At 37.3% G+C, this 56,197-nt stretch carries 73 protein-coding genes and 2 pseudogenes; 14 read left to right on the top strand and 61 right to left on the bottom strand.

Going from position 1 to position 56,197, the window contains the following annotated elements:
- Positions 1-181: 181 nt before the first annotated feature.
- The 15 genes from M3Z76_RS08155 to M3Z76_RS08085 form a co-directional block, all read right to left on the bottom strand.
- Positions 182-1,069, bottom strand: coding sequence for a transcriptional regulator CcpC (locus tag M3Z76_RS08155; RefSeq protein WP_293922340.1), 888 nt, complete (start codon positions 1,067-1,069; stop codon positions 182-184).
- A gap of 68 nt (positions 1,070-1,137) precedes the next feature.
- Positions 1,138-1,581 (bottom strand): cyclic-di-AMP-binding protein CbpB, encoded by a 444-nt coding sequence (gene cbpB, locus M3Z76_RS08150; protein ID WP_293922338.1) that lies wholly within the window; start codon positions 1,579-1,581, stop codon positions 1,138-1,140.
- A gap of 159 nt (positions 1,582-1,740) precedes the next feature.
- A complete protein-coding gene (locus tag M3Z76_RS08145) occupies positions 1,741-1,980 on the bottom strand; it encodes a short-chain dehydrogenase (RefSeq protein ID WP_319836985.1) in 240 nt (79 codons plus the stop codon).
- Positions 1,981-2,038: 58 nt separating this feature from the next.
- Positions 2,039-2,806, bottom strand: a complete 768-nt coding sequence (gene fadH, locus M3Z76_RS08140) for a 2,4-dienoyl-CoA reductase (RefSeq protein ID WP_293922334.1) — start codon at positions 2,804-2,806, stop codon at positions 2,039-2,041.
- Between the two features lie 170 nt (positions 2,807-2,976).
- On the bottom strand, positions 2,977-4,620 hold the full coding sequence (locus M3Z76_RS08135; protein WP_293922332.1) for a putative bifunctional diguanylate cyclase/phosphodiesterase: 1,644 nt from the start codon (positions 4,618-4,620) through the stop codon (positions 2,977-2,979).
- Positions 4,621-4,662: 42 nt separating this feature from the next.
- Positions 4,663-6,834, bottom strand: a complete 2,172-nt coding sequence (locus tag M3Z76_RS08130; protein ID WP_293922330.1) for an RNA degradosome polyphosphate kinase — start codon at positions 6,832-6,834, stop codon at positions 4,663-4,665.
- Positions 6,834-8,378: a Ppx/GppA phosphatase family protein gene (locus M3Z76_RS08125; RefSeq protein ID WP_293922328.1), complete on the bottom strand. Its 1,545-nt coding sequence runs from the start codon at positions 8,376-8,378 to the stop codon at positions 6,834-6,836. Before M3Z76_RS08125 ends, M3Z76_RS08130 begins: the two co-directional genes overlap by 1 nt.
- A gap of 168 nt (positions 8,379-8,546) precedes the next feature.
- A complete protein-coding gene (locus M3Z76_RS08120; RefSeq protein ID WP_293922326.1) occupies positions 8,547-9,449 on the bottom strand; it encodes a chemotaxis protein in 903 nt (300 codons plus the stop codon).
- A gap of 201 nt (positions 9,450-9,650) precedes the next feature.
- Complete coding sequence (locus tag M3Z76_RS08115) at positions 9,651-11,036, bottom strand: GntP family permease (RefSeq protein ID WP_293922324.1); 1,386 nt, start codon at positions 11,034-11,036, stop codon at positions 9,651-9,653.
- 77 nt (positions 11,037-11,113) lie between these two features.
- A complete protein-coding gene (gene pdxA / locus M3Z76_RS08110) occupies positions 11,114-12,127 on the bottom strand; it encodes a 4-hydroxythreonine-4-phosphate dehydrogenase PdxA (protein WP_293922322.1) in 1,014 nt (337 codons plus the stop codon).
- A gap of 3 nt (positions 12,128-12,130) precedes the next feature.
- Entirely contained in the window at positions 12,131-13,447 is a 1,317-nt protein-coding gene (locus M3Z76_RS08105) for a four-carbon acid sugar kinase family protein (protein WP_293922321.1), read from the bottom strand.
- Entirely contained in the window at positions 13,444-14,217 is a 774-nt protein-coding gene (locus M3Z76_RS08100) for a DeoR/GlpR family DNA-binding transcription regulator (RefSeq protein WP_293922319.1), read from the bottom strand. Before M3Z76_RS08100 ends, M3Z76_RS08105 begins: the two co-directional genes overlap by 4 nt.
- A gap of 160 nt (positions 14,218-14,377) precedes the next feature.
- Positions 14,378-15,241, bottom strand: coding sequence for an NAD(P)-dependent oxidoreductase (locus M3Z76_RS08095; RefSeq protein ID WP_293922317.1), 864 nt, complete (start codon positions 15,239-15,241; stop codon positions 14,378-14,380).
- A 203-nt stretch (positions 15,242-15,444) separates the two neighbouring features.
- Positions 15,445-15,624, bottom strand: a complete 180-nt coding sequence (locus M3Z76_RS08090) for an aspartyl-phosphate phosphatase Spo0E family protein (RefSeq protein ID WP_293922315.1) — start codon at positions 15,622-15,624, stop codon at positions 15,445-15,447.
- A gap of 36 nt (positions 15,625-15,660) precedes the next feature.
- Complete coding sequence (locus M3Z76_RS08085) at positions 15,661-15,849, bottom strand: hypothetical protein (protein WP_293922313.1); 189 nt, start codon at positions 15,847-15,849, stop codon at positions 15,661-15,663.
- Between the two features lie 280 nt (positions 15,850-16,129).
- On the opposite strand from M3Z76_RS08085, the gene M3Z76_RS08080 reads away from it, so the two are divergent.
- From M3Z76_RS08080 to M3Z76_RS08070, 3 genes are all read left to right on the top strand, one after another.
- Complete coding sequence (locus tag M3Z76_RS08080; RefSeq protein ID WP_293922311.1) at positions 16,130-16,306, top strand: YkvS family protein; 177 nt, start codon at positions 16,130-16,132, stop codon at positions 16,304-16,306.
- A gap of 228 nt (positions 16,307-16,534) precedes the next feature.
- A complete protein-coding gene (locus M3Z76_RS08075) occupies positions 16,535-17,146 on the top strand; it encodes a CPBP family intramembrane glutamic endopeptidase (RefSeq protein ID WP_293922309.1) in 612 nt (203 codons plus the stop codon).
- 64 nt (positions 17,147-17,210) lie between these two features.
- On the top strand, positions 17,211-17,897 hold the full coding sequence (locus M3Z76_RS08070) for a hypothetical protein (protein ID WP_293922306.1): 687 nt from the start codon (positions 17,211-17,213) through the stop codon (positions 17,895-17,897).
- Between the two features lie 201 nt (positions 17,898-18,098).
- Here M3Z76_RS08070 and M3Z76_RS08065 read toward each other — a convergent pair whose 3' ends face one another.
- Both M3Z76_RS08065 and M3Z76_RS08060 read right to left on the bottom strand, forming a co-directional pair.
- Positions 18,099-18,545: a MarR family winged helix-turn-helix transcriptional regulator gene (locus M3Z76_RS08065; protein ID WP_293922303.1), complete on the bottom strand. Its 447-nt coding sequence runs from the start codon at positions 18,543-18,545 to the stop codon at positions 18,099-18,101.
- Between the two features lie 298 nt (positions 18,546-18,843).
- Positions 18,844-20,247, bottom strand: coding sequence for an ATP-binding protein (locus tag M3Z76_RS08060; RefSeq protein WP_293922300.1), 1,404 nt, complete (start codon positions 20,245-20,247; stop codon positions 18,844-18,846).
- Between the two features lie 519 nt (positions 20,248-20,766).
- Here M3Z76_RS08060 and M3Z76_RS08055 point away from each other — a divergent pair.
- From M3Z76_RS08055 to M3Z76_RS08045, 4 genes and pseudogenes are all read left to right on the top strand, one after another.
- Positions 20,767-22,515: a B12-binding domain-containing radical SAM protein gene (locus tag M3Z76_RS08055; protein ID WP_293922298.1), complete on the top strand. Its 1,749-nt coding sequence runs from the start codon at positions 20,767-20,769 to the stop codon at positions 22,513-22,515.
- 110 nt (positions 22,516-22,625) lie between these two features.
- Positions 22,626-22,769: pseudogene (locus M3Z76_RS19825) on the top strand (hypothetical protein); the annotation flags it as partial.
- Positions 22,770-22,780: 11 nt separating this feature from the next.
- The gene (locus M3Z76_RS08050; RefSeq protein WP_293922296.1) at positions 22,781-22,987 is read left to right on the top strand and encodes a hypothetical protein; all 207 of its coding nucleotides are present in this window, start codon (positions 22,781-22,783) and stop codon (positions 22,985-22,987) included.
- A gap of 108 nt (positions 22,988-23,095) precedes the next feature.
- Positions 23,096-23,221 (top strand): hypothetical protein, encoded by a 126-nt coding sequence (locus tag M3Z76_RS08045; protein ID WP_293922293.1) that lies wholly within the window; start codon positions 23,096-23,098, stop codon positions 23,219-23,221.
- Positions 23,222-23,545: 324 nt separating this feature from the next.
- On the opposite strand, the gene M3Z76_RS08040 is transcribed toward M3Z76_RS08045, so the two are convergent.
- Complete coding sequence (locus M3Z76_RS08040; protein WP_293922291.1) at positions 23,546-24,808, bottom strand: Y-family DNA polymerase; 1,263 nt, start codon at positions 24,806-24,808, stop codon at positions 23,546-23,548.
- Positions 24,805-25,026 carry a transcriptional regulator gene (locus tag M3Z76_RS08035; RefSeq protein ID WP_293922290.1) on the bottom strand — a complete coding sequence of 74 codons (222 nt, stop codon included), beginning with the start codon at positions 25,024-25,026 and terminating at the stop codon, positions 24,805-24,807. Before M3Z76_RS08035 ends, M3Z76_RS08040 begins: the two co-directional genes overlap by 4 nt.
- Positions 25,027-25,221: 195 nt before the next feature.
- Between M3Z76_RS08035 and M3Z76_RS08030 the strand changes: the two genes are divergently transcribed.
- The 5 genes from M3Z76_RS08030 (at position 25,222) to M3Z76_RS08010 (ending at position 27,414) form a co-directional block, all read left to right on the top strand.
- Entirely contained in the window at positions 25,222-25,614 is a 393-nt protein-coding gene (locus tag M3Z76_RS08030) for a hypothetical protein (RefSeq protein ID WP_293922289.1), read from the top strand.
- Positions 25,614-26,417 carry a hypothetical protein gene (locus M3Z76_RS08025; RefSeq protein ID WP_293922287.1) on the top strand — a complete coding sequence of 268 codons (804 nt, stop codon included), beginning with the start codon at positions 25,614-25,616 and terminating at the stop codon, positions 26,415-26,417. The genes M3Z76_RS08030 and M3Z76_RS08025 overlap by 1 nt, the downstream gene beginning before the upstream one ends.
- Positions 26,418-26,425: 8 nt before the next feature.
- Complete coding sequence (locus tag M3Z76_RS08020) at positions 26,426-26,908, top strand: hypothetical protein (RefSeq protein WP_293922286.1); 483 nt, start codon at positions 26,426-26,428, stop codon at positions 26,906-26,908.
- On the top strand, positions 26,892-27,104 hold the full coding sequence (locus tag M3Z76_RS08015; protein WP_293922284.1) for a hypothetical protein: 213 nt from the start codon (positions 26,892-26,894) through the stop codon (positions 27,102-27,104). The genes M3Z76_RS08020 and M3Z76_RS08015 overlap by 17 nt, the downstream gene beginning before the upstream one ends.
- Before the next feature lie 76 nt (positions 27,105-27,180).
- Positions 27,181-27,414 (top strand): hypothetical protein, encoded by a 234-nt coding sequence (locus tag M3Z76_RS08010; RefSeq protein ID WP_293922282.1) that lies wholly within the window; start codon positions 27,181-27,183, stop codon positions 27,412-27,414.
- An 84-nt stretch (positions 27,415-27,498) separates the two neighbouring features.
- On the opposite strand, the gene M3Z76_RS08005 is transcribed toward M3Z76_RS08010, so the two are convergent.
- From M3Z76_RS08005 to M3Z76_RS07910, 20 genes are all read right to left on the bottom strand, one after another.
- The gene (locus M3Z76_RS08005; RefSeq protein ID WP_293922280.1) at positions 27,499-28,173 is read right to left on the bottom strand and encodes a M15 family metallopeptidase; all 675 of its coding nucleotides are present in this window, start codon (positions 28,171-28,173) and stop codon (positions 27,499-27,501) included.
- A complete protein-coding gene (locus M3Z76_RS08000; protein ID WP_293922278.1) occupies positions 28,170-28,631 on the bottom strand; it encodes a phage holin family protein in 462 nt (153 codons plus the stop codon). The genes M3Z76_RS08005 and M3Z76_RS08000 overlap by 4 nt, the downstream gene beginning before the upstream one ends.
- A gap of 109 nt (positions 28,632-28,740) precedes the next feature.
- A complete protein-coding gene (locus tag M3Z76_RS07995; RefSeq protein ID WP_293922276.1) occupies positions 28,741-28,887 on the bottom strand; it encodes a hypothetical protein in 147 nt (48 codons plus the stop codon).
- Between the two features lie 134 nt (positions 28,888-29,021).
- On the bottom strand, positions 29,022-29,168 hold the full coding sequence (locus M3Z76_RS07990; protein WP_293922274.1) for a CD1375 family protein: 147 nt from the start codon (positions 29,166-29,168) through the stop codon (positions 29,022-29,024).
- Between the two features lie 167 nt (positions 29,169-29,335).
- A complete protein-coding gene (locus M3Z76_RS07985; protein WP_293922272.1) occupies positions 29,336-29,602 on the bottom strand; it encodes a hypothetical protein in 267 nt (88 codons plus the stop codon).
- The gene (locus M3Z76_RS07980; RefSeq protein WP_293922271.1) at positions 29,599-30,153 is read right to left on the bottom strand and encodes a hypothetical protein; all 555 of its coding nucleotides are present in this window, start codon (positions 30,151-30,153) and stop codon (positions 29,599-29,601) included. Before M3Z76_RS07980 ends, M3Z76_RS07985 begins: the two co-directional genes overlap by 4 nt.
- Positions 30,154-30,699, bottom strand: coding sequence for a putative phage tail protein (locus M3Z76_RS07975; protein WP_293922270.1), 546 nt, complete (start codon positions 30,697-30,699; stop codon positions 30,154-30,156). It abuts the gene before it with no gap.
- On the bottom strand, positions 30,692-31,780 hold the full coding sequence (locus M3Z76_RS07970) for a baseplate J/gp47 family protein (protein ID WP_293922269.1): 1,089 nt from the start codon (positions 31,778-31,780) through the stop codon (positions 30,692-30,694). Before M3Z76_RS07970 ends, M3Z76_RS07975 begins: the two co-directional genes overlap by 8 nt.
- A complete protein-coding gene (locus M3Z76_RS07965) occupies positions 31,780-32,190 on the bottom strand; it encodes a DUF2634 domain-containing protein (RefSeq protein ID WP_293922267.1) in 411 nt (136 codons plus the stop codon). The genes M3Z76_RS07970 and M3Z76_RS07965 overlap by 1 nt, the downstream gene beginning before the upstream one ends.
- A complete protein-coding gene (locus tag M3Z76_RS07960) occupies positions 32,190-32,567 on the bottom strand; it encodes a DUF2577 domain-containing protein (RefSeq protein WP_293922436.1) in 378 nt (125 codons plus the stop codon). Before M3Z76_RS07960 ends, M3Z76_RS07965 begins: the two co-directional genes overlap by 1 nt.
- A 1-nt stretch (position 32,568) precedes the next feature.
- Positions 32,569-33,531, bottom strand: a complete 963-nt coding sequence (locus tag M3Z76_RS07955; RefSeq protein WP_293922266.1) for an XkdQ/YqbQ family protein — start codon at positions 33,529-33,531, stop codon at positions 32,569-32,571.
- Positions 33,524-34,201 (bottom strand): LysM peptidoglycan-binding domain-containing protein, encoded by a 678-nt coding sequence (locus tag M3Z76_RS07950; RefSeq protein ID WP_293922265.1) that lies wholly within the window; start codon positions 34,199-34,201, stop codon positions 33,524-33,526. The genes M3Z76_RS07955 and M3Z76_RS07950 overlap by 8 nt, the downstream gene beginning before the upstream one ends.
- Positions 34,194-36,320: a tape measure protein gene (locus M3Z76_RS07945; RefSeq protein ID WP_293922263.1), complete on the bottom strand. Its 2,127-nt coding sequence runs from the start codon at positions 36,318-36,320 to the stop codon at positions 34,194-34,196. Before M3Z76_RS07945 ends, M3Z76_RS07950 begins: the two co-directional genes overlap by 8 nt.
- A complete protein-coding gene (locus tag M3Z76_RS07940; RefSeq protein ID WP_293922260.1) occupies positions 36,320-36,673 on the bottom strand; it encodes a hypothetical protein in 354 nt (117 codons plus the stop codon). Before M3Z76_RS07940 ends, M3Z76_RS07945 begins: the two co-directional genes overlap by 1 nt.
- A gap of 48 nt (positions 36,674-36,721) precedes the next feature.
- Positions 36,722-36,925 carry a hypothetical protein gene (locus M3Z76_RS07935; protein ID WP_293922259.1) on the bottom strand — a complete coding sequence of 68 codons (204 nt, stop codon included), beginning with the start codon at positions 36,923-36,925 and terminating at the stop codon, positions 36,722-36,724.
- Positions 36,926-37,051: 126 nt separating this feature from the next.
- Positions 37,052-38,791 (bottom strand): hypothetical protein, encoded by a 1,740-nt coding sequence (locus M3Z76_RS07930; RefSeq protein ID WP_293922256.1) that lies wholly within the window; start codon positions 38,789-38,791, stop codon positions 37,052-37,054.
- Between the two features lie 7 nt (positions 38,792-38,798).
- Positions 38,799-39,245: a Panacea domain-containing protein gene (locus M3Z76_RS07925; protein ID WP_293922254.1), complete on the bottom strand. Its 447-nt coding sequence runs from the start codon at positions 39,243-39,245 to the stop codon at positions 38,799-38,801.
- Between the two features lie 109 nt (positions 39,246-39,354).
- Complete coding sequence (locus M3Z76_RS07920) at positions 39,355-39,606, bottom strand: hypothetical protein (RefSeq protein ID WP_293922252.1); 252 nt, start codon at positions 39,604-39,606, stop codon at positions 39,355-39,357.
- A 139-nt stretch (positions 39,607-39,745) separates the two neighbouring features.
- Positions 39,746-40,405, bottom strand: a complete 660-nt coding sequence (locus M3Z76_RS07915; protein ID WP_293922250.1) for a BRO-N domain-containing protein — start codon at positions 40,403-40,405, stop codon at positions 39,746-39,748.
- Positions 40,406-40,612, bottom strand: a complete 207-nt coding sequence (locus M3Z76_RS07910) for a helix-turn-helix domain-containing protein (protein WP_293922249.1) — start codon at positions 40,610-40,612, stop codon at positions 40,406-40,408.
- A gap of 163 nt (positions 40,613-40,775) precedes the next feature.
- Between M3Z76_RS07910 and M3Z76_RS07905 the strand changes: the two genes are divergently transcribed.
- Positions 40,776-41,291 carry a helix-turn-helix domain-containing protein gene (locus M3Z76_RS07905; protein WP_293922247.1) on the top strand — a complete coding sequence of 172 codons (516 nt, stop codon included), beginning with the start codon at positions 40,776-40,778 and terminating at the stop codon, positions 41,289-41,291.
- Between the two features lie 603 nt (positions 41,292-41,894).
- On the opposite strand, the gene M3Z76_RS07900 is transcribed toward M3Z76_RS07905, so the two are convergent.
- The 21 genes from M3Z76_RS07900 to M3Z76_RS07800 all read right to left on the bottom strand — a co-directional run bounded on the left by M3Z76_RS07900 (position 41,895) and on the right by M3Z76_RS07800 (position 55,231).
- Positions 41,895-42,329: a phage tail assembly chaperone gene (locus tag M3Z76_RS07900; RefSeq protein WP_293922246.1), complete on the bottom strand. Its 435-nt coding sequence runs from the start codon at positions 42,327-42,329 to the stop codon at positions 41,895-41,897.
- 65 nt (positions 42,330-42,394) lie between these two features.
- The gene (locus M3Z76_RS07895; RefSeq protein WP_293922244.1) at positions 42,395-42,868 is read right to left on the bottom strand and encodes a phage tail tube protein; all 474 of its coding nucleotides are present in this window, start codon (positions 42,866-42,868) and stop codon (positions 42,395-42,397) included.
- A 13-nt stretch (positions 42,869-42,881) separates the two neighbouring features.
- Positions 42,882-44,198: a phage tail sheath family protein gene (locus M3Z76_RS07890; protein WP_293922242.1), complete on the bottom strand. Its 1,317-nt coding sequence runs from the start codon at positions 44,196-44,198 to the stop codon at positions 42,882-42,884.
- 1 nt (position 44,199) lies between these two features.
- Entirely contained in the window at positions 44,200-44,424 is a 225-nt protein-coding gene (locus M3Z76_RS07885) for a hypothetical protein (RefSeq protein WP_293922241.1), read from the bottom strand.
- Positions 44,411-44,845: a phage tail terminator family protein gene (locus tag M3Z76_RS07880; protein WP_293922434.1), complete on the bottom strand. Its 435-nt coding sequence runs from the start codon at positions 44,843-44,845 to the stop codon at positions 44,411-44,413. The genes M3Z76_RS07885 and M3Z76_RS07880 overlap by 14 nt, the downstream gene beginning before the upstream one ends.
- An 8-nt stretch (positions 44,846-44,853) precedes the next feature.
- Positions 44,854-45,255 (bottom strand): HK97 gp10 family phage protein, encoded by a 402-nt coding sequence (locus tag M3Z76_RS07875; RefSeq protein WP_293922239.1) that lies wholly within the window; start codon positions 45,253-45,255, stop codon positions 44,854-44,856.
- The gene (locus M3Z76_RS07870; protein WP_293922237.1) at positions 45,255-45,563 is read right to left on the bottom strand and encodes a hypothetical protein; all 309 of its coding nucleotides are present in this window, start codon (positions 45,561-45,563) and stop codon (positions 45,255-45,257) included. Before M3Z76_RS07870 ends, M3Z76_RS07875 begins: the two co-directional genes overlap by 1 nt.
- A gap of 47 nt (positions 45,564-45,610) precedes the next feature.
- Positions 45,611-46,027 carry a hypothetical protein gene (locus tag M3Z76_RS07865; protein ID WP_293922235.1) on the bottom strand — a complete coding sequence of 139 codons (417 nt, stop codon included), beginning with the start codon at positions 46,025-46,027 and terminating at the stop codon, positions 45,611-45,613.
- A 5-nt stretch (positions 46,028-46,032) separates the two neighbouring features.
- A complete protein-coding gene (locus M3Z76_RS07860; protein ID WP_293922233.1) occupies positions 46,033-46,224 on the bottom strand; it encodes a hypothetical protein in 192 nt (63 codons plus the stop codon).
- Between the two features lie 17 nt (positions 46,225-46,241).
- Entirely contained in the window at positions 46,242-47,285 is a 1,044-nt protein-coding gene (locus M3Z76_RS07855) for a major capsid protein (RefSeq protein ID WP_293922231.1), read from the bottom strand.
- Positions 47,286-47,301: 16 nt separating this feature from the next.
- Positions 47,302-47,673 carry a hypothetical protein gene (locus M3Z76_RS07850; protein ID WP_293922229.1) on the bottom strand — a complete coding sequence of 124 codons (372 nt, stop codon included), beginning with the start codon at positions 47,671-47,673 and terminating at the stop codon, positions 47,302-47,304.
- Positions 47,674-47,692: 19 nt separating this feature from the next.
- Positions 47,693-48,298 (bottom strand): phage scaffolding protein, encoded by a 606-nt coding sequence (locus tag M3Z76_RS07845; protein WP_293922228.1) that lies wholly within the window; start codon positions 48,296-48,298, stop codon positions 47,693-47,695.
- A 94-nt stretch (positions 48,299-48,392) separates the two neighbouring features.
- Positions 48,393-48,605: an Acb2/Tad1 domain-containing protein gene (locus M3Z76_RS07840; RefSeq protein ID WP_293922227.1), complete on the bottom strand. Its 213-nt coding sequence runs from the start codon at positions 48,603-48,605 to the stop codon at positions 48,393-48,395.
- A gap of 145 nt (positions 48,606-48,750) precedes the next feature.
- Positions 48,751-48,975: a hypothetical protein gene (locus M3Z76_RS07835; protein WP_293922225.1), complete on the bottom strand. Its 225-nt coding sequence runs from the start codon at positions 48,973-48,975 to the stop codon at positions 48,751-48,753.
- Positions 48,976-49,422 (bottom strand): hypothetical protein, encoded by a 447-nt coding sequence (locus M3Z76_RS07830; RefSeq protein WP_293922224.1) that lies wholly within the window; start codon positions 49,420-49,422, stop codon positions 48,976-48,978.
- On the bottom strand, positions 49,419-50,453 hold the full coding sequence (locus tag M3Z76_RS07825; protein WP_293922222.1) for a minor capsid protein: 1,035 nt from the start codon (positions 50,451-50,453) through the stop codon (positions 49,419-49,421). The genes M3Z76_RS07830 and M3Z76_RS07825 overlap by 4 nt, the downstream gene beginning before the upstream one ends.
- A complete protein-coding gene (locus M3Z76_RS07820) occupies positions 50,440-51,939 on the bottom strand; it encodes a phage portal protein (protein WP_293922220.1) in 1,500 nt (499 codons plus the stop codon). Before M3Z76_RS07820 ends, M3Z76_RS07825 begins: the two co-directional genes overlap by 14 nt.
- Positions 51,940-51,954: 15 nt before the next feature.
- Positions 51,955-53,352 carry a phage terminase large subunit gene (gene terL, locus M3Z76_RS07815; protein WP_293922218.1) on the bottom strand — a complete coding sequence of 466 codons (1,398 nt, stop codon included), beginning with the start codon at positions 53,350-53,352 and terminating at the stop codon, positions 51,955-51,957.
- On the bottom strand, positions 53,349-53,945 hold the full coding sequence (locus M3Z76_RS07810) for a transposase (protein ID WP_293922431.1): 597 nt from the start codon (positions 53,943-53,945) through the stop codon (positions 53,349-53,351). The genes terL and M3Z76_RS07810 overlap by 4 nt, the downstream gene beginning before the upstream one ends.
- 56 nt (positions 53,946-54,001) lie before the next feature.
- Positions 54,002-54,460: a hypothetical protein gene (locus M3Z76_RS07805; RefSeq protein ID WP_293922216.1), complete on the bottom strand. Its 459-nt coding sequence runs from the start codon at positions 54,458-54,460 to the stop codon at positions 54,002-54,004.
- Positions 54,461-54,760: 300 nt separating this feature from the next.
- Positions 54,761-55,231, bottom strand: a complete 471-nt coding sequence (locus M3Z76_RS07800; RefSeq protein WP_293922214.1) for a sigma-70 family RNA polymerase sigma factor — start codon at positions 55,229-55,231, stop codon at positions 54,761-54,763.
- 297 nt (positions 55,232-55,528) lie between these two features.
- On the opposite strand from M3Z76_RS07800, the gene M3Z76_RS07795 reads away from it, so the two are divergent.
- Positions 55,529-55,750 carry a hypothetical protein gene (locus tag M3Z76_RS07795; RefSeq protein WP_293922212.1) on the top strand — a complete coding sequence of 74 codons (222 nt, stop codon included), beginning with the start codon at positions 55,529-55,531 and terminating at the stop codon, positions 55,748-55,750.
- A gap of 58 nt (positions 55,751-55,808) precedes the next feature.
- Here the strand turns inward: M3Z76_RS07795 and M3Z76_RS07790 are convergent.
- A pseudogene (locus M3Z76_RS07790) lies at positions 55,809-56,197 on the bottom strand (hypothetical protein); the annotation flags it as partial.

The following is a 56,197-nucleotide window of genomic DNA, read 5'->3' as shown; positions in this document are numbered from 1 at the left end:
CCGTTTGTTCCCATAATTATGAAATTTTCAGAAATTCTTAAGAAATGCTTCATATTATCTCCAAAAAAACAGAATATTAAGGTATTTATTTATTAGACGTAATATAAGGCACTTTGTTACATAAAGCACTTTCCGTTTTATGCTAAAAGGCTACCGAGAAAGTAGCACTTTTCGATAGCCTTTATCTATATTCATATAAACATCTCGCGCGATCTTGAACTAATTCTACGAAGGCGGCTACTTGACGTAGCTCAAAGGAAGATTCATAGCCAATTAACCATGTATCACGTGTTAAGCCTAAGTCATTTTCTGTGTTCGTTAGCGGGATTTTATTCATATGTTCCGCACCGTTCAATGTAATGGATGGTAAAATCGCATAGCCAATGCCATTCATCACCATTTGCTTACATGTTTCAATTTGGTCTACGACGATTTGATGGCGAGGATTGGAATGAAAATGACGCTGCCACCATTGCTGAATTTCTTGATAATAATTCGAGTCGCTTTTAAATTGAATAAACGGACGATCAGTCGTTTCGATTTCCTGTAAATTTGTAATTTCAGTATCGACAAAATACATCATATCACGGAATAAATGCAGCTTTTTGCCTTTCCAATCTACTTGTCCACGTACAATGCCAACATGGGCCTCTCCCTCATAAAGTGCCTTGACAATTTCAGAGCTCCAGCCTGTCATTAATGAGATTTTCGCATCTGGATATTGCGTCACAAAATCCTTTAGCACTTTCGGCAACCAATTTTGCCCTACAATGGAGGCGCAGGCGATTTTCAATGTACCATGTACCTTTGAGTTCAATGCTTGAATCGTTTCGAAAACTTCTTCACGTTTCGCTATCGAATCAATCGCATATTGAATGACAAGCTCGCCAGCAGGGGTTGGTGCTAAGCCTTTAGGGGAGCGCAAAAACAACTGTATTCCCCAATCTTTTTCGATTGATTGCAGTCGTTGAGATAATGCAGGCTGCGTTAGAAACAAACGCTCTGCGGCCTTGCGCATGTTGCGCTCTTCTGCCAGTATTTTAATAATTTCAGCCTCTGTCGCTGTCATTCACTTCACTCCATTCATCAAAAAGCTGCCAGAAAGTTTCACACTTCCTAACAGCCTCTCGTGTTTGTCTATAGTTCATTTGAATAAATATGTTTTTTCAGCTGCTTTAAAATAACTCGACGTGTCATAATCCCTGCAAACGTACCATCCTCCTCAATAACACAAAGAAATGCATGATTGATGACTAAATCTAACGCCCTACGGAAAGTGTCCGTTATTTTTAAATAGGCAATTTCCTGATCCATTACATCCTCTACCTTAATTGAAGCAAGCCGATCATATTCAATTCGCTCTAATCCTAAAATCTCCTCTGTAATCATCTTTGTACTCAACATGCCTTGTAGACGATACTTTACATCTAATACTGGTACGGACGAATAACCTGTTTTCGTCAAAACTAGCAAGCCATGTTCTGCGCTATTACCACTTTGGACATGTGCAACCTTCTCTGCTGGAATAACTAGCTCAGCTATTGGCATGTCAAGTATAGCTTTGTTGTTTATTGAAATCATGACATCATAACTCCTTTTTGCGTTCTTTCTCCAGAATCGCACCCTTACTACTATCATATCATACTTTATTTCATTATGACTATGCGAAGGGCGGAGAAGTTCCCATGAAAAAACTGTCTGAACGTGGAACATTGCATCCACATTCAGACAGCCCTTTTTCTAATAGCTTGTCGTTGCCCAGTAATAAAAAATAATAATTCCTAAAAACAGGTTCATAATAAAGTACATGACGATAATTGGATTTAACAAAAACGGATGGTCTTTAATTGCTTCATGAATTGGCGTATCTTCCGTAGTTGCTTGTTGCTCCGTTTCTTTTGCTACACGCATCGTCACATAATAGCTCCATGCAAGTAATAAAACGCCTGTAATAATAGCTGGATAAAGCCATATACCCAACAAAAACACTCCTTTCGTTTTTTGTTAGTATGCGCTACTCCAGCTAAAATCTATTCAGCTAAAATGGAAATTGATTTAACCATGCACCGCCATCTAGTGTTACACATTCACCGTTCATATACCCAGCTTTATCCGATAAAATAAACGTTGCTAAATTGGCAATTTCTTCTGGTGTGCCAAGACGTTTTAACGGAACGGATTCAATTGTACGACGTGCTTGCTCCTCTGATTCCCATAGCTTATCTGCTCCGCCTGTTCGCTCAATCGGTCCAGGTGCAATGGCATTGACACGAATTCCGTACTGTCCACCCCATTCAACGGCTAATGAGCGTGTTAACGATAAGACGCCTGCTTTTGCTGCTGCTGAATGAACAACACCTGCACCTGCTCCCCAAGCATATGTCGCAACCATATTTAAAATGGAGCCTTTTATATTATTTTCAATCCAGTAGCGCCCTAGCTCTGACGAACAATAAAACGTACCGTTTAAGACGATATCGATAACCGCTTTCCAGCCGTTTGGTGATAATTGCTCTGCTCGAACTAAAAAATTACCTGCTGCATTGTTAACAAGTCCATCCACTTGTCCAAATTTCTCAACAGCAAAAGCGAGCATTGCTTTTACATGCTCAGGCTCACGCACATCCATTTGAAATGTTTCGATCGCCTTACCATATACGGTAATTTCCTCCTTTGCTTTTGCTAATCGCTCCACATCACGCCCTGTGATTACAACATTTGCTCCTTCTTGTACAAATTGCTTCGCCATTGCAAGCCCCATCCCGCTAGAGCCACCAGTAATGATTATTGTTTTTTGCTGCAACATACAAAATCCCCCTTATAATGAATAGTGATTCATTTTCAAAGCATAGTGAAACCTTTATCATCTATACTTACTTATTATATTACTATGAACCAAAATAAAAATACACAATAAAGAAGGTATACATAGGGATTAAGGCTGAGCGAAAAGAAAAATCTTTTCACACAGCCCTTTTAATGAAAGTATTGCTCCACAATTTGCTTTGCAGGTAGCGGGCGATTATATAAATAGCCCTGTACCTTTTGACAGTTATTTTCCCTTAAAAATTGCTCTTGTCCACTTTCCTCAACACCTTCTGCAATCACTTCTAATCCTAGGTTTTGAGCAAGCAAGATAATCGTTTCAACAATCGCTTTGTTTTTCTGATCCTTTTCGATATCTACAATAAAGGATTGATCAATTTTAATAATATCAATCGGATATTCCTTTAAATAGCTAAGCGATGAATAGCCTGTACCAAAATCATCTACTGATACATAAACACCAATTTCCTTTAGGCGCTTTAAAATAGATGTCGTTTCATGCAAATCTGTCATAGAGCTCTCTGTAATTTCTAGCTCCAAATATTTTGGCTCAATAGCATATTCTTTCAATAAAGCTGAAATACGTTTTACAAAGCTCTTTTGCTTAAACTGCTTTGGTGATATATTGACTGCTACCCGTACAGGCTTGAATCCACATTCTCGCCACTCTTTTTGATATTGACAAACACGCTCTAGCACCCATTCACCGATGCTAATAATTAAGCCTGAGGATTCGGCAATCGGAATAAACTGTGCTGGTGACACCATGCCAAATTTGCGATTTTCCCAGCGTATTAATGCCTCAAAGCTGTCTATTTTATTTGTTTCTAAATTAACCTGGGGCTGAAAATAAATCATTAACTCATTTAACTCAATCGCTCTGTGTAAATGTGCCTCCATTAAGGCTTCATTCGGGAAATAATGATTAAGCTCCTCACGATAATAGCAATAATGTCCTCTGCCATTGTTTTTCATATAAAATAACGCTTGATCTGCTTGATGGAGCAAGGTATCTAAATCTCTATCCACAGTTTTTGCTATAGCAATTCCGATGGAAGCCGTCACAAAATATTCTTGTTCATCGACGATAAATGGTTCTTGCAAGCTTTGCAAAATGTTATAGGCAATCGTTTCTACTTCATTCAGTTCTTCATAATTGAAAATAATGACGAACTCATCTCCATTATGTCGAAATACTTCACAATATTCGCTGCGCAAGCTTTTAAATCTTTCACTTACTTCAAATAATAGTTGATCAGAACGTTGCTTTCCTAAGGATTCGTTAAATTTTTTAAAGCGGTCTAAATCCACGAGTAATAATGCAACATTGGATGTTTTTTTGAAACGTTCCTCATCTGTCCATTGCTTATTTAATGCTCTACGATTATAAAGCTCTGTTAATTCATCATAGTAGGCTGAGCCAATCATATGCAAGCCTTGCTCGTCCATCATTGGTGATGCAATTAAAGAACGTATAGTGACAACTACATATTCCTCACCTTGCTCCACAATTGTTTGTAAAACGACAGCTATATCCACATCGTCCAATTTCATTCTTTTAATTTCTTGATCATTTTGTGAAATGAATTGCTGCATTTCAAACCAATTAATTTGATGAAAAAACTGTTCTGCACCCATTTCTTCTTCGAATAAGCAATTAAATAAACGCAGTGCCTTACAATTTGCATGTTGAACAATATATTTTTGTTCAACATGCTTTAAAACAACAACTGCATCAAATGGATTTAGCTGAATAACTTTTTCGAATAAATTGTTTACATTATGTTGTATCATGTTGTTATCGAATCCTCCAGACAACTATTATTGCGCGATTGCCTATTCGTCAAGTTTCACTGTACCAATCGCCTCTTTTAAAAACGATTCCTGACTGTTAATACGTTCTACGCTCGTATGTCCCTCTTTATAATGATATTTCCCATTCGCATCTTGAATACGTGCCTTTTGATTATCGCTTAATTGTAAATCCATAATATCCATAATACGCTGTTTAATATCAAGCGAATAGATTGGGAATAAAATCTCTACACGATTAACCATATTGCGGGTCATCATGTCTGCCGATGATAAAAATAGCTTATTTGCTCCATTATGATAGAACCAGAAAATACGTGAATGCTCTAAAAAGCGTCCCACAATGCTCGTTACACAAATATTTTCACTCACACCTTTAATACCTGGTCGCAAGCAGCAAATACCTCGAATAATTAACTCTATTTTGACACCTGCTATTGAAGCTTCGTATAGCTTTAACATTAAATCTTTGTCTGTTAATGAGTTCATTTTTGCTTTTATAAAGCCATTCCCATGCTCTTTATGACAACGAATTTCTTCATCAATTAATTGAATAAATTCATCGCGAATATCGTATGGCGATACGACTAGATGATTGAATTTTGGTTTCTCTGTATAACCGCTCAAATAATTGAAGAAGTTTGTTGCATCTATGCCAAAATCTTTATTCGATGTAATAATGGCCATATCGGTATATATTTTAGCTGTCGCATCATTATAGTTTCCCGTTCCTAAATGCACAAAGCGCTCAATTTTTCCAGCTCTTCTTCGAACAACTAGCGTAATTTTAGAATGTGTCTTCAAATTGTTCATTCCATAAATCACTAAGCAGCCTGCTTGTTCAAGAAGCTTTGCCCAATGTACATTGTTTTCCTCATCAAAACGCGCCTTTAATTCCACTAAAACAGTCACCTGCTTGCCGTTTTCCGCCGCCTGCTTCAACGCTTGAATAATTGGCGAATTTCCACTTACCCGGTATAGCGTTTGCTTAATTGCTAGGACAGATGGGTCATTGGCTGCTTCCATAATAAAGTCCACAATCGGCACGAATGATTCGTATGGATGATGGAAAAATAAATCTTGCACTAATGCTTTTTCGAATAAATTTTCATCCGAGCTTAAATCTTGTGGCGGCTGTGGGATAAAGCTCTCATACATTAGATGTTCAAGCCCTGGAGAAATTGCCTTCACAAAGGGGAACATAAATGTTAAATCAAGCGGTCCATCAATTTTAAATACATCAGACTCTTCAATTTCGAATTCCTCTAATAAATATTCAAGCACATCGTCGTTCATTTCTCCATCGCGTACTTCAAGACGGCTACCAACGCCCCATTTGCGCTTTTTCAGCTCTTTTTCAATTTCTACTAATAAGTCCTGTGCACCTTCCTCATGAATTGTTAAATCTGCATTGCGCGTTAGGCGAAAAGCTTGTGAAGATTTCACTTTATAGCCGAAAAATAGCTTATCAATATGACTTGTAATGACATCTTCTAACAACACATAAACGGTTTCATCATTATGACTAGGTACTTTAATAACGCGCTCTAACACTGATGGTACTTGTACTATCGCTACTTTATCTACATTTTCAAGCTCTACATCTGTATTGCTCTCTAGCATCACAAGCAAGTTTTGCGTCCCACCTAATAAAGTTGGGAATGGGCGATACGCATCTACAGCGATAGGTGTCAAAACAGGGAAAATCGTTTCTTCAAATAATTCATTAATATATTTCTTTTGCTCTGCTGTTAGTAGCTTTAAATCACGAATAAAGACATTTTCTTGTGATAGTAGGTCATCAATCAAGTGGCGGTATATTTCCATTTGTCGACGCACCAATGCTTGTGTGCGCTCAGCAATTTTAGTTAGCTGCTCCTTAGGTGTTAAGCCCGATTTATTTTCTGCTTTATGGAAGCCTGCTCTTACTTGATCCTGTAATCCCGCTACACGCACCATAAAAAACTCATCTAAATTCGAGCTGAAAATAGCCAAAAATTTTAAGCGCTCTAATAATGGGTTATTCGTATCTTCTGCCTCTTCTAATACACGCTCATTAAAAGCTAGCCAGCTTAACTCTCTGTTATTATAATATTGAGGCTTGCTAATTTCCTCAAGCAAAGTTTCTTTCGATAATGTAGTATTGACATTTTCAAGATTATTATTCATTTCATTTGCGCTAATATTTGTTGACATTATTCATCCCGTCCTTCTACTTCAAATTTAATTATTAAATTACGTTTAAATAGGCGCTCAAGATGCTTTTTTTGTCTGTTTGCTTGATATTCCTCCGCAACAGCATTTCGCTCTGTTGTGACAATCGCTACAATTTCCTCTCCCATTCTTTCCAATGTTATTTTGCGCACGATATTTCTTTTTGAAATGTTTAATCCGTAAATGAATTTCAGTAATGCGCCAAAATCTCGTAAAGCCTTTTGCTCTTCCTTGGAAAACCATGTTGTAAATGGCTGTATAAAGCGTTCAAAATACTCCTTATTTTTATAGGAGGCTAAAAGCGCTATTTTAATACGTTCGATTTGTGTAATTCCTGGAATCGATTGATTTGAAATTAAGTAAAATGTATGCTGACTTGCTGAATCTAGCTCAATATACTCCCCAATCGCATAAAGCTTCGCTGCTCGTGTAACAAGCTCTAAATGCTCCTCATTGTAATGAAATAATTCTAACAGGCATGCTTCTCGATATAATTGTTCTGCTAAGCTGCTGAGTGTCAAGGCCTCCTCTTCAGAGCGCCCATATTCAAAGGCGATACGTCGTGCGTTAATATTAAATACATTATATTTATCAAATGCAGTTGAATTGCTTCCCGCAATTCGATTAATAATTAAGCCTTCACGCAGTCCTTTTTTACTTAGCTGAAAATGCTTTGAGCTCACTACATCCATTAATGCCGCAAATGCTTCAAGCGCTAAGACAATAATATCTGCACGGTCGGCTGATAAACCGTTTAATTGTTTCAACTGTTCAAAGCTCATGCCGCCAAGCTCTAGCTTTAATGTGTCAATATTCTGTTTAGTTAGCTCGTAATGGTGTACGTCTGAGATTGGATAGCCAATTTGTTGCTGATGCACCTGCCCAATATTACGTGCACTTCCCCCAATACCAATAACAGGTAGATTCGTATCAACTATCCATGGTAGCGACATAAATTGCGCACGCAAAAAGCTGCGTAATTGTTGTTTTTCTTCTTCCGTAATCGTTGTATTATTGACATAGTTTTGCTTAAGAGATACCGTTCCAAATGGAAAACTATGCGTTTTTAGTAGCTTTTTATTTTTAAATAACGTAATTTCTGTTGAACCGCCACCGATATCAATTGTAATAGCTGATGGCGTAACCATTGAATTTACTACAGCTACAAAGCCAAAGTATGCTTCCTCTTCCTCTGTTAAAATATCAAGGGTCATCCCAAGCTCTCGCTGCATACGTTCAACAATTTCAGCATTATTTGTTGCTTGGCGAACAGCTGCTGTTGCAGCAATTTTAATATCTGTCACCTCATAGTCCTCTAATATTTGCTTAAATGACGCTAATAAATCTTGCAATAGTTGAATGCCCTCTTCAGACATCTCACCATTTGGTAAAAGATATGTACGTAGACGCGCCACCTTTTTCATATTCCCAAACTCTCGCAAGCCTTCATTTTTGCTGTAGCGATACATAACGAGACGGACAGTATTTGAGCCGATATCAATAATCGCTGTTTTCATATCTTTCATACTTTTTGCTCCTTTTCGTTCTCTTTATTCAGCCTAGCTAACGTATTTACTACTTATCCGTCACTTGCCTTTTACGTCTCGACATCATTACTAATCCAACTCAAAAAGTCGGAATACCTATTCGTAAGCATCCGACTTTTCATTTACATATGATTGGATAGGTGCTTACTACAAAATAAATTGATCTACGCGTAAAATAAGCTCTGCGATTTCTGGTTTTGAAATTTGATCCTCCGCACCAACTTGATCTCCTTTATGTCGCAAATCATCTGTAATTAAGCTTGAGAATATGATAACAGGTAATATTTTCAAATCAGGATTTGTTTTAATTCGCTTTGTTAAATGGTGACCATCCATTTGTGGCATTTCAATATCTGTAATAACAAGTTGAACATGCTCTTCGATGTTTCCACCAGCTTTCGCTAATGCTTCTAAATAGTTCAAAGCATCTTGACCATTTTCAAAGAAATCAATATTATCATAGCCCGCTTCATGCATCGTATCATGTAACAGCTTGCGCAATAATGGCGAGTCCTCAGCAATGATAATTTTTTTCTCAGAGCGCTCACGCTTCCCTAATTTTTTGACAGATTCTACACTAATACCTGAATCTGGGTTAATATCAACCATAATTTTTTCAAAATCAAGCAAAAGTATCATTTCTTCGTTATGTTTAATTACACCGATAACCTGTGATACGCCACCTTGATACATATCAGAAGGCTTTTCAATTTGATTCCATGAAATACGATGAATTTGTGTAACGTTGTCCACATGGAATACAACACGCTGTTTATTAAATTCTGCAACGATATACTTTTGCTGTGGACCATGCTGTAAATGATTAAGTCCTAATACTTTCAACATATCAACAACGGGCAAAACCTCTCCACGTAGCTGAATGATTCCTTCTACATGTGGATGCACATGCGGGATAAATGTCACAGGAATTGGCTGAATAATTTCTTTGACTTTAATTACGTTAATACCAAATTTATTATTAGCCACTTCAAATTCTACGATTTCTAATTCATTAGTACCACTTTCTAGTAAAATACCTTTATGATCCAAGGTTACTCGCCCCTCTCTTAAAGCCCCATTTTTATATACCAATTGTATCACAGCGCAACTATTTGGCATATCACCGTTTTAAAATTTTTACAATTGTCATACTTCTATCCACTAGATAAAATAAAGCCCGAACACTCGTAGCGAGATTTTATAAAAATCCGCTACAGGTTCGAGCTTTCAAAGCTTAGTTAAATTGTCTCTTTACATAAATACATTGGCTACTAATAGAGCGATTAACCCTGTAAACCACATTAACGTCGTTGGCACTGACCATACTAAAATTTGCTCCTTAACATTCGTAATGCCTGACATACGGTTTACTACCCAGAATAAGCTATCATTAAAGTATGAGAAGACAAGTGCTCCCATCGCAGCTGCTTGTGCAGCTAACGCCATATTGACATCCATTTGCGATAAAATTGGTGCTGAAATGGATGCAGCCGTAATCATCGCTACTGTACCACTACCTTGAACAAGTCGTACTAATGTCGCTACAAAGAAAGGAATTAAAATAGCGGGTAATGGCAATTCAGCAACCATTTTGGCAATATAATCACCAGCGCCATTTTCGCGTAAGACGAAGCCTAATGCGCCACCAGCACCTGTTACAAGAAGAATAATCCCTGCTGACTGAATGCCTTCCTCCATGCGCTCAAGTGTTTCGCCACGTGGCATTTTTCTTGCCAACCCGTAAATGGCAAACAATAAACCGATTGCTACCGCAATAATTGGTTTTCCTAAGAAAATTAAAATTCCATAAAAACCTTCCTGTAAATCTAAAGCAACTAAAGTCGTATTTAAGAAAATTAAAATAATTGGCACTAAAATTGGCAGTAAAGATAACATTAAAGAAGGTAATGCTCTGTCATTTTCTCGCTTATCCATCGCATCGCTTAAATCTGAATAACCTACTTTTTCTGTTGGACGAACAAAGCCAGTTTCTGAGTTTTCATCAGGCAATTGATAAATTTTATTGCCTAACCATTTCGCATATAAAATACCGACAATCATTAATGGAATACCGAATAATAAACCGAGACCAATCATAATCCCCATGTCAACGCCAAAAATACCTGCTACGCCTAAAGGACCTGGAGTTGGTGGTACAAGGGAATGCGTAATAACAAGCCCTGATGCTAATGCGACACCAATTGCTACAACGGATTTACCTGTTTTTTTCGATAATGATTTCACTAATGGATTTAAAATAACAAACGCAGAATCAACAAATATCGGAATTGATACGATAAAGCCTGCAATCCCCATTGCCCATTCTTCTTTTCTTTTCCCAACAAAGCGAATTAATGCATAGGCTAAGGTTTCTGCGGCACCTGATACTTCTAGTATTCTTCCCATCATAACGCCTAACCCAATAATAATACCGACAGAAGCTAATGTACTACCAAAGCCTGCTGAAATTGTATCGGCTACAGCGGCTGGCGCCATTCCTCCCACAATACCAGCTATTGATGCAGCAATAAGCAATGCTAAAAATGCGTGAACTTTTGTTTTCAAAACTAATAAAATTAAAACGATAACTCCTAGTATAAGCCCAGCCATTAATTGCGTACCTGATACTGTATCCATCTCTTTTCCCCCTTGAATGTAAGTGTTTTCATTTTAATGGTAAAACGGACTGTCGGGAGAAGTTCCCGACAGTAATTTTATAAGCTATTTTTTGTGAAATTCGGTGCATATTGTGCCGCAACTTTAATACATTCTTCCATGCTAACACTTTCTGCAATGTTTTTCCCTGCGATATCAAATGCTGTCCCGTGGTCAACAGATGTACGTAGGAATGGTAAACCATTTGTAATCGAAATAGTACGGTGGAAATCCGTCATTTTCGCTGCGATATGTCCTTGGTCATGATAAAGCGATAATACCGCATCGTATTTGCCATTTAGCGCTTGGAAGAAGACAGAGTCTGCTGGTACAGGACCTACTGCATCAATTCCTTCTGCTACAGCTAATTCAATACCTGGTTTAATTTCTTTTACTTCTTCCCAGCCGAATAAGCCGTTTTCACCACTATGTGGGTTTAAGCCTGCTACCGCAAAATGACGACGTTCTACCCCAAGTCGTTGTAGCGCTTTATCACAGCGTACTAAATAATCACGCACACGCTCTTTTGTCATCGCATCAATTGCATCCTTCAATGATAAGTGGCGCGTTAAGAAGAAAATGCGCATACCTCTTACTTCAAACATTGTTAAGGGGTCTTCTGAACCTGCTAAATCTTCCAGCATTTCTGTATGCCCAATATAAGGCACTTTTGCAGCCTTTAAAGATTCTTTATTAATCGGTGTTGTCGCAATTGCTTGTACGTCACCTGCCATTGCAAGCTCCACTGATTTTTTAATATATTCAAATGCACCTTGCCCACATTGTGCAGACACTTCACCATACTGTAATTCATCGATATTGATATTGTTTAAATTAATAACGTCCACTGTACCTAACTCATATTTACCTTCAGCAGGTGTCGTTACTTCATTAATAGTTAAATTTGCACCTACGATTTCAATCGCTTTTTTTAGCACAGCTGCATCACCGATTACTAATGGTTTACATACATCATAAATTTCAGCCTTTGCTAAAGATTTCATCGTAATTTCTGGTCCAATCCCTGCTGGATCTCCCATCGGAATGCCAATAATTGCTCTTTCTTGTGTCATAATTTATTCCTCCTCAATCTTGTTTTGATGTCCATTTGCTGCCATCATCATTAAATGGCGAACACTTGTATAAATCGCTTTTTTATCACCAGCCATACCACCCTTTGTCACGAGTGGAATGCCATCAAAGTAACCACCAATAAATTCTCCGTATGCAACGAGCGGTTGAATTTCATCATGTAGTTTAATTCCTTCTACATGACCTAACGAACAAATAGATGCCGTAACATCGCCACCGCTTGAGAAGCAGCCTCCAATTTCAAATTCGCTTTGTTCAATAACAAGTCTTGTAATTTTTCCAAGCCCATCTGCAATGCGCTTAGCTAAAAACTCCTGCTTCATATTTTGCTGCTCAGCGATTTCCTTTAAATCAAGAGGCTCAGAGCCAGGGATATATGTTGTAATAATCAATATTTCTTGCTGCTTCATTTCCTCTAATACTGCTTCAACAACTCGTTGTACTTCCTGCTCCCACATGTCTGTACTTGCTGTTAACTTAGCTGTTTCAACGTAAATTGGATGTGCATTCGTCTTTTCCATTAAATAATGTAGCTGATTGGCACTATTTGCCGTTACGCTACCGACCGTTACAAGTATTTTTTTATTGGACAATGCCTGGCTAAAATATGCTCTTGAAAAAGCGGCTGTTAGTGGCCCTGGATCACATGGAATCATTTTCTGTTCCTTCAATGCTGCCATTGCATTGGCAATTACTTCAATATCTTCGTTTGTTACAGCATCTACAACGACAATGCGAGTACCTGTCTGTATTTGTTGCTTGAAAGCTCCTACAACCTCTTGCTCGCCTGCTAGTACAACTTCCAAGCCGATATGTGCAACATGATATTCGCTTTGTCCTTGTACAATCGCTGGGATATAGGATTTTGTTAATGGAGCGACAGGGTCCTTTGCTACATCTGTCGATTGTAAAGGTACACCATTCACTAATAAATACCCACCTGAAACGACGCGATCTGAATCGGGAAATGATGGTACAACAACGGCTATTGCGGTTTCGCCCAGTTTATTTAATATTGTATCGATTTCGATGCCAATATTGCCACGCACTGTACTATCAATTCGTTTACAAACAACTTCCACTCCCCAAGCAGATAAATTATCTAGCACTTTAGCAACTCTCATTTGCGCAACATCGCTTTTCGCATAGCGACTATCTGTATCTACACATACCGAGGCTTGTGCAGCAGTTGGAGCTTGATTGTAATGCACCATTGTCGATGTTTGAAATCCCGATTTTGTCAATCTAACACCTGTTGCATTTGCACCCGTTAAATCATCTGCAATTACACCTATTTTCAAAGCTCATCGCCTCCCTCCGCAATAATGACACGACATGTTTCTCTTAATTTTTCAATATAGTGTGTAGGCACACCATCATCCGTAATAATGCCATCTATTTGAGATAAATTGCATACTTTAGCAAGCGATTTTTGATCAAATTTGCTTGAATCTGCTACGAGCAATGTGGTTTCTGCACACTCAATCATCAATTGCTTCATGGAAGCCTTTTCAAATGTTGGCGCTGTGCTTCCTGCCTCCATGTGTACGGCATGAGAGCCAAGGAAAAATTGATCGACATGAATATTTTTTAATACTTGCTCTGTCAATGGTCCAAAAATTGCTCCTGTATTATTTTGTAATTCACCACCAGTGACAATCACTTTAATATCTGAATCCATTAATTCAACAGCAATGCGAATATCATTTGTTAAAACAGTTAAATGCCGCTTGTCCTTTAATCGTTTAGCAATTTCTAAATTTGTTGTGCCTGAATCAAGTAAAATCGTCGAATGATCTTTTATATATTGCACAGCGGTTTGGGCAATTTTCCTTTTTTGATAGCTGTGCTTCGTTTCCTTAATTTGAAACGAAACTTCATTTACAAGCGGCTGATTTAATACCGCCCCACCATGTGTACGGATAATTTTTTCTTCCGCCTCTAAAATATTTAAATCTCTGCGAATCGTCATCGCTGAAACATTTAACGTTTCTACTAACTGCTCAATTTCTATTTTTTCATTTATCGTAAGCTGTTCTAAAATAAGCTCTCTTCGATCTTTTGGTTGCATAAAAGCACTCCTTCCGATAATTTCGAACAACTAATAATCATATTATGTTCGTTTTTAACATAAAAAGCAATCATTTTTTGTTCGTTTCAAACAAAAAATTCAATTATTAAAGAAAAAAGTGTAGGAGAAGTAGATGATTCCTACTTTCCTACACTGCCCTTTAACGCTCGTAATATTTAATTAAGGCTTGTGTGCCTTTTTCTCCATAGCCTTCTGTTAATAAAATATCATACATGCTTTTTGCTAGCTTTAAACCTGGCAATTGTAAATTCATTTGCTGCGCCTCATCTAAAGCAATTTTCATATCTTTAATAAAATGCTTAATATAAAACCCTGGCTCTAAATCTTGCTTTAATATACGCGGCGCTAAATTCGACAAGGACCATGAACCTGCTGCGCCCGATGAAATAGATATCAATACATCCTCCATCGTTAGCCCTGCCTTTAAGCCGTAAATGATAGCCTCACATGTACCAATCATCCCACCTGCAATCGCAATTTGATTACACATTTTTGTATGCTGCCCTGCACCTGCCTGTCCTTGGTACACGATATTCGCTCCAAATAGCTCAAAAATTGGTCGAACGGATGCTACAATTGCCTCATCCCCACCAATCATAATCGATAACGTGCCATTTTGTGCCCCAATATCGCCACCTGATACTGGCGCATCAATGCTATGTACCCCTTTTTCCAAAGCTAATGTATAAAGCTTTTTTGCTAATGATGGTTCAGAAGTTGTCATATCGACTATAGTTGCGCCACTTTTGGCTGTGGATAAGATTCCATTTGCCCCACAATATACTTGTTCCACATCTTGTGGGTAGCCAACCATCGTAAAAATAAGCTCTTTATTTCTTGTTGCCTCTGCTGGAGAGTCGGCCCACTTTGCACCAAGCTCTAGTAAAGGTAATGCTTTTGCTTTTGTTCTTGAATAAATTGTTACATCATGCTCCGCCTTTAATAAATGCTTTACAATACTTGCACCCATAACGCCTGTTCCAATAAATGCAATTGTCGTCATCGTCCATTCCTCCTCATTTTGTATAAAAGTTTTAAGCTACTTTATTGTAAGTAAAAAATAAGAATTATTATAGTAGCTAAACAAAAAAAGAGTAGAAGCTTTAGTTTGCTTCTACTCCAAAAGGGGGAAATGAGAATGTTGCTGTGTTCATTCATATTATTCCCACGATTTTATGAGCTTAAACATATTTTTTAAATATTTTTTTAATTCATAAATTGATCATTTATTTTATTCTGTTGCTTTTGTTCCTCATATTTGTTCATCAATCGATCTAGTTGTTTACTCAAGCGAATTGTCTTGGCATTTCGCAGTCCGTTTTCGATTCCTGAACGAATCATTAATTCTCTCGTACGTTCAAGCTGCTTCAAAATACCATCGTCCACTTTTGTCCCCCCTCGTCATCGATACAAATAATTTACTTATGTTCGAGCAATATCTAAATAGGTAAATACAATATTTCCACCTTGCTTTGCTTCTCCTCGGAAATGCTTAAAGTCAGGCTCATTTACTAAAATTTGACGAAATGCTAAAAATTCATCTTTTTCAATTTCTATTGATTGTACTTCTCTATTTCGCAAATCCTCTATCTTTTTTCTATATAATTCCATAAAAAAATCATATCTCCTTCTAAACACATACTTCTTTATTTAAAATGAATTACCTAAAATTTCATCATTCAAGTTTACTTCATCATTTTATTTTGAATTCAAAATGACTTTTTTGTTATTATACAATATTTGTCTTCAAAATACATCACTAATTAAACATTTTAGTAAAATAATCCAAAACCATATCCGTATAATTGATTTATACCCTATTAATATGTTATTCTTACAACAGTTATGGTAATGACATTAATTATGAAGTCATTAAAGGAGTTGACTGCCTGTGAAAATTGCCGAAGTTGGAAATATTATCGAGTTTAAAGACGGCTTACAAGGTGTTGTTGAAAAGGTAAATGAGAATTCGGTTATCGTTGACTTAACCATTATGGAGAATTTCACTGACCTAGAAATAGAAGAAAAAACAGTCGTTAACCATAAACGTTATAAAATTTTATCTTGATTTAGCTGCAATAACAATGCATAATTTTTACCACAATTTTAAAAATTGTGCTATTTTAAATGTCATACGATTTGCTATAAGCTAGCTTTTCAAGCATTACTAACACTATAATATGGCATTACTTACAATTATTATACAATATAATTTAGAAAAATGTCCTTTCATTATAAAATTGATGATGAAAGGGCATTTTTTTGTTAGTATTACGTTAGGGGGTTGATACATTTTATGAAATTCGTTAAACAAGCTCCAATACTGTTGCTTTCTTTAATTTTCATGTATGCAATGCTATTTTATACATTTTCTGAAAAAGCGATTTTCTGGTACTTATACACATTTACTCTGCTAGTAGGCATTGCGATTTCACTCGTTACAGAAAAATTCGAAGATAGCTTACCGACATGGCAATATTTAATATTCGGTATTGGTTATGGAACCATCACATATGGAATTGTAAAAGTAGGCTATTTAATCCTTCCGTTTATAAGCTCAAATGCACCACAACAAATTGCGAACTTTTTAGCAAAATATGGACCATCTACAGTTTGGCATTATTTACTGCTTATTTTTATTATCGTCGTAGGAGAAGAAATGTTTTGGCGTGGCTTCGTTCAACAGCAATTAAAACGCTTCGTTAAAAGCAGCTATGCAGTCCTTATTACAGCACTTTTATTCTCCATTTCAGTTGCGATTAGCGGCTTTATACCAGGCGTAATAGCTGCCTTTGTTTCAGGTCTTTTATGGGGTGCTTTATATGAATGGAAAAAAAGCTTACCATTAATTATTGTCTCCCATGTAGTGTTTGTTTTATTATTATTTTTAGTTTTACCACTCACATAACTACTTTTTTGCAGGAAACTTATTTAAATTAGGTACGTCCTTATATTATAAGGAGGAATGTTAAATGAAAAAATATTTATTAATTCTCTCTATTTTAACTGCTCTATTATTAGCAGCATGTGGTACAGAATCACAAACTGAAGAACCATCTCCAACCGATGATTCCAATGGAGCTCCAGTAGAAAATCCTAGCGAGCAAGAGGAAATAGACGGAGATGATGCAGTAGAAGAAGAGGAAACAGAAGAAAATACAGAAGACCCAGCAACAGAGGAAAATCCAACAAACGATGTACAATCTATTACGTATAAATCAAATAATCAAGAAATAAAAGGTTCTACAACAAACACACAAAGCCCACAGCAAGATTATCATATCGATTTAATGGACGGGTTTACCATTACTGCTGAAGAGCCTGGTCGTGATGTTGTGATGGCTGACGTTGACCCTGATGTATCTATGCGTATTGAAGCATTTCCAAAAGCTGATATCGTATTTGAAGAGCTGTTAACAAATACAAGTGATATGGTTGAGGCCTCTCTCGCTGGAGAAGACTATAATGAATATGATTTATCATCTATTCAATTAGACGAGCAAATTACGAATATGCATACATTTTTTGTAGAATATGAAGGCGAAACGGTATTAACACTTTTATATGAAAGACCAGATAAATTTATTCGCTTAACTATTTTTGATAATGATGCTGATTTAAAAGATGCCCTTGTAAAAATGGGCCTAACAATTAAATAAGGAAAAGGGGCTGTCCAGAAAGTGAACTTTCTGAACAGCTCCGCTTTTTTACATAGTCAATTTTTGTTTAAAATTGTGCTCCTGCGGTGGTCACAATAGAGCTTTTCTGCGACGAGTATTGTCACATCCTCGTCGTAAAGGGGGCGTCCCAAAATGACTTTCGGATGCCCCCTTCTTTGTGCCTTAAACATACATATTCTCTTAATAGGATAGATCTTTCACAGATAAACCTAGCTTTTTTAACAGCTCAATTGCTTGTTCCTTTTCCTCAGAAGATAATGCACTAAGTAACTCATGTAAATGCTTTTCATGCTGTGGAAATATTTCTGCCATAAATTGTGCGCCTGCCTCAGTAATATCCGCATATGTCACACGGCGGTCTTCTGGACAAGATACACGCATTATGTAACCTCTTTTTTCAAGCTTATCAACTACATAGGTAATTGAGCCGCTTGCCAATAATATTTTATTGCCGATATGCTGTAAAGGCTGTCTTCCTTTGTGATAGAGAAGCTCTAATACTGCAAATTCAGTTGGATTTAATCCATTTTTTTGAAAAAACTGATTTGTTGTTTCATTAATTGCTTTATATGCACGTGACAGTACGATAAATAGCTTTAATGATTGTTTAATTTCTTCTGAAGCCATACAATCCATCCTTATCTAAAATCGATTACGCCTTGACTAATGTTCTACATTTTGGAGTTTATCCGTTAAAATGTGCGACATTACTAGATGCTTTAGTTTGATTTAGCGAATTACTCATCGCCTCGCCAAAACACAAATTCCGCTAAATCAAGATAACTTATATACAAAGCATTATAGCCATTCCTTAAAGTACTTGTCCAATATTTAAATTTCTTTTTCTATTTAAAAGGCTGCAATAGTGTTGTCTGAAAAGTACTATCTTGTCAGACAACTCTATCACAGCCTTGTTTTAGCAAAATCAAGTTAGACTCACCGATTCCTGCAACGGCATATTCATTACATACTTATATGAATCAACAGGGATTGTAAATGTAAACGCCGTGCCAATTCCTTCCTTACTCCAAACACGTATATTGCCATTATGCTCTTCAATTACTTTTTTAACAAGAGGTAAACCAAGACCAGAACCTTGCTTTTTCGTTGTAAAGAAAGGTGTAAATAATCCGTTCATCGCTTCCTCATTCATACCTTGTCCCTCATCTTTTACAATTAGCTCAATGTCGCCATCCATATTATAGCCTATTGTAATTGTAATCGTTCCACCTAACGGCATCACTTCAATGGCATTTTTTATAACGTTGATCAATAGTTGCTTCAATCGTACCTCATTGCCAATCATTTTATATTCATCTACAAGCGAATGTTCAAGCATTAACAAAATATTACTTTGAATTGCTTGTGGCTGCATAAGGTCAACAATTTGTTGAACAATTTTAACTAAAGAAATTTCCTCCATTACATATCTTGGTGGCTTTGATAAATATAAAAAATCCTCTAAAATAAGCTCTAATCGCTCAAATTCAGCATCAATAATAGAAAAATACTTCTCACCATCATCGCTCGTATTCAATCTTAATAAATCTAAAAATCCTTTTAGTGAAGTCATTGGATTTCTTATTTCATGTACAATTGACGCCACAAGCTCATTTAAATTAGACAGCACTTTTTCTTCTTTCTCATCCGCCATCTTTCTTTCTTCAGTTACATCTTTAATAATCGTCACAATGAAAAGATCCATGCTTCCCGCAACCGCTGTCATCTCATAAATTATTGTTTCACTATCGACTTCCTGCTCAAAATCTATTGCACCGACTGAGCACTCGTCCATTTTTTGAATATACGCTAAAAATTCCTCTTGTGAAAAACCTACATCATACAATAGTTGCTCATATGTTTTAGCTATTATTTGTTCATTGCTATATCCGAAAATATTTAAAGCACCTTGTGATGCATCTATAATATCTCCATGCTCGTCCGATAAAATCGCTCCTGAGTATGCGTAATCTATAATAGAGCATAAAATCTTTTTATTAACTACCTCTTCAATATTTAGCCAAATAATAAAGGATTGCTCCTGTTTACAATAACAGCCAAATATAGTTGTAGAAATTAAATTATTTTTTACAATAATGTTTACATTACAAAATGCTATTCCTAAATTCTTCATTTGTTCTACAAATGCATCCCATATTTTAATGGACATGTCATCAAGTAGCAGCTGCTCCACTACATAATTCTGACCTAATAACTGCGTTGCTTCTTGATTCATTTTTTGAATTTGACCTGATTCGTGCATGACAATAATTGACTCTTTACACCCGTCAAAGAGTCTATCAAGCTTGGAAATATCAATATAACTCAAGTAAAACGAACCTCCTGTTGTAAAGTAATCGCGCTATCAATTAGTATGCTATTTATATCCTATTAACTATATTACATTTTTATTACCTAATATTCTATATTTTCCGAAAAAATATTTAGTAATCAAGATATTTTATTTCAAAATGCGAATAAATGTTTCATTTTTTTGAAATTTTATTGTAGAAAAAATGGATTTATCATCGAAAGATATACTTGACAAAATAAAGACAATTCTTTTGAAGAGATGAGCTTGCTTGTCTTTTTATAGAAAACTAAAAATATCGTTGATATCTATTTGTTACGATGGATTTGCTTTCTAATTAGTTGGTGCCAAATGGTGTTTCTAGCCTCCTCCAAAAATAGACAGCCACATCACACGCTATTTATCTTGTCATCCCTAGCTTATGACGCTGAACGAAAAATAATGTATTTTGTTATTAAACGTTAGTCGCAATTTTTAGTAAGTTGTCGCATTTACGCTACACTGCTACAATGATAACTAGAAAAAAGGAGAGAGTTTATGAAAATTGTATTAGCTACATTAAACGCCAAATATATTCATACAAATTTAGCCATCCGCTATTTAAAAGCAAGTGCCTATCCTGAATTCATCCCAGAGCTTGCTGAATATACAATTAAAGACCCAGCCTTCAACATCGTGTCAGATTTATTCCAAAAGCAGCCCGATGTTGTCGGCTTTAGCTGTTATATTTGGAATATCGAAGAAACTTTGCATGTGATTAAAATGTTAAAAACAGTTTTACCTAACACTAAAGTTATTTTAGGTGGCCCTGAAGTGTCCTATGATGTGCACCATTGGCTAAAAAATCATGCGGAAATTGATTTTATCGTCATGGGTGAAGGTGAAACCTCCTTTAAGGAGCTGCTGCACTATTTAGATGGCGATGTATCGTTAGAGGATGTGCGTGGTATTTGCTATTTAGAAGATGGCAAAGTGAGAATCCATGCACAGCCACCGAAAATTGATTTGCGTGAGCTTGCTACACCGTTTCGCTTTGAGGAGGATTTGCCACATCTCGGCAAGCGCATCCAATATATCGAAACGAGCCGTGGCTGCCCTTTCCAATGTCAATTTTGCCTATCAAGTATCGAGGTAGGCGTGCGCTATTTTAATCGTGAAAAAATTAAAGAGGACATTCGCTTTTTAATGGATAATGGAGCAAGAACGATTAAATTCGTTGACCGTACTTTCAATATTAGCCGTAGCTATGCGATGGAAATGTTCCAATTTTTAATTGATGAGCATAAGCCAGGTGTTGTGTTCCAATTTGAAATTACAGCAGATATTATGCGTCCTGAAGTTATCCAATTTTTAAATGACAATGCCCCGAAAGGCTTGTTCCGCTTTGAAATCGGCGTGCAATCGACAAATGATTTAACAAATGAGCTTGTGAAACGCCGTCAAAACTTCGAGAAATTAAAACGCACTGTGACAATGGTTAAAGAAGGTGGTAAAATCGACCAGCATTTAGATTTAATCGCTGGCTTACCAGAGGAGGACTACGCTTCCTTCCGTGACACATTTAACGATGTCTTTGCAATGCGCCCAGAGGAATTACAGCTAGGCTTCTTAAAGCTACTGCGCGGGACAGGCCTACGTCTAGAAGCTAAAAAATATGGCTACACATATGTCGATATTGCACCATACGAAATCTTCTCAAATAATGTGCTAACCTTTGATGATATCGTTCGCATTAAGCATGCAGAGGATGTACTTGAAAAGTATTGGAATGCCCATCGCATGGATTACACAATTGAATATTTAGTAACAGAGGTATTCGAAACACCATTCGACTTTTTCCAAAGCTTCGGCACTTACTGGGAAATGCGTGGTTGGTCACGTATCGGACATCAGCTAGAAGATTTATTCCAGCGTTTACTTGAATTTTTACAAACAGTGCCAAACGTCGATTTAGCGATTGTACAAAATATTATGCAGCTTGATTATTTACAGGAACAGCAATTCCAGCCACGTAAAATTTGGTGGAAAGAGCGTACAGATAAAGAGCAGCAAAAAAATATTTATACACTATTGCGCCAAAACCCTACAATTGCTGGTGAGGAATTTGCAGCAATGGGCATAACAGAGCGTGATTTATTCAAACACTCGCTCATTATCCCAACAGCGATTTCTTATCAAGATTTCCTCAATGGGCAAATTAAAAAACATAAAGGTTATTTATTTACTTATTTCCGCCAAGGACAGCAGCCTTACTTTGCGGATATTCAGGAAAATTTAAAACAGTAATATGTTTCGTCCAGCCAACTAAAAAGGCGTGTCTGAAATATTTTTCGGACACGCTCTTTATTTTGTAACGAATTGCTACGCCATGGTACTAATTAGTTGAACGAAAGTTAGAAAACTATTTGCAAGCGCATTATCCAGAGGAAAATTATTCACTACAGACGAGAGGCTATAACTTTAAAGATGCCTCTTACGTATTTGATTTTATTTATCAGAGTGATATAGCTCAAAATCGTGGGCATATACGGTGTCTGTAGGCACAGGGCTCATGCCAAAGAATATTGTCGATTTCACATTACACTATGATTCGACAGACGAGGACATATCTCAACAATGGAGCGATGAAGGCTCAAAATATGTACAGGATTTATTACAGGAGCTACCAATCCAAGTTTCTACTACATATAGCATTCAAGTGCCTGTGGATTGGATCAAATCACAACCTTATGAAAGCCAAATATTTCCCTTCCAGTGAAGCCTTCTATTTACATTGAAACGAGCTTTTATAATAGCGAAACAAAGGAAGATTTTCTCCAGCTAGCAAACGAAGTACAACAGCGTTTAAATAACAGTGATATGCTTTATGACGGATGAGGAATTTGATAACTCTGATGGCTCAAAGAAAGGCTACGCATCAACTTATTATGAACGTCGTTATCGCGTTTTATTTAAAGCAGCTGACAAAATTACAGGGCAAATGCTGTATTAAAAAGCTTACGACATTCCATCAGTCATTTTTTTGATTCTATCAGCAACTTTCTTTGTTCTATCAGCAACTTCACATAAAAGGCTAGCCAGAAAATTCGGCTAGCTTTTTGTGATTTACCCAATAATTACCCGTTTTAATGGCGGCTATTTTTATGTTTTTTTATTTGTTTTTCTTCTATTAATATATGATTACTTTAATAGGTGTTGTTTTTTAATATGTTTTAATGTGTTTAGTTCAGGGGTCATATTGGGGGACAAAAAAACACAAAAGTTATCAAGCGTAAAAACCTCAAGTGAATTTACTTGAGGTTTTAATATATCTTCATTAAGCTAAGTGTCCTCCGATTTTATTATTCCTTTGGATTGCTGTACCACTCGGCGTATATGATGCAGCACGTAAAATGGATGATGGACCAAAGCGCTCACGGATTTCATCTATTGTATGAGCTAGCACTTGACGCTGCGCTTTTCGCTCGTCGAATAAATCGAGCTGTATACTATGCGTTTTTTCCAAGTTTGAAATTCGCACAGCCAGCTGTCTAGCTGGTTCGCCCGCAAAATGCTCATCCAACAGCTCCACGCATGCGTTGTACATATCTATTGTCTCACACGTTGGCTCTTTTAACGTCTTTGACCTGTAAAATCCCTTTTCTTGCGCTCTCCTACTATAAGACACACCTAAGCTTATCGTACGCCCGACGAATCCAGCACGCCTCATCCGCATCATTACATCCTCGCACATCTCTAACAGTACAATAGAGATTTCTTTCCTTGTTGGATAATCTCTCATCAACATTTGACCTTGCCCAAAACTTTTTGTCTTTGCAACATCAATATTTGGCTCACCAAACGTTGATAAATCGACGCCCCAAGCGTGGTGGTACAACTGATTTCCCATGATGCCAAAACGCTTTTCTAACTCTTTTAAATCTGCCCTTGCCAAGTCCCCAACGCTGTAAATGCCCATATTATTCAGCGATGCCTCAGTTTGCCTGCCGATGCCCCACATCTCGGAGAGAGGTCTAATCGGCCACAGTTTTCTAGGTATGTCCTCAAATGCCCATTTAGCAAAACCTGCTCGTTTTGCATCTAAATCAAGTGCCAGTTTTGCCATTAACATATTAGGACCCATACCAACAGCCGAAGGTATGCGAAACTGATCATAAATTGCTAGTTGAATCGCTTTAGCAGTTTCTTCTGGAGGACCCCACAACTTTTGTGTACCTGTCAAATCAACGAAGCTTTCGTCAACACTGTACACATGAATCGCTTCCCGTGGCACAAATTGCATGATTAGTTTTGTTATCTCGACTGATATTTTTAAAAAGAAATTCATACGTGGCTCATATAAGCGAATATCAGGATGTTTCGGTATCTCATAGCGTCTATTGCCTGTTTTTATTTTAAAGCGTTGTTTCATCGCTGGCGAAGCTGCTAACACTACAGCCCCTGGTTGCGTAAGACTACCAACCACAGCAATTGCGTCATTAATTGGGTCTAGTCCCTCTTGCATCGCGATACAACTACTGTAAAAAGACTTCATATCAATACAAAAAATATCACGATTTGGCATTTGGTCGTAGTTCATATGACTTCACGCTCTCTTCTACTAACAGGCATAATCGCAAGTGTATTATCTACTATAAAAGTACGTTTAGCGCATTTATTGAAACAATAAACCTGCATTGTATCGCCAGCTATTTTAATGATTTTCACACGTCTCTTTGAGATTTTACCATCCTTCGCCATATATATAATATCCAAAAGCCATTGACGTTGCATTGCTTTTATAAGTTGATTTCGCACTTTGCCCACCCCTTACAGAACGTTTGTTTGTAATTATTATAGAACAAACATTCGTTTTCGAATACAGGTAATTTATGTATTCACAAGTGGCTTTTATTTTGAAAAATAAATAAAAAACCGTATATATATTTCATTTGCATTATATTGCAAATGTGTTATAATTAAATTAACAAAAGGAAACGGGGAGGAATTAAAATGAGAAATGTTATGACAACTGCTTGGGAAATTGCTAAAGATGGTGCTGCTAAATTCGGTGGGAAAGTAAAGGAATATTTCGGGGAGGCACTTAAAATGGCTTGGGCTATCGTTAAACAAACGGCTACTACTGTTACTATCCAACTTGCAGAAGGCTCTCGCAAACACAAAACTTGGGTTGCTGAGGTTGTTGGTTTAGATGCTAAGTATGGATTCAATCGTCAATTTGTTAATGGCTTTGAAGATGAAGAAGTACGTGGTCTATTCTTTGAACTTACGGAAGGTAAAGTTTATGACGTTAACTGCGCTCGTGATGGTCGTGAATACGCTACTGTTCGCAACGGTGAGCTTGTAGAACTATCACAAAATGAAGTAAAGGCGATGTTTGCATAATGGCACATAGCAAATTAAAGATTGGTGATAGAGTTGGCATTCTTGAAATAGTAGATTTTAGCAATGAGAATATCGGTAGAACGAAAACTTACTATTGTGTATGTCAATGTGATTGTGGAAATACCATAAAGATAAGACGTTCTAATTTCGGAAAGGCTAAATCATGTGGTTGTCTTAAAAATACTAAGGGAGCCGTCGGTGACAAAAATGGTTTATTGACGGTTATAGACCGTATACAAAAGACAGTAGAAGGGAGAAAACTTTGGTACTGTGTGTGTCAATGTGAGTGTGGGAATGTAAAAGAAATTATGGCAAATAATTTTAAAACCACTAAGTCATGCGGTTGTGCACAATATAGTACACCTACTAGATTATTCACACCATATTCTATAGGAGATAGATTTGGTAGATTAGAAATCAAAGAAATTTTATCCCATAAAAATTATTTGTGTACTTGTGATTGTGGGAACGTCGTTGTTGTCTATCACTATAATTTAAAAGATGGGTCAACTCGTTCTTGTGGTTGTTTGAAAGGTCCATCAAAATCTAAAATTGCTACTGTAGTTAGTGATTTAGCAATAGGTACTATTCATGACTTCCTTTTTGTGTCCGAAGCCGCTGAACTATGGAATGTATCAAGTATTTCTATCCGAGACCGAATAAAACAAATGAAATTAAGGGGTTCTATTGACTTTTATACAGAAAAAGGATGGATACGCCAACACATCGGTTCGGGCAATTGGTTATTGTCCAAAAATATAATGGTCGAGTGGTACGGCGAACAACTGAGGAAGGAGGTATGAAGTAAGAAATGACAAGAAAAAATGTTGATTTAACTGGACAGAAATTTGGTAGATTGACAGCAAAGTACCCTACTGACCAACGGAAACAAGGTAAAATAGTTTGGTATTGTGAATGTGAATGTGGTGGTCATGCATATGTGTCTACTTCTTATTTAACAAATGGTGATACACGTTCCTGCGGCTGTTTAAAAGTCGAGCAAGACATATCTAACATTAGAGAAGGTTATGAAAAAGAACGTGTGGACAATGTTGTTATGTCACTATTTAAAGGTCAAGAACCACGCAAAGATAGTGGCACAGGCTTTCGGGGCGTTAGCAAGTATTACACTCGCAAAAGCAAAGAGTTACGTTATCGTGCTTGGATAACCGTTGCAGGTAAACGTTATTATAAATCGGGTTTTTTAACACCGGAGGACGCCTATTTTAAAGGGCGTTTAGAGTTAGAAAAGAAATATTTACCGAAGGAGAATGAAAATGAAACTGAAAAATAAAGTAGAAGCAGTTATAAAGGCTGCGCAAGATGCAAAAAGCGGGGAAGGAGAACATACCGCATATCGCATCGTTAAGGAATGCGACGGATTTGTACAAGGCACAATTCAGCGATACGTCAATGGTTCTAGCGACATCGGTCGTATGGGTTTAGATGTCGCCGAAAAACTCGGTGAATATTATGATAAATATTTTTAAAAAACTTGTATATTTCACTTGAATTATAATTCAGTTGTGTTATAATTAGATTAATAAAACAAAGGAGGTCATTCACATGACAACAGTAAATTTTGAAGGTAAAGAAATTACATTAACACAGGAGGCATACATCTCTGGTACACACGAGGCTCCTTACTATGAAGCAACAGGTGTTGATGTAGAAGGAAACGAAGTAACTGTTAAATGGGAAATAAAAGCTCACTGGCTTAACGAAGATGGCTCTTTAAATGGGGAGCTAGAAGATGAATCAGAGGCTTGCGATTGGGACAATCCTTCCGAAATTTGCTAATAATCAAAGACCTAAGCAAGTCAGGAAACTGCTTATAACATTCAAAAGACACCCCGCCCTCCACAACGGAAAGGCGGGGTAATTTTATTTTGCAGCACGGCGTTGGTCAATTGTAATGTACAAGCCTAATAATCGATCTGTTGTCATTTGTTTGTTTTGCAGGTCTTTTAAATGAGACTCTTGTATAATACCATCCTTGACTGCCTGCGCTAAAAAAGCCTCTGCTGCCGTTTGCATTGCAGGGCTTGCTGGATTCCATGTATTCATTGTTATTTCCTCCTTGTCTTTGACAATTAATTGTACTTGCATCTTGCTGTTACTCGGTACTCTTACCTCACCTTCAAGCTTGTAACCTTTTGGCATAGTCCAATTTGCGTGTACCTCAAAATGTGGACGATCTGTTTTGCCTGCAGCTACCCAAGAGGGTTGACCGCCCCACGTGATATTTAGTTTACGAGCGATGGCCCCTACTTTATTTAATACATTAACATCGTATAGAGAATTTGGTGGGCCGACGGCAATATCCCACGCAAGGCGCGATTTGTGATTGCTGTTAAGCGTCCATGTAACAATTGCACCTGGTCTTGTACGTCCCTGTGCATACAAGTAATTTTGGCGCTCTTGACTGCGATAAGTCTCGGTAATAAAAATATTGCGAATGCCTGTCTTATAACATTCTTGGAACAGCAATCTACATGCAATTTGCGCAGCTGGCAATAGCTCGGATAAATCTCGGCATGTTGTCGTTACATCTGTCATTTACCTTCACCATCTTTCAGTTTTTTATCGACACCTTTCCCTGCAAGCTCCTGCGCAATTTCGCTCACTAGATGATCTTTTTCGTGTTTCGTTGCTTCAATAACCTTTAATTTTTCCGCTAAATTTTGTGGAACAAGCACTCCTAATTGCGCCATATTTTCAGTAATGCTCAAAGCCTCATTAGCTACATAAAAAAGCACTGTTGCAAACGTTAGTGTGCCACCTAACGACAATACCTGGTCGATAATGTTTGCTGTGATGATTACAATTAATACAAGCAACTTACGAGCATACCCAAACAAGCTTTTGCGGCTCCACAAGTTACCATTTTTCCAAGCTTTAAATAACCCTGTGACGATATCCAAAGTCATTAAAAGCAATAATAAATCAATAAATTTTACCCCTCCAAATAAATATAAATGTGCCACGTCTAGATATTCCAAATTAATTCCCTCCATAAGCTTCACGCTCCTATTTTTAATATAAAAAGCCCCCCACAATAAATGTGGAAGGCTGATAACTATTTGATATTAACTTTTTATTGATTTACTACACATTTTGGGACTGTTAATAAATTTCTGGTTCATCATAATAATGGAATCCATCTTCTAATGGTTTGTCGCATTCAGAACATGTATCCCAATATCCAAATTCTGTTTCTGCAGAGTAAATACCTTTAATATTTTCACATTTGCAATATTCTATATTTATCATTTTGATATACCACCTTTTTATTTTCAGTATATCATTGAGTAATTGAAATAAAATCAATAAATGTCACTGAATTCGAAATATTGGTACATTTTTAAAGATTATTCTAATATTTGTTCATACTAAAAGAATAACGATTAAGCAACTTCCGTTTCGCCAGTAAGAGCTTCTGCAACCGCTTCACGTAAATTATATAAATTTGGTACTTCCTCGTAAGTCATCTTATTTGAAACGATTAATAATACATAACCTTTTACCAATTGACTGTCTTTTTTGAAATTCATTTTCAACAACTCCTTAATTATCATTAATATTAGTTTGATTATTGATAACATCTTGTACCACTTCTTTCAAGTTGAATAAATTTGGTACTTCTTCAATCGTCATTTTGTTATTGTTTATCAGTAATACATAATCTTTTACTAATTGACTATCCTTCGTGAAATTCAAACTATGCACCACCCATCATCATTATCAATTGTACTAACTCAGCGTTTGCTTGAGCTTGTTCTAATCTTAATTTTTCAATGTCAGAAAGCGGCTGCGGGATTGGTGTTGGATCATGTGCATCGATAATAGATTGTACTAATGTCATATCTGTATTATCCGCAAAAGTAAAATCACCATAATCCCCATAATTAAAAACGGGGTATGGATAAATGCCATTATTATTTAACTCTGTATGCAATACACCAACATTTACTCCGTTTATCCTCATGATAAATCCGCCACCTTCATAATTATGACATTACTAATACTTAATATGTCTAAAGCGCCACCGCTAGACTGCTGAACTGTCAGCTCTAATAAGGTATTGGCTGTTATTGCGCCCCTATACAACGCTTGCATACGAGTAGGTGTTGCACCAGTAACGGGATTTTGAGTAATGGCAAATCCAAAACTATGAGGCTGTATATACCGATAACCATTTTCATTAGAAGCAAAATGTACGTTTAATATAATTTCGTAAATACCACTTTTTGTAATTTTAAGCTTGTTACTCGCACTATCCCACTCCAAAAAATCAGCTCCGTTATTATGGATTACTGATGATAGCGTTAAATAAGTTTCACTGTTGTTTACACTACTTTGATTCGCAGGCAACTTTGCGGTTGCAAACATCTTAGTATTGTCCAAGTGCGTAGTAAGTGCATCCTCGGTTGACTTCATTTGCGCATCAATTATTTCGAAGTTTTCATTCAATTTTTCAACATCTGCAAAATCCTCATAATCAGGTAAATTCATATTATAGTTTGGTGTATTTTCCAACTATAGCACCTCCTCTTTCACATCTCTCCAAGTCTTAGATAGTAGCTCGCCCCATGTTTTCAACTTAATCTTACTCCACTGATTAAATCTCAATTCGACAGTTAATATCATGTTTTGCGGTACCATACGCTCTAGTGTGTCCTCAACAACTTCAAACTGGCGCTTAACAGTTAACTCAATTTTGACTGTGAGCCATTTTTCCTCTACATTGCGCTCCATTGTATAATTTCCAGTGCCTAGTAGGCTATCTAAAATCAGCTTTAATGTTCGGTAGGTGTATGGGGCCTGCTCTTGGTAGCGTGCTAATACACGAAAAATACGAGTTTCTAGGGTGTCCGAATCTGACACTTGAAGCCCTAGCATTTTTTCATAGCGACCTATACCATTTTCGTCTGCTGTAATAATAAATTGATTATTAAGTGTCGCATCAATCATACGCCACAGCTTTTCTAAAATTGGATTTTCTACGCCAGCAATTGCTTTCAGTTCTTTGATTTCAAGCAAAATAGGTGGTAAATAACCTAAGATATCTACTTCCCTAGCCACTCACAGCACCTCGTTTCGGTATTTCTTCGCTGCCTAATTCGATGTTTGTCGTATTTCCGTTCAGTGTCGTATCTGCAATATCTAAAATGCCATCAACACCTAACAAGCGTGTCTCAATTTGGCTAATACGGATAACGACGCCTTGTTCGTCCTCTTCTTTAGAAACAGCCTGCGCCCACTGTTCGGACAGCTCGGTGAAGTAATCATCAATTACAACTTGTACACTTTCCTCAACATCGGACCATGTCCAGCCTGTTTGATAGGTGATATTAAGGCCGATATTAATAATCGCTTCTTCCACGCCGAATACCGTAACGATGTGGTCAATCGGGGCAGTTCCTACGCCCTCACCTTCCATGCCAATTGGGTCAACTGCTTCTTGTACCTGGTCAATTAAGGTTTGTGATGGCTTTTGATACTGTGCGTCAATTATGACTAATTTAACAGTGCCGCCACCATTCCAAGCACGATAGACACGTACGCCACCAACACCAGGTAAAGCCCCAACCTTTTCCTTATAATCAGCACGATTCCCGCCAAATGCAACAGACTGAAAGCTATTAAAATAGCGAGTTCGAAACGCTTCTGTTTCTTCTTCATCCTCTCCTGGTACTAACACATCTGTTAGCGTAGCCGTTTCAAGTCCTGCTACAAAATCGATGGGAATTAGCTGTCCTGAAAAGATATTACCGACATTGCCTGCCGTTTCACATTGTAAAATGAACTCTCCAAATGCGATACGCTCTATAACTGTGTAATTTAGCTCATCTAAGCTATAACGACTACCGATTGGTACATCAATGTTAAATTCACCTTTTCTTAATGCAAATGTAGCTTCACGTGGATGTAAACCGCGTTCTGCAGCACGGCGAATTAACTGCTCACGTGGTGCTGTATCAGCAAATATCATATTTTCATAGTTTCGCAGTGTAACAAGCATCTGTACCGTTTCAATGCTATTGGCTGCTGTCGCATTAAATATCATTGATGTACCCTCACGCTTATCTAGCGAGTTATCAATGCCAGCCATTTTTTGCGCCATTAAATCTTCATAGGTCGTATCTAAATTCAGTTCTGCCATTAATACTCCACCTCTCTTTCTCCTGTGACATCGCCGTAAATGGTACGCGCTGTGTATTGTATATGAACCTTATTTTTGTGAGCTGAGACAATAAATGAATCAACTTCATTAATACGGTCATCTTGTAGCAATGCTTCACGTATGCGCCGCTTGACCTCGCTTGCTACGTAATAGGTGGGTTTCCCGAATAAGTCGTTAAACTGCACGCCAAAATTCCAACTGTAGATAATATGGTCGTAGCGCTCAACTGAGAGCATTAAAAAAATCGCTTGTTTCATGGCTTCTAGTTCATCGACATAGCCAACACAGCGATTTTTATCATATAGTAATTTGTAGTTTTTTGATGGTTCAATAGCTTCCTCGAAATCCAGCTCCAAACCGTCATTTTCATATATAGTATTCGGCAGCATCAAACCACCTCTTTATCAATAATAATGTATTGTTGACCGCCATGTGCGCGTATCATGGTCACTTTATCACCAACAATTAAACCATTGTGGATAAGAAACTTTTTACGACCTTTATATTCGTGGTTATGCGATGCAAAGGCTGCTTCGCCACTACCACCTGCTCTATTTTCGGTTAAATGGTCGACTGTCATTTCTACTTCATAGTCCATTACAGCGCGTGTCAATTTTAAATGTTCACGCTCTAAAATTAATTTTTGGTCGACTTGCACCTTTAATGGAGCGACACTTACAACCGTACCGTAAACAATATTAGCTGGCTTTTGAGCGTTGACTGCATCTAACACTACTCGCCTTAATACTTTCACGATATCCGACATATCACGCAACGAAATCACCCCCGATTAAGCTTAAGTCCATACGATGGTCGCTTTCAGAAAATGTATGCTTCACTTTTTCAACCATCATAAAATTGGCTACCGTTAAATCTCCTAAATACATTTGCACACCTAACGTTGAGCCACCACGCACCCTCGTATCACCAAACACTTTATTAATGTGCAGTTTGCGTGATTTTCGATTATAAAGCGCTAATAGAGCATTTGCCTTAACTTGCCCATTCTCGCCTTCTTCTAGGCTTTCTGTGAGCTGTATAATGCCCCACTGATTCATGTTTTCGCCGTGTTGAGCATAGTAATTTTCGCGCTTACCCGTTTTCTTGTCTTCACGGTATACACGTATCTTATTGTACGTGTTATCAGCGATGGAGGTTGTGTATTCAAACGTTTCGCCGCTCTCCTCATCGATTAAAATATCAAGCTTGAGCATTTTAACATCGCGTAAATTGAGCTTGCCGTAATCATCGTATAAGACATATATAGAGCCTGTGTTTTTAGTTGTAATACTTAATGCATTATCTAATACAGTGAACAACTCCGACGTATCCTCGACACGGGTAGCAATGACATGTTTTGTATCTGCCACGATACCTAATTCTAGCCGAAAGTCCTTCGCCAGCATTTGTAGCACTTGCGCTGCTGTTTTACCCTTGTATGTGACTACATCTTTGTTTTTTAAATACCACAACTGGTCAAACGCTGTAACAGATATAATCCGATTATTCGAGCGCTTTTTCGTGAAGACAAAGCCGTTAAAAATGGGCTTTCCATCATAAACAAATCGCACTTGATCTCCTTCATAGAAGCCCAAAATATCATCTTTAATCACATTGAAATTAAGCTGTCCTGGTGCACCTTTTCGCTGTGTTTCCCACGTAATACCTTCTTCCACCGCGCACTCAAACACTCGTCCCCGTGACGTAATTAACAACTGACATTTAGTCAAGCTTTATCACCTGCCCTACTTTGATAATGTTGGGATTACTTATATTGTTGATTTTGGCAAGCTGCGTGTATTTCGAGCCATCACCTAAATATTTTTTGGCAATGGACCAAAGCGTATCGCCCTGCTTTACTGTGTGCGTTTTAGGTGTCTGTTTGCCTGTTGTTGGTCGTTGTTGCTCAACTTTTGCTGCCGATTTTTTGTTTGCTCCAGAAGCATTTGCACTTGAAGCTTTATTAAGCACAAGCTTTTTCGTGCCATATGGGCGCCACTGCTTAAGATTGATTGTGACACTCACGTCAAAGCCATTTTCCGCATCTTCTTCAATCGTATAATCTTCCAACGATACCCTCATATTCGTGTCAAATAATAATGAGCCATCTGGCATCGCACGATTAACAATGAAAGAAAAATCTTTTTGCGAGACTTTTAACTTTTCTAGCTTTTCAAGGTAGTGTGTTGCAGGCTGGAAACCGTTCGGATAAACAGCAAACGGATATTGCACGTTTGGAAGTAATACCTCAAACTCAATATCCGTTAAACCCGGCTTCTTTAAAATGTTCACTTCACCCTCATTCATAAGGGTGATTGTTTCATTCTTATTATTTATGACCGTTGACATGGACGAAGGAGCCACGGGTAGCTGCACATCGTCGATAAAAAAGTTATACATCGTATACAGCCCCCTCCGCTAGTTTCTCGGCAACCTCTTCAACTTTTTCACCGAAACGATCAACGATACCGTCGATGTCTAGCTCGCTATTAATGTGATTTTCGCTACGGTTGTCGATGTGAATTTCGGCTGTTGTATAGCGGTTTATAGCCTCACGCTCGGCTAAGTCACGCAAATATTTCAGCTCGTCATTTAAAAATTTAACTCCATCTGCCATCTTGCCTGTGTTTTTAGCTGTTTTCTTTGCTGCGTCGTTGCCTTCCTTCACTTTGTCACCCAGCGCTAAGGCGTCATTGATGGCGTCTTCAACAGGACTTCCATTCTCTTTTTCCTTTTCAGGATTAAAGAGATTTTTACCCCACTCGTATGATGATTTTGCGACTGCGGCTAAATCGACAGGATCCATTTTAGGTGCTTCCCAATAATCTGCGGGAGGTTCTTCCACCCATTCACCTAATTTATCTTTAAGGTTCAACATATCTCCAACGACAGATTTGCGCTCTTCAAAAAATCCGCCTTTACCAAGACCAATTTCTGCTGCAATATTATCAGGCAATAGGTCGATAAACCAATTCCATGCCTCAATTGCTAAATTGACAGCTTTTATAATCGCATTGACAAAACTCGTAGCAAAACCATCCCATCCACTTGCCATTGCAATTGCTTGATCCAATACATTACTTGCGAGATTGTAAAATAATTTTTTCACACTATACATCGGGTGTTGCCAAACATTTACGAAAAATTCAACAAATGCAGCAATCGTATTCCACATGTAGGCGATGCTGTTATAGACATATGCCCCTAACAACATAAATGCAGCAGCTATCAACCCTGTGGCACTTACTGATTCGCCCGTTAGTTTATTAAATGCTGCTACTGCAAGGTATAACAGTGCAATGAATATAATAATAGCCACTATTATCCAAAATATTGGATTAGCCATCATAGCTGCATTCCAAAGCCATTGAACTACAGTTATAGCTACAATAGCCCCTCTCGCTAATGTTAAATAGGTAATAAGAGTACCAATTATACCAATAACCGCAAAAACAATAGGACCTATTAAAGACCAGTTATCATAAATGAAAGCACCTACATTAATAATTTGATCAAATACCCAACTGGCAACAGCTCCCACGACTTTTAATACTTGTACAGCGTTCGCTCGGAACTCTTTAAATCGATCACCATTAAATATTGCATTTATTCTATTGAGGACGCTCTGAAAAGCCCATAAAGCTTCGTTTTTAAAACTAATCCAAATTTGTGACCAAGTCATAGGCAGGCTGTCAAACATGGTGTTAATATCCTCTGCCGCAGCAAACATTGCATTTTTAACAACATCTGCTGTAATTTGCCCATCGCTTGCCATTTTCTTCAACTGTACTCTACTGATACCTAAATATTTTTCGATGTTTTCGACGATGCCAGGAGCAGCTTCTAATACTGCATTTAATTCTTCCCCTCGTAGTACCCCAGAACCCATTGCTTGATTTAGCTGTAATGTAGCTGACGCAATACCCTCTGCATTGGTGTTCGCATTCGCGAATGATTTATTCAAAAGTTCTGTAAAAGCTACAATTTCATTCGAACTACTAAATGCATGACCTGCATTGGTTGCTAGTTTAGCAACCGTATCCGCTGCTTGCATATATGGTGTAAATGTCCTTTGTGCACTATCAAAAATAGTCTGTTGTAATTCTTGTGTTGTCTGCATACCGTCATTGATTGATGCAATACGTGCATTTGTACCAGTGAAATTATCAGACAAGGTCACAAGTTCCCCAATACCACGTAAGGAAAGATACATCCCTATCAAAGCTCCAATTTTACCTATCAGTCCATCTACTTCATTAGTACCGTCTCGTATTTTATTGTTAAATTGCCTTTGCGCATTATCGGCATCACGAATTTCATTTTCGATTTGACTTAGTGAAACACTCATTCTCACTAGTTCTCGCTGTGCTTGCTCTAGTGAACTTGTGTCAATTAAATTGCCTGACACTTTATTCATCTGTCTCATAAAGTCAAGAGAAGCTATCATAGCACTATTCATTGCGCCCATTGGTTGAGAAAAATTGTCTACAAGTTGAATAGCTGTGCGTATTGTTGCCATTATCCCACTTCCTCTCTGGGAATTTTATGAATTGCTAGCTGTTCCTCTAAACTTTTTTTTATCTTCAGCAACAACTTCTCGGCTGTTTTCTTTAATATTCCACTCAAAAGGTATTGTTGTGATTCTAATATTTTAATTAGGTCTTCAGTGCGTTCTAACTCCTCTCTAGTTGCCTCATAATAGGTTTCGTAATCTTTATAAGCAAAATCATAAGCCTGTTGACTTTTAGCGTTTTTTAAGTTAATTTCATGTTGTATTAAATAACTAGCATGTTCTTTAAAGCCCTTCTCTAAAATATCTGATGTCTTTCGTAATTGATTGACCGCCTTAATCTTATCGATTTTTTTATTCATTATGATCGCTCCTCTTTCCATAATAAAAAGCACCCATCATAATGAGTGCTACTCTTGGATTCGATATGTGCCATCTGCATGTTTAAAATATTTGGTTTTACAAAAAGGACATTTTACCCTATCTGTAACCATTTTCATCTTTCTTCCACATGTCATACATTCGGTTGACTTTGTTCGCGCTACTTTTATAAACGCATAAGGTATCATTAAAACAAAAGCAACTATAAATAACACAAATATTATTGTTAACATAAAACCCCTCCTCACCATAAATATACATGGATAACAAAGGAATTTCTACGCCTATTTTCATAATTCTACATATACACCACCCCTTTCAATGAAAAAACACTCCTAAATCAGGAGTGTTTCCTTTTGTTATTTAAAAACCATTCTTAATTGATCTTTGAAATCTTCTATATTCTTATCTTGTATAGCAATCAAATTATACTCTTTATTTCTCTTCGATAATTTTTCTATTAAATAATCTATTTCATCCGCATCAAGAATATTATCAGTCAAAATTCCGTATTTTTTAAGAACCAATTGAAGGTTAAACAGCAATAACGTCTTTTTAAAACAATACTCTAAAGAAAAATTATTAATATGAATGTTAGATGTAATTAAATCAAATTTAATTTTCTCACTAATTATTTCCTCATGAACTTTTTTTAACTGTTCTTTTAATAAATCTATTGAAGCATTTGCTGTCACTACTTTAATAAGATAACCTGCTGCACGATAATTTTCAATCTCATTAGCTTTCACAACAGCGTATAAGCACCCTCTAATAATATTTTCGGATAAAATATTTTTACTCCCAGAGATAACTGGATTCTTCGCAACATCTTCCTTTTTATCGCTAAGTATAACTTTTACCTTCTTTTCTTTAAAATAATCTGGAATAGATAACATCATTGAAAATATAATTGGAAGCTCTTCAACTTTAAATCTTTCAATTAGATCAAATATCAAGGAAATAAACAAATCTTCTAGATATTTTTGTCTACTAAACCCAACTTTAAAGTGACTACGAATTGCGCCATTATTCACTAATGAATGATGGTAAAGAAATTTCAACTCAATACTAGCCATTTGTTTATAAATTTCCTCGTTATTGGTTTTTTGTAATGTTATAATTTCGCTACATAATTCTTTAAAATATATCTCAATTAACGTATTGTAATTTGTATGATAAAACAATAAGTGTTGAATTTGTTTTTCGTGAAGGTCTGGTATCACTTTAAAAGCGTTGGTTACCAATTTTAGATGTATATCTTTTAAGTCTGAATGTTTAGCAGATTCCATCATTAAAATACTATTACTTTTCATAATGAAAAGAAATAAATCTACCAGCCTTTTTTCACTAACCCATTTGTTGGAATGAAAAATCATAGTATAAATTAATGATAATCCCCCATTCCATTCTTCAATATAACGATTTAAAATTTTATCATTTTTTGTATTCATTAAAAAAACTAAGTTTTGCACATACATTTCTACAAATGCTGTCAACTTGTCCGCTATTTTGTCGGTCAAGAAAAGAATCGCATTTTTGTTGTTTATATTTTGGGTTTTTTTAAATAAACCGTATTTCTGAATGCTTTTTAAATTTTTATCTAAGGTAAATTTAATCCAAAATGAGTATAAAAAGTCATGTAGTATAAATAAAAAAACTAAAAAGACAATAATAAATAAAATTTTACTGATTAGTATATAATATTCTGTAAGCTTAAAGTCTTTTTCAATATTAGCGATAAATATGGTAATTACCATTAATATTGAACCTGTTATTCCGATTGCCATAAAATAAAAATTCTTTTGTTGAAAAGCTGATGCAGACGCTAATTTAGTTTTTAAATTACTACCGAAAATGGATAAACTTACGATAGAAGTTAAAAAAAAGAAACCAATTCGGTAGACAAACTCTGTGTAGGTTTTCCAGTTTTTATAAGTTGTCATATCAGTGATAAAAAATACAAATAAAAAATATAATAAAAAGGGGGTCATTACTCCCAAAAAGATAATGTTCCCCCAATTAAATTTCTTTATTTTTTGTACAGCTAAAATCAATACTTGATGTAAGTTGTTTTTAACATAATTATTTTTTTGAGGCATATAGGCGTTATTCCCCTTGAACAAAGTATTCGCGTATCTTTTCATCATCTATATCATTATTCAAATATTCTTGATAACTGGATTTCCACGGTTCTTCCTCGTGAGTAGAATTAACTAAGGAATATGCATGAAACGATTTTAGTTGTTCCCAAATTGCCTTTACAGTTTCCGCTTCATTTTGTAACAATTTAAAATCTCCGATGTCATTAGGTATATCATTTTGCCCATACTTGCTAAACTGTCGGTAAACATCAGGGATAACAGGTCCATATCTCCAAGCTTCGAATTGAGCGTCTGTCATTAATTGCTCTCCATCCCACTTATAATGGCCCCCTTGGCAGTAATAAAGCAATTTTTGTAATTTTAAATTACTTAGGGAGTAGTATTCACCGTTTTTTTCATCTTCATCTCTCAAATACACTAAATAATTAACTACATCTTTCACTTTAGCCATTGCTCATCCCCCCTTCAACTATATTCTATAGTATTCAACTTATTTTGGGAAGTATGTGGATTTGATAAAAAACGAACAAATTTAATTTAAGGCGAAATAAAAAACACCCTCAAACGAGAGTGTTCAATAATTGTCTTTTTTCAACTTGGTCTACTAACAGTTGGCGCATTTTCATTAAGTCTGAATCATTGCTCTTAGCAAGAAATCCACGCTCCATTAAATCCAATAAATTAAAATCGCTCATTTCTTCTAACCCTTCGCACCACCAATTAACAAGTTTAGCGCTGTTCGGTGGCTTAATTCCCATCATTTTTGAAAAATCTGCGAATAGCTTAACTATTTTACGATTACCATTTTCCATCAATATCCTCCTAGTGCGAGGATATCCACTTCTCATTCTACCCGTTTTGGGGTATAATACTATTGCTAATAGTTCAGTGGATATCACTCGAATTAATATCATGTTTTAAGCGCCAACTTAAAGCATGATTTTTTTGTTATTAATGCACATATTTTTTATACACTTCCTCGCTGACAGATAAATCAAGATTAAACTTGTCCTTCACTATCATTAAATCCACAGCATCAGCTAAAATCGGCTCACGCTCTATTAGCATCGAAGGCGTCATTTGATCCTTTTTTAAAGATTTTGGATGCCCATAACGTGTCGATACAGCCTTATTAGCTATCGTATTCGCTTTAATAAAGTTAACCCTCGTTGGATTTTGCAATGACTGACTAAGCCTTGCCATCGTTTCTTTCTGGTGTTCCTTGTCCAACATGCGGAATATTTGGAACCCTTCTAATCCACTATCCTGCCGAAGTTGTTTCAGCATTTGTTTTACCCATTTTTTAAATTCTTTTGCTTCTGAGCGCGGACTATTCCAAACGGCCTCATAAATTCCTGATTCGGTTAAAAGAAGCATCTTTGATACCTTTGAGAAATCTTTGAAATTTTCAAGGAAAGCAACAGCACGCTTTTCTTGTTTTGTCAAGTGTAATCCACTTTTTTCTTCTTCATCTTTAACATATCTAAGCATATCAGATGTATTAATGTAGTTCAGAGCTGTTGCTATATCACGAGCGATCGCATACCATTCTTCTTTATGCCAAATGAAACGAATTTTACAATCCATCCAATACTCTGTTTTAACATTCATCTATACTGCCTCCTTTGTAATTTCAAATAATTCACCAACATCACAATTTAAATAAACGCACAAAGCTTCAAGCGTTTGGAACTGAATACCCTTTGCCCTTTTGTAAAACAAAGAGTTTAAGGTTGTCCTCGATATCCCAGTTGCCCTAGATACATCAGTGATAGAGAGTTCTTTTTTCGCTAAAATTACACGAAAATTATTATGCATATTTTTACCCCCTTTCGTTTAGAGTAGGATACTATAGTCCAACATATTGAACATATAATAATTAAAATATACATTACGCATTATTGTTGGTCAAGTTATTTTTTATAAAATCATTGAAATTTGTTCAGACTATACTACAATATACTTTAAGAGGTGATAAAAAATGATAAAATGTAACTTAGCTGTATTACTCGCTGAACGTAATCTAAAAATTAGTGAAGTCGCAAAACGTACTGGTATTTCAAGAACAACTCTTACAGCATTATCTCAAAATCAAAGTAAAGGTATCCAATTTGACACTTTCGACAACTTGTGTAATTACTTAAAAGTGAAGCCGAACGATCTTTTTATCCAAGAAGTTTTCGAATATGATTTTGTTGTTGCATCTTTCTTGCAAAGAACTATGGATATAAAAATTGAGTTACTTGTAGAGATTGAATACAAATCTATGAGATATAAAGAGTTAATTGATTGTACAGTCGATATTTATAAAAACGACGAAGATATTGAATCAATTGCAATAGCTACAATTTATAGTGATGTTATTTTTGAAATCTTACGCTCAATTCCTATTACTTTTAAAACATCATTTGAACAAGAAATTATCGAGTGTATAAAAAGTGAAATAGTTATTAGATTCCAACTTGAAAATGAAGAACTTGACGCACGACTTTGGTAAAATTAAATAACTATTCAATATTAGTTCTATCTCTATTAATTTAGTTCTTGCCCCATTATATGCACTTCGATTCGACATTATTCGACAAATTCGATATTTTATTAAATTCTATTATTTTTGGGTGTCATTCTATGACGCCCTTTTATTATTTCATACCTAGAAATTTCAAAAGTGACATCTTTTTAGCAGTCATGTCAAGTGTTTTTTTAATTTTTTTTTTTAAACCTCAATGCTTTGTTATTATAGGTACAAAAAAGCACCACAAAACAACCGATAACCGGTGTCTTGTGGTGCTTCCACGTTTGTAAATAATTAAATGTAATTACTTACTACAGTACAACACCTTCTTGCATCTTGCAACTATTAATTTCACTTCAACTCCGTCAAATTGACGGTTGTAAAAACTTACCTAACGTTTCCGCCCCTTCTTACCCGCGCGCTTAGCCTCCTTCTCTTGCTTTTTATCTTCCTCGATTTTCACTTGCAACGAAGCGATAATACAAGCCTTATCCACCTGAGACAAAGCCATATACTCGGACGGCAGGCGTCGCATTTTATGCACCCACCAGTGCATAACGTTTGCGTCACCGTCGCCGTCCTCAATTAGTTTTTTACTTCTTCTACGAGTTCGTCTAGCTCAATTTCAAAGCCATTTACTTCTTGCGCTACTTTTGCTGCATCTGTTATTTCGCCAATTGTGAGCATTTTACCTAGCAATTCATCAGCGCCGAATACACCGTATGAATCCTGCAAATCTTTGTCGTGTAAGTTTGGATATACAATTGATTCAACCGTCAATAAGCGTTGGTACTTGAAATGGTCAAAATCGGTGTTATATTGCCCCTTACGCTTACCTTGTGTGATTAGTGAGCGCTTAGTTGATTCGGATTTAAGCTCAGCGTCACGCTCTGGTGAGATTGGCGCAAACTCCCATTCAACAGCATTTCCGTTTTCGTCAACGAAACTTTTTGAAATCGCTCGCTTAATATTGTCCTGTTTCTTTTTGTTATGCGCGAAAAACGCTTGTAAGTTACTCATATGTTATGTCTCCTTTATTTTTAAGTTTAATGTAAGTATAAAAAAGAGCCTGCCGCAGCAAGCTCTTATTGCATTTCTGATAACATCGTAAATTCCTCTGGCAATTCGAATGATTCGAAAGTAAAATCGAATGAATCTTCTAAGTAATCAGCGTCCGCATCTAATGCCGCAACAATTCCACCATCCAGATTACAATCTTTTAAAATAACCGTTTGACGCCCAACTTGAGATGAACCATCTTCGTTTGTGATTTGAATATCAAAATACGTATCCCGTCCAGTGTCCTGGTAATTTTTTAGCATCTTTCTGAAAATTGAAGTGTTGAAGTGGAAAGTTGCGCTCCCTGAATACTCAATACCTGTTGCTTTATTCCCTTTTGCCACCTTCCCCATGATAGGGATTTGCGTTTTAGTTTTTTCAGCATTTGCTTCAATGTTAATTAATTGCGCAAATTTATAACGATTACCATCAATCGTAATCCACGCAATTCCCTGTGCGCCATGTATCGCATCACGAGCATGCATTGTTGTTTCTGGCATATTTTGACCTCCCTTATGCTACCACTGTAGTAATGTAAAGCTGTGACATCGCCACTGTAGGGATGACAACCTCATTTACTACGACGGATTTTTTCGAATTGCCTTGCTCTACAGTCAACTCATCTTTGTTGTAATTTTGGATAGCTCGAATACGTTGTAGCTCCATACGGTGCGCACCAATGTCATTCCAAAGTGAGATACGGCCATCTTGGTCGTTTGGTACTTTACCAAGATAACGGTTATTGAATAGCGCTGCTGTATCGATTGCGATTTGGTCAAGCACACGAATGACTTGATTCATGCTGAAATCCTCATTTTTATCTACTGTGAAGGATGTAAATGTATTGATATCCTCAAGTACACGCACTTCATCACCAACGCGATGGAACACATATTTACCATTTTTGATTAATGCGATAAGTTGTTGCTGTGTCTTTGTTTCGGACATATCTAGCTCAAATTCGCCGTCATAGCGTTTGTTTGTATTTGAACGATTTACCGGCACGCCTGCTTGTGCTCCTGTTGCCCAATAGACAGCAGCAAATACTTCATCACCCATCGCGTCGTTTTGTACATCGATAACACCCTCGTGGTCTGTCGTGCCGAGTTTATGACCTACAAGTTGGAATTTACCTCCCACTTGGTCACGAATACGCTTCGTATACTCTACGTACAACGATTTAATTGAGCTTTCAGCCGATAAACAACCGAGTGTATTAAAGCCATACGCTTCTAAAGCATCCAATGCCTCTTGATGGGCACCACCTGTAATCGCTGTGCCATTTGAGCCATCGGCTAACGGCGTACCTGCTGTAACTGCAAGCGTTGCACCACTTTTAAATGTTACATAATCATTTGTTACTAAATCAGCAGCCGTTGCTACAGCGATTTGTTCGTCAACTGTGGCACCATCTAATAATGTTTTGACATCAAATTTCGTTGGCTCGTCCACATTCGCTTGAATCACAATGGTGATATCGTTGCCACGTACCCCTTTGTATTTAGCTGTTGCAAAAGTATTTTCTGCTGCTACTGCATCAACAGCAAGCTTATAAAAGTACACCGTAATCGCATTTTTGAATACATCACGAATGCCTTTTAGCTTTTCATGTGTGTAATCGTAGCCGAAGATTTTACGACTTTCCTTTTGTAAATCTTCTTGTGTTACAGCGAATACTTCGCCGTCTACGCCCCAATCAAGCGCGATTGGTAGCCCAACATATCCGCGATCGGATAAGTTCACGAATGCACGTGCAGCACTAATAAAATTGTGGTACGTTCCTGGTAATACTTTATTTTGAGTTAAAAAGAATCCTCCACCTAACGCCACTCTACCTCACTCCTTTATCGAATTTATTAAGAATTTCATCGACCTGAGCATAAGAATACGCCTTGCTATCTTGTAGCAAAGCGTTCAATGCATCTCGTCGATGTTCGTATTTTTTACTTTTTACCAGCTGCTCTTTTGCGAATGTCGGCATGGCTGATTTAATGACCTCTCCAACCATTTCGCCTGTCACATTTGCTTTTTCCCTAATTGCTTCATTCTTCGCCAACTGTACCCCACCTTTCGTTATTTACGTAGTGTTGTAGCGATTCCATAAATATTTTTTGTTCCACCTCTTGCAAAAAGAAGTCAAACCTCATAAAGTTATGACCTATACCATCTACTACCTCACTATTAGTACCTCTAGCGAGCATAATAGAGCCGTTTAACAGCTCGATATCCTTTAGGGCTTGTTGTATTTTTAAGCTCATGTTTGCGCTCTCTGACGCTCCCTTAAACGGAAAATACTGCACATTAAAAAGTGGTGTCACTTTCCATCGCTTACCAATTTGCTGAACATGCTCCAAACTCAAAAACTGAATAAAAAATGAAGGTGTTTCAAAATTTTGCGGCACTTGATCAATATACTTTTTATAACCATCACCAAATTCCGCTTCTAATTTACGCGAAATGGCTATGATAATATCCATAATTTCCACTATTTGAACACCTCCATCAATTTAGCCTTTAACTTTCGCTCAATTATGGCTGGGGCTTGCTGCTCTAATTCATCGGCACTAATTGTCATCATGAAACGGCCATTTACCCAACCTTGATGATTCCTTGTTCTATGCCCGAATTCTTTGTATGAGGCATATTCAATATTATTAATAACCTCAATTTCATACATATCTCCAATTTTTTTTACTTGTCCAATTGTCCACCCTCTACGTAAAACACCTGTATCAACCGGAGTACGCTTGATAACTTTAGCGAGTAACCGAGCTGCTAACTCTTTGACCATCGCAATATTAAATGCTTCCATGTCAACATCTGCAAATTTACTAATGCGCCGCTGTAACCGCTCCAACTGCTTGTAATTTACTCTTACACGTGCCATTATGCGTACCTCTCGAATGCCTCAAGCATAATTTCTTGGTGATCCATAAAAACAGCAGGCTTACCACTACGAGTAAATTCATTTGTTTTACCATGCTGCGTAACAATGATTTTAGAGCCTGCCGGAATATCTAACTCTGGTGCAATAAAGAGTTTAGTAGTTTGAGCAATGATAGCTGGCCCACCTGTTGGAGTGGTAGAAGTTTGCTTTTCATAGGATAGTTTGCATTTTTTATCAGTAAATAATGTCTCTTCCAGTTGTGTTGTTATCTTTGTTATTGGGTCAGTTACTGATTTCCCCACTTTCACGGTACACAAGCCCCTGTACAATGATTCAACGGCTTTTCTGCGTGCCCCTACCATATCAACACCCTGTACTTGGACCAATTGAGGTTGCCATGCCTTAAATATGCAAGAAACGCATTGAATTGACCTTCGGGTGTATTAGTAGCATCTGAATTAACTGCAAACTCTACGTTTGTATCGCCATCTTGGACCTTTTTAGCGACCATCGTAAAATCGATCGTTTCCACGTCTAACTGCCCCATCGCTTTTTTGGTAGCAAGGTACTCACCTACAACCATATCGACAGCATGATTATATGATTCTCTCGGTATGCTTGATAGGTTGGTTTGATTGTTAATGTAGTTTGTTACCTTTTCAATGGCAAAGTCTATTACATAAATATCAGAGCTGTTAGGGGCACTCGATAAAGTAACCCCTAAAGCTTCAATCCGATTTTTTACATCAACTACTTTTAATTTGACTGACATGGCTATCACTCACTTTCAGTCGTTTTCTTTGTCCGTGCAGCAGGCTTTTTTGGTTCTTCCGTTACCGCCAACCGCTCCATGATTGCACCGTTAAAATGTGGTTCATCAACCGTCAATTCTTGACCAACTAAAAAGCGCTCTCCTTTGTATCTCACAGGAAAAGCGCCTTCTTTAATTTTTACTTTAATGTTTGCCAATGTAATCACCAGCCTATTTAGTTTACTTGCGCGATGAAAATGTTATCGATTGTTTCAAAGCTTGGCATTACGATTTCAGACACAATCGTTTCAACGTTTACTGGATGTGGCTCCTTAACTGTTGTAATTGCAACACCTGTGTTAACAATGGAAACCTCGGCATTTGACTGACCTGTTAGTAAATCTGATTCCTCTGGCGTTGTACCGTAGTAAGTATTGCCTAACGTACCATCCGGAATAAGCGTAAAGAAGTCATCTGGATAGAAGTTGTTTGAAGTGCCATCCTCAGCAAGATACTTTTTGTTATATACTGCAACTGAAATACCTAGTTTGTCTTGTAGGTACTGCTTCAAAATTGCATCGGTTAAGATGATATTTTGCCCACCTAACGGGTTCATATCCAAACGAATGCTCGGGTGCTTTAATAAATAACCAAACGTTTTACGCGTTAAAATAGCTTTTGTTGGGCGAACACCTGTATTATCCTCTACAGTGTCCTGCCAACGGATAATGTCCTCAATTGGTGTAGCATCAGCATTGCTCCATACAGCATTTCCTGCAAGGGCCTCTTTATGATCAGTTTTCATTTTATAGTCATAATCAAAATCTTGGCGATTTGCTGTGATTTTAATTTTACCTGTGGAAAGTAGCTGCATAATCATTCGCTCAGGCTGTACATTGGCACCGTTCACTAGATTCGTAATGTCATCATAAATATTAGCGATTAAAGTTCGTGTCATGCTATCTAAATTAGATGATAACAAACGATTCAACTCTTGACGGTCTTTCTCTCCTACTCGCATCGCTTCACGGAAGAATGGCATTTCTGTTTCTACTTTTTTAAAGCCAATACGGTCACGTAGCGTTGCTTTCGCATCGAATTCAGACGGCATCAAGGCTACAGGTAAACCCTTCGAGCCTTTAATCCAACTCAAATCTAAACCTAATTGTTTTTTAGGTGGGAACAGTGTCGCTCCTAAATACGGAATATTATTCGATGGGTTGTTTTCATAATAATCCGCAATTTCTTTCGCTTTTACTAAATCAAAAATTGTTGGCATTAACTTTCATCCTCTCTTATTTTAAAAATGTAATTTGTTTTAATGCTGCTTTTTCTTCATCTGTTGGTGCTGTAGGCAACTTATCTAAAGCAACAAAACCATGAATCAGTAACGCACCGGAAGCAGGGCCATGTGTTACATCGGTATCATTAAACAGAATCCCTTCAGCATTTGACACGCCTTCGTCAGTCGTTGCTTTTACCGCCTCGATAGTATCATCCTCTAACACGCCACCACCCAAAATAGTCCCAGCTGGTACGATTTTTTTACCTTCACTATTGGCAGTAACCCCAACATCAGAAACAGTAATTGCTAAATTTACATAGTGGTCTGGAAACTTTAAAATTTCCTTTTTGTTTGTATAAGTTGTTTCTACAAATTTACTCATTTATTTTCATCTCCCTTATTTATTCGAAATATTTTTCGCGAGCAGTATCTAATTGCTCGGTGCCTTTTGAACGTTCTTCCGCTATTAGTTTGCCTAAGCTAAACTCTGCACCACCGCCACCTCCTGTACGAGCTTCTGCAGGGGTGAAACCTTTAAACTGCGTTGTTTCGGCCTTTTCAGGCACAAACAAAAAGGACTTTGATTCTTGCAGTGTTTTAAGCTGCTCATCTAGTCCTTTAGTGACGTTTCCGTCCTTATCCAATTCAATTGCATTTCGGTCAATCAAGCCAGCGACTAAATCCACGTCATGCACTTTACCGTTTAGCGATAGTTTTAAAGCGGCGCTCATGCGTTCGTTAGTAAGTTGCTGCTCGTACTCTGTTTTGGCTGTTTCGTTAGCCTGTTGTAGCTCTGTGATTGTCGCTTGGAGTTGCTCATTGCCTTTGGCTTGCTTGCGTAATTCTTCCAAATCAGCTTCATGCTTCTTGACCGTTTCATCCAATGCCTTTTTCGCATTATTTACTTCGTCAAAACGCTCTTTTGGAATCATGTTTCCGTATTTATCAACGATGGCAGTTGCTTGCTCCTCGCTCAATCCCATAGCAATTAAATCTTCTTTTTTCATTTGTATAGCCTCCTATTACGTTTTTTACGTGTGCGACACGTTAGGGGTTAGACACTTGTTCTTTAACGTCTACAAGCGCTAAAAAGACGGGTGATTACTCATTACGTGCAACAGCAGCATTTGCCCACATCACCGCTTGTTCAAGATTAGTCATTGAAACTGATTTTTCACGACTGTTTGGGCATACATCGTCAATTAAATATGCAAGTTCTTTCGCCTTTTCGCGAATAGATTCATATTTTTTCTGTTGACCTTCTTTCGGACTGTGATACATAAAGTTATTTTCAATTTGTTGATTTAATGGCATATTCATACCCTCCTAAAAATATAAGTTACTATTTAACGCATAGTTGCGAGATATATAGACCACCAAGCCTTTCCGCTATATCAGCAGTTTGACGCTACTTTACGCCATAATAAAAACCATTCTGCCGATACTAGCAAAATGGTTTTTACTCATACATATCTTCAACGATATCGAATTTCGCTACTTCCAACATTCCTAAAGCTTCCAAAGCACTACCATCAGAAGCAGATACCTTAATGGTGCCATCTTTTAATTTTACTACACTAAACACACGTTCTATTTGTTCGACATTTTGAAGTAGGTGTTCTAACGTTGCTTTTACGGTGATAATTCCGTCACGTTCAGCCCTTTTTTCATTGAAATCAATCATTTAATCACCAACTTTTTCATAAATAGCATTGAAAGTATCAGGCTTGCATAGATACAATTCACCTTCTTCATTTTTGATGATGTAGTCGCTAAACTGTGCGCACTTAATACCTTCCGGTGTATGAATATATAATTCTCCATAAAGCCCTCTGAACCAACCTTTGTTTCCACCTACGAAGTTCTGAAATTCACTTACAGTGCTTCCGACTACATAATGAAAAGCTTCAATCACTACTGACGCTGACGACTTAGAGCGATATTTCACAGGAGCAACCACTTGTTCTTTTTCATTGGAAATGGAGTAAAACAGCAGATTATCATACGGAATGAATAACTCTCCTTCACTCGCTTGAACGCGCACCCCTTTTTCTTCTTCTATTACAGATTTTATTTCTTCAATTTTATAGTCTTCGTGGCTCTTTAAATATATTTTTATGAATTTCGTCATTTCACAAACCTCTCTTTCCATTGTGGGTATTTGATATTGCTTGGAATGTAATACATCTTACCATCTTTATCTCTAGCAATACGCTCACTATAATCATCATCGAACCACGGAGCCGTAGTGGACCTGCAATGCGGATGAAAAGGATTGGCAGTAACACCTGGTTCAAAGTCAGCGAGCTTGAATACCTTCCCGTCCATCGACTGGCAAATATCGCTTGTCTTGCTATCCAATGTAGCGATGATCTCATACCGTTCCACATCCAGTTCCTTAAATGCATCCTTTTGAGCCGATGCACTAAAAAAAGCCGATTCGGTCATAACCAAACGGCGAACTTGAGCTTTTGTATTTGTAGAGCCTAGTTTTTGATGGAGTACCTTTACAATCTCTTCTGGGTGTTTACCTGTGGCTAGTGTGCGTACAAGCTCTTTATGCAACGTGTCGATTAAAATATTTTTATCACGCCATAAGCGCCTGCTAAACGTCATACCATCGGCTGTCCATGGCTTGCTGATTACCTTATCCAAAAGAGTGTCATTAAGTACTTGCATGGTAAAACCGATGTTAAAACCTTTTTGCACCTCGTAAGCTGTATGGTAATACTGCGATTGGTACTGTTCTTTGATAAAGCGTTCAAAGCCCTCTATTTGACCGTCATACAGCTTTTCGATATGCTGTTGCATTTGTATTCGTAAACTCTCTAATCGGCTAATATGGACACGTGAGGACGCATTTTCAAGTTCTTTCATCCACTTTTGGTTAATAGCGTTCTTTTTGCCGTACTCGATGTATTCCTTGACAGTCCAGTGAAACTCTTTTAATTCATCACTTTTTAGTAGTATTTTAGCTTCATCGAGAGTGATTTCATTGTTTTTCGAAAAACGACTATACCATTTGAGGATGTCCTTTTCGAGGTCGTCCATGGTGTATATATAAGCCTTAACCAAATCATCGTAATAAAAAAGAGAACGGCTGTGTTGTGCGTCCTCTAATACTTCAAACCGTTTACGCCAGTATTCCCTACTCTTGACCATCTACATCACCTTGCTTTTTTTGGAAGGTTGTTTCGTAGTTGTCCATTTGGTCAAGGTATTCCTCGCGTTCTGCCTTTAAACGTTGTAATTCAAGCTGTACATCATCTATATAAGGATGTTGCGCTAAACGTGTTTCTAACGACACATACGGCGATTTTTCAAGCACCTCAACAACTTCTTTCTCATTGATTAAAATATCACGATTGAAAATGATATTGACATACTCGTCCTCAAAATCACCTTGTTTGGTGTTAGCTAAATGCATATCAATAAACCATAGCAACTCCTCAAATGACGCTTGTAGCTCCACCTCGAAGCCGTTTGCGTCCAATTCGATGTCGGCGTACATGCTTTGGATATTCATTTGATTTGGATTGTTGCTCATGCGTTCGTCTTTCGCATCATAACCTCGACCATTTTCGATTAGCGCCTTTTTAAATAGCGCTAGGATTGACTTATAGTTTTCAGCGTTTACTTCGATGTATAAGCTTTCCACGCCACCGTTGGCTCCATCACCCGAACGGACTTTAACAACGCCGAACTGCGCTAAGTTGCGTCTGAACTCTCCTAAGTCTTGACCGTCATAATTATGCAATATCAGGATTGTATTTCGCGAATCTTCCTCCATGTTGTTTTCAAACGTGCTAAGCATTTTGTTGATGCCGTCCTGTAGTGATTTAACACGTTTGATTAACGGTATCTCAACACTATTAAATTTAACAGGAATAAGGGGCACTCTCCGCCAGTTAGCACCTTTCATTTCCTCTCCATCACTAATAATGATATATGGGGATACATCAGGCTTAGTCACGTCTTTATACAGCTTGCCGTTAATAAACTCATAATGTTCAACGCCATGTGCTGTAAATACGTCAACCTTTTCTTGCACTACCTCTTTATCACCATCGTATACCAATTCCTCATACAACCTGATAGCAAAGTTTAAAACAGTGCGGTCGCTATCCTGCCAGTACGGTATGATTTCCCACGGTCTAAAACGCTTGATGTTAAAGTTCCCATACTCGTCATAGTGAGGGTATAGCCAGCCGATACCACCGTTAATTACATCAAGCCCGACATTACGTAAAGTGCGGTGAAAACGCTTATTTAGTATCGTTTGAAGCTTTTTAACATAGTCGTCTTTTTCGGACTCAATCGTTAGCGGCTTGCCGAGTTGGAAGTTAACCTTTTGGTCTACTAACTTAGCGTATTGGTTGTCGATGCGCTTGTTATTAGGTAGGTTTTCGTTAACAGTTAATCGTCCACCCTCACCAATTACTTTACGTTCGTGCTGCAAGATATCGTGTTCGCCCTCATAGTATGCCTCACCTGTCAGCATCCACTTTCTTCTTTCTGATTTCTTAAATTTGTTGATTTCATTTTCTAACCATTTAACATCGCTTATCTGTTTATTAGCATTAGCAACGATGTTGGCATTAATAATGTCAGTGTCCGTCACGACACCTTGAAACGGAAAATATGTCACTTTATCACCTCTTGTCTAATCAAAGCTATATAGGCTACCAGCGCCGATTTTTTCAGCGATACCTGTTGTAGCGTCCGGTGCATCATCATGCTTGTTCTTACCTTCTTTTTGGTATTCCGTCATTGCTTTATAATATTCTGGCCATCTATAACGCCAGTCGCTCGGGAAATAAATATGGTCCATTACCCAAGTAGCATTGGATAAAATACGCGCTCTTTTGTTTTTCGATTGGTGAAACGGATTAATGCGCGTTTTATTCGAATTATAATTCGACTTAAGCAAACGTTCGACTGACCTTGCAAAACCTCGACCGCCACCGTTAGATTCAATATCAGCAACATTAACTTTATCCTCATAGAGCATTTTTGCCGTTGCTGGTTCCGTTACCTCCATACCGTCTTTTGTATAAAGCACATCTAGTACGTATGCTTCGTCGTTAAACGTCACACCATAATTAATGGTACATAAGTAGTCGCTACCTTCGTCTGCTGTATCAGTATAATTCTTGATTTGTTTAAACTGAGGCAGTTCGCCGTCATACGTTTTAAAGGATGTGTACAAGCGTCCTTTTTGGTCAATAGGCTCTTGCTGATAGTTAGCTGCTGCTATTTCAGGGCGCATTGCTCTAATTTTGCTCTCATATGACTTTTGGCTTAATACCTCGTCACAAAGCATTGTTCCATCGTCTTGTAGAGCTTTCATATTCACATGACGGACTTTCTTACCTTCTTCTTTAAAGTGAATAAGCGCTCGTCCTGCTAAATCTTTTGAGGACCAACGTGTCATAATGATGATGATTTTTCCGCCTTCTTCAAGTCGGGAGAGCATAGTATTCGTGAACCATTCCCAATGCTTATCCAAGGTATTTTCATTAAAAGCTTCTTCGGCATTTTTTATTAAATCGTCAATAATAAGTAAAGAAGCACCAAACCCTGTTGCTGTACCTGTCGGAGAAGTAGCGAGATAGTTGTTGTAACCACCTTCTAGGCTCCATAAATTCATAGCAGCGTCACCTTGTTTAATCGTTGTGCTAGGGAATATATCACTATACACAACTGCATCGGCATCAGCCTTAACTTCCGATATGCCATTTCGAACAGCTTTCGAAAATGTCGTTGAAAGCATTTCATTGTATGAACCTGTCATTATCTTTTCTTCTTGATTTTGACCAAATACCCATTGAGCAAACATGGAAGCAGAACGTGATTTACCATGACGAGGAGGAACATTAATAATTAATACCTCATCGTCAGATTCATAAAAATCTTGCATTTCGTTACACAGTTCAACTAAGTATTTTCGATTTTCTTTGTAAAACTTAGGTGCTAACAAATGGCAAAAATAAAAGAACTCACGTCTCGCGAGTTCTAATTGGGCTTGTTTTTTCAGCTCTTTTAATTGTTCATCTGTCATTTGTTAATCAACTTCCTTAGTTCCTCTGTTGTGAGGTCTTTCATAGGATTGTTAATATTCATAATGCCACTATGTTCAACCTGTTGCTTATCGCGCCATTCGTTCGGCTTACGGTTCTTCAACCAGAATATTTGAGCTGTAACATCCGGGATAACCTCTTTCGTCTTTTCTTCAACTACCACCATTTTGTATTTCGAAATGCTTAAACCATGAGCGCGAATTTCTTCCATCGTTGCTTCTGGATTGTCTAGTTTGAAACGCTTCATAGCTGCTTCTTTTAAAGCATGGTGTTCTTCATTGGACATTTGCACAGGTTCGTATTTCTTTTCGATATATTGATAGCCTAGCGCTCGTTTGAGCAAAGCATTCTCAACTTGACGGTCAACAACTTCCTTACCTCTTTTTAAGGCCTCTGAAATCTCTGAATACTTCTTCTGCCAATCGTACAATGTAGATTGTGTTATACCTATATTTTGTGCTATTTGCTCATTTGTAAGACCATCCCTAGCCCAACCTTCAATTTTTATTAATCCTTCATCTGTGAGCCATTCAGCGTATTTGCCTTTAGCTCCACCTTTATTTACTTTCCCAATGGCATCACCCCATTATGCTAGTTGCTTTGTAAAATAAAAAAACACCCCGAAGGATGTTAAATTTCACCTTTTAATTTCATCATAATAAATTCATATCCACCCTTAGCTGCGCCATGCAAAAACTCATATAATTCAAAGTTTTCCTTAAAGCCTTTCAGTTTATCAAGAATATCATCAAATTTACTTGAAGCTTGTTCAACTGTTGTACTCTGGGAAAGAAGTAATATTTCAGTAATCAAAGGCAATATTTCAGCAGTTTGATTACTATTAACCCTTAATACTTCCATAATATCTTTTATATCGTACATTTTATTACGAATATCTTCCAAATATTTTGTTTGCCGGTGAAGAGCGATTCTATCCTCCTCTTCCTTTCTAGCTTTTTCTAGATGAAATTCTCTAACTTGGTTCCACGAATCATTAGTTTGCTGTACCATTGCATTATATTGTCCTTGTAAATTATTTAAGGGTTTTAAATCAAATTTTATATTTTTTAAAGGGTTATTATCATTCATGTTTTTACACCTCCCACTCCATCATAAACTAATTCGGAAGGCTATTCCATGATATATTTTTGCTCTCAAAACCACACCACACCAAACTCCACCTTAATTATTTTTATAAAGCGACTCTCGCTATCTACGCCTACGCGTCACGGCTGTTTGATGCAGTTTTCAAAGCAAAAGAAAAGACGACACCTAAAGGTGACGCCTCACGAATTATGTTGTAACAAAGTATTTTGTGGTAAAAATACTTATGATGAAGGACGAAGTTCTTCACCCAAAAGATAAAGCCGCTCCGTCCTCCCTCCCATTTTAACCTGCGTTTTTTGAGTAAGTCAAAATCGTACGTATTTGTCCGTTTTGTCCGATTTGTCGCAAGATTTCTTTTTTCGATTGGCATACGTAATCTTTGGAAGTGGCTAGATGCTCCGCTATCTGTCTGTATGTCATGCCATCTAATAAGCAATCATATATCGTTTTTAATCGCTCGTCCTTTAACAGGTCATACGCAACCTCTAACGCATATACATAAGATTCTAAGCGCTCTAGCCGCTTTAATTGGCTACGTTCCCTTATATCCATTCGCTCCATTTCGGCAGCAGAGCGTATACTGCTCCCTCTAGGCATTGTTGCCTCGATACCGTATTGAGCCACGCCCCACGAACTCATATTACGACTACCACCGTATATAGCGCGCTCTAGTCTTGCTATTTCCTTTTTCCACAGCCTGTAATTATCAATCATATACCCGATATCTAATTGTGCAATTTGCCCTTTGCCCATGCTTTAGCCCCCATTTATGTGTTATAATAGAGTGTGTATAATTTTGCTGAGGTGGCTGGGCGTGTGCTTGGCTGCTTTTTTTATTTACAAAACCGCTTTAATCATATCGGCAATCATGGATACAAGTCCATATATGCAGATGGTCGCAATACTCATCAACGCCCAACCGTTCGCTTCAAACTTGTACATTTTATTCATCCTTAACCTCCGTATAAAATTATTATAATTTTGAGTATATTTCCGTGCTTCTTTCTTAGCTAATTGATATAATTTTTTTAAAAAGAAAGTAGGTGAATTATGGGTATATTGTCTATCTTTGCGACTTCTGAAAATATTAATATTATTATCATTACTTGTGTAGTAGGTGTTGTGCTTGGTATAGTAGCGGTTATTGCTAATTATGCACATTCGGCATTCACCAATTTATTGAATTACATATTTTCAATTGATGTTGTTCGTTATGGAGTATGTGCATTATTATTTTTGGCAATATTCGTTACTGCAAAAATTATTGTTTAGCCGCAGCTATTGCTACGGCTTTTTATTTGCTACTCATTTTGGTCATTGTGCTTCTTAACTACAGCCCACACATGCCTTCACACTCGTTCGCCCATAAATCAATCTCTAATTGATTTTCGTTTAAATCAACCTCTCGTAACGGCTTACAGGAACGATGTAAAAATGCTTGTCCATGCAAAACTGGCATATTACGTATTTTTTCATCTATAAAACAAGCATCCTCAAATGATTCGGGGTCGTTCCGTTTCATTTCCAGCCATGTTTGATTGTCATGGAATGGGCAACCTATACAACTGCTTTTGGCTGGTGTTCCCAATCCTTCACGCTCAACATATGAAATGCAATTACTGCGATTCATTATTACGTTGTCGATTAGAGGATGTTCAGCTTCAATCCATTTGTCTGCAATCGGCTTCACACGTTGAATTTCATCCGTACTAATGCCTT

This window comes from Metasolibacillus sp. (genome assembly GCF_025291715.1).
Classification (GTDB): Bacteria; Bacillota; Bacilli; order Bacillales_A; family Planococcaceae; genus Metasolibacillus; species Metasolibacillus louembei.
Note: the sequence above shows the minus strand (reverse complement) of the source record. Positions and strands in the feature narration are given on the sequence as shown.

Coding starts and splice junctions, on each gene's coding strand:
- M3Z76_RS08100 (WP_293922319.1), bottom strand. CDS start 14,217: ATGCAACCAAAAGATCGAAGAGAGCTTATTTTAGAACAGCTTACGATA.
- M3Z76_RS08075 (WP_293922309.1), top strand. CDS start 16,535: ATGAAATTCGTTAAACAAGCTCCAATACTGTTGCTTTCTTTAATTTTC.
- M3Z76_RS08130 (WP_293922330.1), bottom strand. CDS start 6,834: ATGTCAACAAATATTAGCGCAAATGAAATGAATAATAATCTTGAAAAT.
- M3Z76_RS07845 (WP_293922228.1), bottom strand. CDS start 48,298: ATGAAAAAAGAAGATTTAATTGCTATGGGATTGAGCGAGGAGCAAGCA.
- M3Z76_RS07950 (WP_293922265.1), bottom strand. CDS start 34,201: ATGTATAACTTTTTTATCGACGATGTGCAGCTACCCGTGGCTCCTTCG.
- M3Z76_RS07895 (WP_293922244.1), bottom strand. CDS start 42,868: ATGCCAGAAACAACAATGCATGCTCGTGATGCGATACATGGCGCACAG.
- M3Z76_RS07875 (WP_293922239.1), bottom strand. CDS start 45,255: ATGGCACGTGTAAGAGTAAATTACAAGCAGTTGGAGCGGTTACAGCGG.
- M3Z76_RS08155 (WP_293922340.1), bottom strand. CDS start 1,069: ATGACAGCGACAGAGGCTGAAATTATTAAAATACTGGCAGAAGAGCGC.
- M3Z76_RS08005 (WP_293922280.1), bottom strand. CDS start 28,173: ATGACAGATGTAACGACAACATGCCGAGATTTATCCGAGCTATTGCCA.
- M3Z76_RS07880 (WP_293922434.1), bottom strand. CDS start 44,845: ATGGATATTATCATAGCCATTTCGCGTAAATTAGAAGCGGAATTTGGT.
- M3Z76_RS07960 (WP_293922436.1), bottom strand. CDS start 32,567: ATGTCGGATATCGTGAAAGTATTAAGGCGAGTAGTGTTAGATGCAGTC.
- M3Z76_RS08095 (WP_293922317.1), bottom strand. CDS start 15,241: ATGACGACAATTGCATTTATTGGAACAGGCGTTATGGGTGCAAGTATT.
- M3Z76_RS08055 (WP_293922298.1), top strand. CDS start 20,767: ATGAAAATTGTATTAGCTACATTAAACGCCAAATATATTCATACAAAT.
- M3Z76_RS07825 (WP_293922222.1), bottom strand. CDS start 50,453: ATGGTCAAGAGTAGGGAATACTGGCGTAAACGGTTTGAAGTATTAGAG.
- M3Z76_RS07945 (WP_293922263.1), bottom strand. CDS start 36,320: ATGGCAACAATACGCACAGCTATTCAACTTGTAGACAATTTTTCTCAA.
- M3Z76_RS07935 (WP_293922259.1), bottom strand. CDS start 36,925: ATGTTAACAATAATATTTGTGTTATTTATAGTTGCTTTTGTTTTAATG.
- M3Z76_RS08045 (WP_293922293.1), top strand. CDS start 23,096: ATGACGGATGAGGAATTTGATAACTCTGATGGCTCAAAGAAAGGCTAC.
- M3Z76_RS08115 (WP_293922324.1), bottom strand. CDS start 11,036: ATGGATACAGTATCAGGTACGCAATTAATGGCTGGGCTTATACTAGGA.
- fadH (WP_293922334.1), bottom strand. CDS start 2,806: ATGTTGCAGCAAAAAACAATAATCATTACTGGTGGCTCTAGCGGGATG.
- M3Z76_RS07850 (WP_293922229.1), bottom strand. CDS start 47,673: ATGAGTAAATTTGTAGAAACAACTTATACAAACAAAAAGGAAATTTTA.
- cbpB (WP_293922338.1), bottom strand. CDS start 1,581: ATGATTTCAATAAACAACAAAGCTATACTTGACATGCCAATAGCTGAG.
- M3Z76_RS07830 (WP_293922224.1), bottom strand. CDS start 49,422: ATGACGAAATTCATAAAAATATATTTAAAGAGCCACGAAGACTATAAA.
- M3Z76_RS07805 (WP_293922216.1), bottom strand. CDS start 54,460: ATGAATGATAATAACCCTTTAAAAAATATAAAATTTGATTTAAAACCC.
- M3Z76_RS07915 (WP_293922250.1), bottom strand. CDS start 40,405: ATGAATGTTAAAACAGAGTATTGGATGGATTGTAAAATTCGTTTCATT.
- M3Z76_RS08015 (WP_293922284.1), top strand. CDS start 26,892: ATGAAACTGAAAAATAAAGTAGAAGCAGTTATAAAGGCTGCGCAAGAT.
- M3Z76_RS07985 (WP_293922272.1), bottom strand. CDS start 29,602: ATGAGGATAAACGGAGTAAATGTTGGTGTATTGCATACAGAGTTAAAT.
- pdxA (WP_293922322.1), bottom strand. CDS start 12,127: ATGACACAAGAAAGAGCAATTATTGGCATTCCGATGGGAGATCCAGCA.
- M3Z76_RS08000 (WP_293922278.1), bottom strand. CDS start 28,631: ATGGAGGGAATTAATTTGGAATATCTAGACGTGGCACATTTATATTTA.
- M3Z76_RS07925 (WP_293922254.1), bottom strand. CDS start 39,245: ATGGCTAAAGTGAAAGATGTAGTTAATTATTTAGTGTATTTGAGAGAT.
- M3Z76_RS08025 (WP_293922287.1), top strand. CDS start 25,614: ATGGCACATAGCAAATTAAAGATTGGTGATAGAGTTGGCATTCTTGAA.
- M3Z76_RS07855 (WP_293922231.1), bottom strand. CDS start 47,285: ATGCCAACAATTTTTGATTTAGTAAAAGCGAAAGAAATTGCGGATTAT.
- terL (WP_293922218.1), bottom strand. CDS start 53,352: ATGACAGATGAACAATTAAAAGAGCTGAAAAAACAAGCCCAATTAGAA.
- M3Z76_RS08020 (WP_293922286.1), top strand. CDS start 26,426: ATGACAAGAAAAAATGTTGATTTAACTGGACAGAAATTTGGTAGATTG.
- M3Z76_RS07905 (WP_293922247.1), top strand. CDS start 40,776: ATGATAAAATGTAACTTAGCTGTATTACTCGCTGAACGTAATCTAAAA.
- M3Z76_RS07910 (WP_293922249.1), bottom strand. CDS start 40,612: ATGCATAATAATTTTCGTGTAATTTTAGCGAAAAAAGAACTCTCTATC.
- M3Z76_RS07990 (WP_293922274.1), bottom strand. CDS start 29,168: ATGAATTTCAAAAAAGACAGTCAATTGGTAAAAGGTTATGTATTATTA.
- M3Z76_RS08070 (WP_293922306.1), top strand. CDS start 17,211: ATGAAAAAATATTTATTAATTCTCTCTATTTTAACTGCTCTATTATTA.
- M3Z76_RS08085 (WP_293922313.1), bottom strand. CDS start 15,849: ATGGAATTATATAGAAAAAAGATAGAGGATTTGCGAAATAGAGAAGTA.
- M3Z76_RS07865 (WP_293922235.1), bottom strand. CDS start 46,027: ATGTCAGTCAAATTAAAAGTAGTTGATGTAAAAAATCGGATTGAAGCT.
- M3Z76_RS08040 (WP_293922291.1), bottom strand. CDS start 24,808: ATGAACTACGACCAAATGCCAAATCGTGATATTTTTTGTATTGATATG.
- M3Z76_RS07940 (WP_293922260.1), bottom strand. CDS start 36,673: ATGAATAAAAAAATCGATAAGATTAAGGCGGTCAATCAATTACGAAAG.
- M3Z76_RS07920 (WP_293922252.1), bottom strand. CDS start 39,606: ATGGAAAATGGTAATCGTAAAATAGTTAAGCTATTCGCAGATTTTTCA.
- M3Z76_RS08030 (WP_293922289.1), top strand. CDS start 25,222: ATGAGAAATGTTATGACAACTGCTTGGGAAATTGCTAAAGATGGTGCT.
- M3Z76_RS07900 (WP_293922246.1), bottom strand. CDS start 42,329: ATGAGTAACTTACAAGCGTTTTTCGCGCATAACAAAAAGAAACAGGAC.
- M3Z76_RS07930 (WP_293922256.1), bottom strand. CDS start 38,791: ATGCCTCAAAAAAATAATTATGTTAAAAACAACTTACATCAAGTATTG.
- M3Z76_RS07835 (WP_293922225.1), bottom strand. CDS start 48,975: ATGATTGATTTCAATGAAAAAAGGGCTGAACGTGACGGAATTATCACC.
- M3Z76_RS08050 (WP_293922296.1), top strand. CDS start 22,781: ATGCCAAAGAATATTGTCGATTTCACATTACACTATGATTCGACAGAC.
- M3Z76_RS07840 (WP_293922227.1), bottom strand. CDS start 48,605: ATGCCATTAAATCAACAAATTGAAAATAACTTTATGTATCACAGTCCG.
- M3Z76_RS08065 (WP_293922303.1), bottom strand. CDS start 18,545: ATGGCTTCAGAAGAAATTAAACAATCATTAAAGCTATTTATCGTACTG.
- M3Z76_RS07970 (WP_293922269.1), bottom strand. CDS start 31,780: ATGGCAGAACTGAATTTAGATACGACCTATGAAGATTTAATGGCGCAA.
- M3Z76_RS08135 (WP_293922332.1), bottom strand. CDS start 4,620: ATGATACAACATAATGTAAACAATTTATTCGAAAAAGTTATTCAGCTA.
- M3Z76_RS08125 (WP_293922328.1), bottom strand. CDS start 8,378: ATGAAAGATATGAAAACAGCGATTATTGATATCGGCTCAAATACTGTC.
- M3Z76_RS07995 (WP_293922276.1), bottom strand. CDS start 28,887: ATGATAAATATAGAATATTGCAAATGTGAAAATATTAAAGGTATTTAC.
- M3Z76_RS08010 (WP_293922282.1), top strand. CDS start 27,181: ATGACAACAGTAAATTTTGAAGGTAAAGAAATTACATTAACACAGGAG.
- M3Z76_RS07800 (WP_293922214.1), bottom strand. CDS start 55,231: ATGGGCAAAGGGCAAATTGCACAATTAGATATCGGGTATATGATTGAT.
- M3Z76_RS07965 (WP_293922267.1), bottom strand. CDS start 32,190: ATGCTGCCGAATACTATATATGAAAATGACGGTTTGGAGCTGGATTTC.
- M3Z76_RS07795 (WP_293922212.1), top strand. CDS start 55,529: ATGGGTATATTGTCTATCTTTGCGACTTCTGAAAATATTAATATTATT.